The organism is Lentibacillus halodurans (assembly GCF_900112045.1).
GTDB classification, from domain to species: Bacteria; Bacillota; Bacilli; order Bacillales; family Amphibacillaceae; genus Lentibacillus; species Lentibacillus halodurans.
In genome coordinates this window covers 378,734-436,404 of record NZ_FOJW01000001.1, presented here as the reverse complement: position 1 = coordinate 436,404, position 57,671 = coordinate 378,734, and the positions used below count along the sequence as shown (strand labels likewise).

Below are 57,671 nucleotides of genomic sequence, written 5' to 3'. Positions count from 1 at the left end.
CAGCAGTGCGGTAAAGGGTTTACTCATTTCATGTCAATAACTGTTACGATTTCTTGACATTCGCTAGTGGGAACAGTAAAATTAAAATTGTATAATTTTCTATTATGTTATACAATAAATTATTTATTATTGAAGTACATGCCGACAATAATGAATCAATTGTACAACTTTATAGCAATAGGAGGTGAAATCATGGACAATCCCTTAATCATCTCCATTTTGCTTGCCGTAATCCTGATCGTCGGTATTGTTGTTGGTTATCTGATTCGTAAATCTATTGCAGAGGCTAAAATTTCCAGTGCAGAAAATTTAGCCAAACAGATAGTAGATGAGGCACATCGAAATGCGGAGGCTGCCAAGAAAGAGGCGCTTCTTGAGGCGAAAGATGAAAACCATAATCTTCGCCAGCAGACAGAAGAAGACTTACGTGAACGGCGATTGGAAGTACAGAAACAGGAAAATCGCCTGATGCAAAAAGAAGAAAATCTGGACAGAAAAAGTGAAACGCTTGATAAGCGAGAAACTATGCTGGAGGGAAGGGAAGAATCACTAACAGAAAAACAACAACAAATTGAAGAAATGGAAAGCAAAGTGGAAGCGATGCTTAATGAGCAGCAAACAGAGCTTGAACGGATATCCGGTTATACAACCGACCAGGCAAAACAGGTCATTTTGGAACGGGTTGAACAAGAGGTTAATCACGAAACAGCGTTAATGATAAAAGAAGCTGAAAATCGTGCCAAAGAGGAAGCAGATAAGAAGGCTAAAAGCATTCTTTCACTGGCCTTGCAGCGCTGTGCAGCTGACCACGTTGCGGAAACGACTGTATCCGTTGTAAACCTTCCAAATGATGAAATGAAGGGTCGGATTATCGGGCGTGAAGGACGCAATATTCGAACATTGGAAACATTGACCGGAATTGATCTAATCATCGATGATACACCAGAAGCAGTCGTTTTATCAGGGTTCGATCCGATCCGACGGGAAATTGCTCGTATGGCATTGGAAAGACTTGTACAAGACGGGAGAATCCACCCTGCAAGAATCGAAGAAATGGTTGATAAGGCCAGACGTGACGTTGACGATTATATTCGAGAGGTTGGGGAAGAAACAACGTTTGAAGTCGGGATACACGGGTTGCATCCGGATCTGGTCAAAATACTTGGCCGCTTAAAATATCGTACAAGCTATGGTCAAAATGTGCTGAAGCATTCCACTGAGGTTGCCTACCTCTCCGGACTGCTAGCTGCGGAATTAGGCGAAGATGAAACACTGGCAAGAAGAGCCGGCTTGCTTCATGACATTGGTAAAGCGATTGATCATGAAGTAGAGGGAAGCCATGTTGAAATTGGTAAAGAACTTGGAGTCAAGTACAAAGAACACGAGGTTGTCATCAATTCGATTGCTTCTCATCATGGTGATGAAGAGGCGACTTCCATCATTTCAGTTTTAGTTGCAGCAGCCGATGCACTGTCAGCTGCCAGACCTGGAGCCAGAAGTGAAACACTGGAGAACTACATTAAACGTCTTGAGAAATTGGAAGAAATTTCAGAGTCGTTTGCAGGAGTAGAAAAATCTTTTGCCATCCAAGCTGGAAGAGAAATTCGGATTATGGTTAAACCTGATGAAATTAATGATATTGATTCTGTTCGAATTGCACGTGATATTCGTAAGCAGATTGAAGGCGAACTTGATTATCCAGGGCATATAAAAGTTACTGTCATCAGAGAAACACGAGCAGTAGAATATGCAAAATAGACAAAAAGCGGCTGTAAAGTCGCTTTTTTGCTTTACAGGGGCATACGATTATGAAACACTTAAAATACTTCAATAGATAGGATGAACAGAATGAAAATATTATTTATCGGGGATGTAACAGGGTCTCCGGGAAGAGAAATGGTGAAGACGTATTTACCTAAATTGAAAGAAAAGTATCGTCCGAATATGACCATTATCAACGGGGAGAACGCAGCAGCAGGTAAAGGCATTACGCAAAAGGTTTATAAACAATTACTTGAATGGGGTGCCCATGTGATTACGATGGGAAATCATACATGGGACAAAAAAGAAATATTTGAGTTTATTGATGATGCCAATAATTTAATCAGGCCTGCGAACTTTCCGGAAGACACACCGGGGAAAGGCATCACGTTTATTAATATAAATGGGACGGAGGCTGCCGTTATCAATGTGCAAGGACGTACTTTTTTACCGGCTATTGATGATCCTTTTCGTAAAATGGATGAATTAATTGAAGCAGCCAAAAAAAGGACAAACATTATTTTTGTCGACTTTCATGCTGAAGCAACTAGTGAGAAACAGGCATTGGGCTGGTATTTGGACGGAAAAGTCAGTGCGGTTGCGGGTACGCATACACATATCCAGACGGCCGATGAACGCATATTGCCCAATGGGACAGCATATATTACTGATGTTGGCATGACGGGGCCTTATGATGCAATATTAGGTACGGAAAGAGAAACAGTGATAAAAAAATTTTTGACCGGTTTGCCGGTGCGTTTCGAGATAGATACAAAGGGAAGAGCACAACTGAATGGTTTATTAATTACTGTAGATGAAAAAACCGGAAGCGCTTTAAACATTGAACGTATTTTAGTTAATGACGACCACCCATTCATTATCTGATTATCCGCATATAACCCCAAAAACGGAAGATAATTGTCCTTCAGGCTAAGTTCGTTTTGTCCTGTGACAACGTCTGCACTAGCACGTCCTGTGCGTCGTAAATGTCCGATGCTGTTCAACTAACATTCAGTAGGAAAAAACCATACTACTGAATGAAGTTTCACTTTATTTGAATGTTTAGAATTATTGGTGCATAATAAGGTAATAAGCTAACATCTCCAAGAATATAGTAGCATTAGAACTACATTAGCAAATGAAGGAGGTACTAGTAGTGGAAGTATTAAAAGTGTCAGCTAAATCAAATCCAAATTCAGTAGCAGGTGCACTTGCAAACGTCCTACGAGAAAGAGGGTCAGCGGAGATACAGGCAATCGGTGCCGGTGCATTAAACCAGGCTGTTAAGGCAGTCGCCATCGCAAGGGGGTTCGTCGCACCGAGCGGAGTTGATTTAATTTGTATACCGGCATTTACCGATATTATGATCGAAGAAGAAGAACGGACAGCGATTAAGTTAATTGTAGAACCGAGATAATTGTTCAAGCATTATTTAATTTTTCAGTGTTGTGCATTTGCGCAACACTGTTTTTATTCCGCCTTAACGGACAGTAAGCCCCCCTGCTTCAGTAAAACAAGGAAACCGAGAAAGAAAAGTGGGTGTTAACCCCCGTAAATGTCCGATGCTGTTCAACTAATATTCAGTGGGAAGAAACCCCACTGAATGAAGTTTCACTTTATGATCAAACAAGTTTTGATTTCCCACGCAGGTCATGTATTGTTTAATTTGGCTGGAGCCTTTATAATGAAAGAACGTATGACTATACAAATAAGTATTTTTGATATAAAGAAAGGAGTTTGGATATGAACGAGCAGCAGCGAAAACAGCAATCGCAAATTAAACAATCCGAAAATCCGGCGGACATAAAATCCGATACGGATAATATGGAGAGACTTAAAAATACATCCAGCGATGATTTAATTGCCAAGTATTTTGAGACAACATATGAACCGCCAAATTTGAATAAAGCCAGAAAACGCGGTCGTGATGATGTGGCCGTTCATTATGATTTTGGTATTCCTGAAGATATGGAAAATATTGGTGAAGGCAAAAAATACATGATTCGTACATACGGATGTCAAATGAATGAACATGATACAGAAGTTATGGCAGGAATATTATCCGAAATGGGCTATGAATCCACCAATGATACTGACGAGGCTGATATCATCCTGCTGAATACATGTGCAATCCGGGAAAATGCGGAAAATAAAGTGTTCGGTGAAATCGGTCACTTAAAAGCTTTGAAACGGGAAAAACCGGATCTGATACTTGGTGTGTGTGGCTGCATGTCCCAGGAGGAAAAGGTTGTCAACCGAATTATGAAAAAGCATCCACAAGTTGACTTGATTTTCGGGACCCATAATATTCACCGCCTGCCATATCTCGTTAAAGAAGCGATGTTCGGCAAGGAAAAAGTCGTCGAGGTATGGTCCAAAGAGGGCGATATCATTGAAAACCTCCCGAAAGCACGTAAAGGAAAAATCAAAGCATGGGTCAATATTATGTATGGATGCGACAAATTCTGTACCTATTGTATTGTACCGATGACACGCGGAAAAGAACGGAGCCGCCGTCCGGAAGATATTATTCAGGAAGTACGCCAGTTGACGGCACAGGGTTATAAGGAAATTACGTTACTTGGCCAGAATGTCAACGCATATGGAAAGGATTTTGAGGACTCGGACTATGGTCTTGGTGACTTAATGGATGACCTCCATAAAATTGACATTCCAAGAATCCGATTCACAACGTCACACCCGAGGGATTTTGATGACCGCCTGATCGAAGTGCTGGCAAAAGGAGGTAATTTGCTTGATCATATCCATCTGCCGGTACAATCGGGAAGCAGTGAGGTTCTTAAGAAAATGAATCGCAAATATACCCGCGAAGAGTATCTGGAACTGGTCAGAAAAATCCGTGAAGCAATGCCAAATGCGACACTGACAACCGATATTATTGTCGGGTTCCCGAACGAAACGGAGGAACAGTTTGAGGAAACAATGACACTTGTTGAAGAGGTCGGCTTTGAATCTGCCTTTACATTCATTTATTCACCTCGTGAAGGAACACCAGCAGCCCGGAAAAAAGATGATATTCCAGAAGAGGTAAAAAAACAGCGTCTATACCGTCTGAATGAACTTGTGAACAAACAATCCGCAGAATCAATGAAACAATATAAGGATAAAGTTGTAAAGGTTCTTGTTGAAGGTGAAAGCAAAAAAGATCCTGACGTGCTGGCCGGTTACACGGAACGAAACAAATTAGTTAATTTTAAAGGCCCTAAATTATCAATCGGCAAAATTGTTGATGTTAAAATTACGGAAGCCAAAACATGGTCGTTAAACGGTGTCATGGCAGAAACAACAGCAGAGGTGAAATAAGATGGCAGAATACACACGTAAACAAATACTGGATGAAGCCAAAAGATTGGCGAACATGCTTGCCAACACAGAAGAGATAGACCGCTTCAAACAAGTCGAGTCCAAGATTAATGATAATCAGAAAGTCCAGCAGTTAATTACGAAGATCAAAACATTGCAGAAACAGGCTGTTAATTTTCAGGCATATGGAAAAACGGAAGCACTGAAGAAAGTTGAGCAAGAAATTGACCGATTACATGCTGAAGTGGATGAAATCCCGATTGTCCAAGAATTCAAAGAAACACAGGGGGTTGTGAATGATGTATTGCAGTTGGTATCCGGAACCATCTCCCGGGAAGTGACCAACAATGTGATCACTTCAACAGGCGGTGATCTTCTGTCAGGCAAAACCGGTACCAATTTAAAGGACGAATCCGCGAACCATTCGTGAGGAAATACGTTCTCGTTTTATGGACCGGAAGCCAGATGCCAAGTTCTGATTCTGAAAAATCGTTCATCGATCCGTACTCGCCTTAATAACGCCGCACAAAACATGTTTTACATTAAAGTCAGGCGGGCAGACCCCTTCCTGGCTTCTCTATATCTCTTCAGAAATGTTCAAACTGTCTTTGCTTCCTTTCATAAATTCACTATGCACTTTAGGTATTTGTCTTGCATAAAATGACTATGAGAAAAAGGAGGTAGCGAAGATATGTCATTTCTTGATCACGAATATAGGGAAATTATTACGAAAGCTGTTTGTGGCAAAGGCAGAAAATTTACGCAGGCAACACATCATGTCTCGCCATCACATAGACCTTCCAGTATTTTGGGCTGCTGGGTAATTAATCATTTGTACAACGCTAAGAAAAAATCAGAGGATACGGTAGAAGTCAACGGCAGCTATGACATTAATATCTGGTATTCGTACAATGATAATACCAAAACAGAAGTGGTTACCGAACGTGTGACATACACGGATTATGTCCCGCTTTCCGTAAAGGATGACAATTGCTTGAATGATGATTATGATGTTATTGCCAAGGTCGTTCAGCAGCCAAATTGTCTTGAATGTGAGATTGCCAGCCAGGGTAACAAAATCGTTGTAGAAGTTGAGCGTGAGTTTGTTGTGCAAATTATCGGTGAGACAAAAGTTGCTGTAAGGGTTGATCCAAAGGGCTACACATTCGATGATGACGATGATTGGGGCTTTGATATTACTGATGATGAGCTGGGGGATGTGAAACCGGACTTTGTCGATAGCAAGGATAAGGATTAAAAGACTTACGAGGGGTAACACTCTCGTAAGTTTTTTTGTTCAATCAAAGATTATAAACATTGAAGGATCAATACAACTATATCATTCGCTTTAAACGTAGTGAGGAGTTTTTTAAAACAAACAGTCTTCAGCAGTCGTCCTGATTCGGCAAAATATGCTATAATATTATCATATCTAGTATATTTTGGAGGATTTGTGATGCCTGGTTACACACCAATGATGGAGCAATATTTAAAAGTTAAAGCAGAGCACAAAGATGCTTTTTTGTTTTTCCGGCTTGGTGATTTTTATGAAATGTTTTTTGAAGATGCTATTCGTGCAGCAAGGGAACTGGAAATTACCCTGACAAAACGGGATGCCGGAAAAGAAGAACCAATCCCAATGTGTGGTGTGCCATATCACTCTGCAAGCAATTATATTAAAAATTTAATCGATAAAGGTTATAAAGTAGCCATTTGTGAACAGGTTGAGGATCCAAAAGCCGCTAAAGGTGTTGTGAAACGGGAGGTTGTCCAGTTAATCACGCCGGGAACCGTTATGGAAACGAACATGCTCGAGGAGCGTGATCATAACTATATCGCAAGTCTTTCGTGTTTTCATGATGATTCATACGTTATTGTCTACAGTGATTTATCAACCGGTGAGAGCAGCATTGCACTCATTATAGAGGGATGGGATGCTGTGCTGCATGAATTGTATAATCAGCCGATTAAAGAAATGGTTATTTCCTCTGAGATGTCGGAAAAATGGCAGGAGGAATTATACGAAAAGTTACATATTACATTATCCTATCAGGATGATTTGACATTTAATGCAGAATATCGCAGTTTGTGCGGTGATTTAAATGATGAGCGTCTTGTACAGGCATTCAGCAGACTGCTTAATTACATACAAGTTACACAAAAACGTTCACTCGATCATTTACAGCCAGCTAAAGTGATTGAATTGGATGATTATTTATCATTGGATATGTACTCGAAGCGAAATTTGGAATTAACTGAAACAATCATGAAGAAGGGTAAGCATGGAAGCCTATTGTGGGTGCTTGATCAGACAGTAACGGCAATGGGGTCAAGAATGCTTAAAAAATGGCTTGACCGGCCGTTGCTAAGGCAGCAGGAAATTGAAAACCGGTTTGATGTTGTAGAAGGCTTCTTGCACGGGTTCATGGAACGTGATGCATTGCGTGAAGCATTAAAATCGGTATATGATTTGGAACGGCTTGCCGGCAGGGTTGCTTATGGAAATGTCAATGCACGTGATCTGACTCAGCTGAAGCAATCATTTGAAAAAATTCCTGAACTTAAGACCATTTTAAACCAATTTGATCAAAAGAAAATAACAGCATTATGCAGCAGACTGACTTACCCGGACCATCTTGTTTCGTTGCTTGATTCCAGTTTGAAGGAAGATCCGCCGGTGTCCATTACGGAAGGATCGATCATTAAGGATGGTTATCACGAAAAACTCGATACATATCGTGAGGCTTCGAGGAACGGTAAACAATGGATTGCAGAATTAGAACAGAAAGAGAAGCAGGAAACGAATATTAAATCGTTGAAAGTAGGATATAATCGAGTTTTTGGCTATTATATTGAAGTAACGAAAGCTAATTTACATCTGCTGCCGGAAGACAGATATGAGCGGAAACAGACACTGACAAATGCTGAACGTTATATAACGCCTGAATTGAAGGAGAAAGAACAACTGATCCTGGAAGCAGAAGAAAAAAGTGTTGATTTGGAATATCATCTGTTTCTTGAAATCCGTGACCAGATAAAAGCATGTATTCCGGAAATTCAATATTTAGCAGAAGTTGTCGGTGAGATTGATGTGCTTCAAGGATTTGCAACGGTAAGTGAAGCAAACCGATATAATCGGCCATCCTTTTCACAGGAACGTTTATGGATCAGGAATGGACGCCATCCGGTCGTTGAACAAGTGATGAAAGATGATGCATTTGTCCCGAATGATATCTCACTTGATCAGGAAACCTCGATTCTTCTGATTACCGGTCCGAATATGTCCGGAAAGAGCACCTATATGCGACAGCTAGCCTTGACCGTTATTATGGGCCAAATCGGATGTTTTGTCCCCTGCGAAGAAGCTGAATTGCTTTTATTTGACCAGATTTTCACGCGTATAGGAGCGGCTGATGATCTCGTATCCGGACAGAGTACCTTTATGGTTGAAATGCTGGAAGCCAATCATGCCATTTCCAATGCAACGGACAAAAGTTTAATTTTACTTGATGAAATTGGCCGCGGGACGAGTACCTATGATGGTATGGCATTGGCACAGGCAATCGTTGAACATATTCATGATCACATTCAAGCCAAAACCGTATTTTCAACACATTATCATGAATTGACAGTGCTTGAGGATACATTGGATCATTTAAAAAACATTCATGTCCGGGCTGAAGAGTATGAGGGGAAGGTTGTTTTTCTTCATCAAATAAAAGAAGGTGCTGCCGATCAGAGTTACGGCATTCATGTTGCGAAATTAGCTGATCTCCCTGCAGAGCTGATTGAACGAGCCAACTCGATTTTGGAACAGTTGGAAAAAAATGATCAGCCACAGCTGAATGGAACAGGGCAATTATCATTCTTTGGACAGGAAGAACAGGTGAACGAGAAGAAAAAACCAGTCAACCAGTCAGCAAGCAATCTGATCAATTATTTAAAACATATGAATCTATTTGAGATGACGCCAATGGATGCCATGAATGAATTATACCGTCTGCAAAAGCAGGCCAAAGAGTAAAGAAGAAAGGGCTGTTTTCATGGGAATCTTTCAAATGCCGGATGCACTGGCCAATAAAATAGCTGCAGGGGAAGTAGTAGAGCGTCCTGCTTCTGTTGTCAAAGAATTGATTGAAAATAGTATTGATGCCAATAGTTCATGGGTAAGGGTGGAAGTGGAAGAAGCAGGATTGCAAAGAATAAAGGTAACCGATAATGGTGACGGGATGCCTGGAGTTGATGCCGAAAAAGCTTTTTTACGTCATGCAACGAGTAAAATCAAACATGAAACAGATTTATTCCGGGTCAATACATTGGGTTTTCGGGGTGAAGCACTGGCCAGTATTGCAGCGGTCAGCAAATTAACCGTGAAAACATCACAGGGCGAAAGTGCCGGTACTTTCCTGTCGATTGAAGGCGGTGTGATTAAAGACAGGTCCAAAAGTGATGCCCGAAAAGGATCCGAGATCATTGTGGAAGATTTATTTTTCAATACACCGGCACGGTTGAAATATATGAAGACCATTCACACGGAACTGGGCCATATCACCGATTTGCTAAACCGGCTGGCATTGTCACATCCGGATATTCGTTTTGAAGTGACGCATAATGGAAAGGCGCTGTTCAGCACAGCAGGTACCGGTGACCTCCTGCAGGTCATTAGCCAGGTTTACGGCATGAGCGTTGCCAGAAAGATGGTTCCGGTCAAACACGAAACGCTGGATTTCAGTATTGAAGGATATATTGCTAAACCTGAGGTTACCAGGGCATCCCGAAACTATATGTCGACGATCATCAACGGGCGATATATCAAAAGCATGCCGCTTACCAAGGCTATTATCAATGGCTATCATACACTGCTCCCGGTTGGGCGCTCCCCGATTGTTGTTTTAGCAATTGAAATGGATCCGATTTTAGTTGATGTGAACGTGCACCCAACCAAACTGGAAGTCCGTTTCAGTAAAGACAGGGAGTTATTTGCCGCGGTTGAAGAAACGATTCGTGCCGCCTTTAAAAGTACTTCTTTGATACCTGACATGAAACAGAAACAGCCGGAACCAAAAAGACAAACTGTTCAGGACAGTATGACATTTGAGGAATCGGAACAGAAAGTATCATGGCCAGATCAGCAGCAGATTAATGAACGTCGGCCCGAAATCAGCGGACGTGAAACTCCTGATCAGGACAAGCAGCCACTTACAGACGACAGGCATCCGGAAAAACCAAATGATGATAAACTGGATTCTGAACCAATTGAGACACCAATGGCGGATTCTGTTACATCACCGGAAGTAAGCTACGAAGAACGGGTGCCTGTTATGTACCCGATTGGCCAGCTTCATGGGACATATATTCTGGCTCAGAACGAAAGTGGCTTTTATATGATTGATCAGCATGCTGCTCAGGAACGGATCAAATTTGAACGATTCAGAAGAAAATTGGGTCGAACAACGAATGAACTGCAGGAGCTATTAATACCTGTAACATTTGATTTTTCAAAGCAGGAATCGATTTTTATCGAACATCATAAGGAAGAACTTGCAAAAGTCGGCTTGTTTTTTGAACCTTTTGGCAGCCAGACCTACATCATTCGTTCGCATCCGAACTGGTTTCCAAAAGGATTTGAAGAAGAAGTTATCAGGGAAATGATCGAACAGATTATGCAAAATGAAAAAGTGGATGTGGAAGAAATCAGGGAGGATGCCGCTGCCTTAATGTCGTGCAAGCGATCGATAAAGGCAAATCATCATTTGAACCAGGACGATATGTTCAGGCTCCTGGAAGATTTGCGGAAATCAGCGGATCCATTTACATGTCCCCATGGCAGACCGGTCATTATCCATTTCTCCTCCTGTGAGCTGGAAAAAATGTTTAAACGCGTCATGTAATTGATTAAGCGCCTGAATCCCTTATATATAAGGGGTTCAGGCGAATTTTTAAATAAATATAACCACAAAATGATCACATTCCTTGCTAAATGTCATTTTTAAAGGCATCTTCAAATCTAGTTGCTGAGCCTTTTTGCATGTTTGGCGTAACGTGACTATATTTATTCATTGTCGTTTGGATATTCGTATGGCCAAGACGCTCTGACACTATTTTTGGATGGTTCACCAAGCTTCATCATAATTGTTGCGTGTGTATGTCTTAAGTCATGAAATCGGATCCGTTTTAATCCTGCCTTTTGATATCATATAGAAATAGCTTAAGTACAGTGTTTGGATTTAAAGGTGATCCTGCAGAAGGGCTAATGATAAAGTGAGACTCACTCAAATGATTTCCGGTCAATAACATTTTTCCTTTTTGATATGTTTGGTATTCTTGGAGCTTATTTAAAACTTCATCTGAAATGGATATAGACCGAATCGAATCCAAGGTTTTGGGTTCTTGAGTAACGATGCCCTCACCTGGAACATAATATAAAGATCTTGAAATGCTTATGGTGCTATTTTCAAAATTAACATCTGACCATTTTAACCCAAGTAATTCCCCGCGTCTCATACCGGTAAAAATGGCTAAAAAATAGAGCATGTATTTATGACGCTTGGCATTTCCTTTAGTGTATTTCAGAAAGGCTCTACATTCATCAATACTCCATGTGTCCATTTGTTTTCGTTTCCGAGGTGGAGGAGAAACTTTTAATACTGGATTATTTTTAATATACCCCCACGTTACTGCTGTATCTAATGAGTGTTTCGGTATGGTGTGTAGATAACTTATATATTCAGTTGTGATGCCTTCGTCTGATAGTTCATTATAATATTCGAGAAGCATGGGCGGTTTTATTTCTTTGATTCGAATAAATTCAAACTTTGGAATTAACCTTGAATATATTTTGCTGGTGTAACCTTTGTATGTGGATTTCCTAACATTTTGTTTTGCAAATACCTCAAGCCATTCAGTAAGATAATCCTTTAACATTATTTTATTTTCTTCAATATATTCATCAGTGTCTAACTCCTGAATAATTTTAGTGGCAGCTAGTTCAGCTTCCTTTGAGGGTATTCTCCGAAACTGGGAAAATCAATCATTGTTGGATTGGAAATACTCGGACGACATCTATACGGTGTCTTCGCTGAAAGAGGATTTTCCTGATGATGTCAGTTGTTCGTTCATACAGTCAAAAAATTATTGCTTATCATGTTATTCTTTATGGGGTTTATTGCTTTTTCAACTTTCTGTGGAATGGTATTCCTGGCTGTCTTTCAGTGGTTTATGCATACCGAGATTTATTTGAACATGGTTTATTCTTCCAAGTTTTGGTTATGGGTGTTGGGTATTCCATTTATCATCATTTTCCTCATGACTTGTGCGAAATTATTATGTTACAGGCGTCAAATGTGGAATGTGACATTAACATTTAGTAATTGAAGCGAACAGTAATACTAAGGGAACTTTCACTAGGTTTTCTCTTTGATTCAGGATTTGGGACATCTTGAATAGTTTTTTGTAGTTGTAATTTTTCATTATTATATTAAGCATGCGGAATATCAAGTTTTCAGGATTAAATAGCTAAAAACCAATATAGATAAACTACAAAAACTAATCTGTTCCCCCCAAAATGATCAATCCCTTGTTTGGACTGATTTTTGATTTTTGTTTAACAATTAAAATCAACTTTGTCCTGAGTTCTGTGATTAGGAGACTCAAAATAATGTGCCGACATATTTTTGCAAGAGTCAAGCAATTAATATAAAAAATATTATTAAAGTATTGATTTTTCTTTTAATTCAATATATACTCAAAACAACTTAATGAAACTTGAGTTTCACAAAGAAAAACTTAAGGGGGGTGAAAAACGATAGACTATCAAATAAAAAGTGTCGTAAAAACTTTTCAAATTTTGGAAACGTTATCAATTGAATCAATGTATCCAGCAGAATTAGCCAAAGAATTAAATATTAATAAAAGTACAATTCACCGGTTCATAATGACGCTTAAAGATCTTGGCTATATTGATATCTCCAATGATAACTTGGTTCGTTTGTCGCAATCGTTCATTAATCTTGGAACCCGCGCACAAGAGCAATACCAGATCCACGTGATTGCTCAACCATATATGGAAGTATTGGCAAAAAGATTTAAGGAAAGTGCGTATTTAGCCACCTTTGACGGAATGACTGTCCAATACATAGATAGCGTGGAAAGCTCACTTGCAGTAAGAACTGTTTTTGACCCTGGAAGGCGATCACCAGCTTATGCGGTTGCTTCAGGAAAATTATTCTTGGCGAATTTAAGTGAAATGGAATTAGATGACTATTTACAACAACAAAATTTGAAAGGGCATACAAAAAATACGATAACTGATGTTGAGTGTTTAAAACAAGAATTACAGCAGATTAAGAAAAATAGTATTTCATTAGACAATGAGGAATATGAACTTGGGCTTAAAGGGTTTGCCGCCCCTGTTAGAGACCACAGCGGGAAGGTGATAGCTGCATTATGTATTGCAGGCATCACTTCACGGATAACCAGCATTCAAAAAGTCAACGAAATTATTGAGAGTTTGATTGATTACTCCAGGAAAATTTCTATACAAATGGGTTGTCAAATATTTCACAGTGAAGTTAATTAAAAAGGGAGGAAAACGATGAAAAGATTAACGATTATTTCTATGTTCGCGATGATCACATTATTTTTGGCGGCCTGTGGCGGGTCGAGTAATGAGACAAACGCTGAAGGAGAAACATATGAGTTAGATATGTCTGTAACAGTAGGAGAGTCATCAACTTGGTTTAAGGCAGCCGAAAAACTTGCTGAAGACGTCAATGAAAAATCTAATGGAAGAATTAGTATAAACGTATACCCTAATGAACAATTATCGGGAGGGGATTCGGCAACTGCCGTGTCTCAAGTTGCAAATGGAACCCAGGATATGTCCTATAATTCCACAATAATTTATTCAGTTATGGATGAACGTTTTGGTGTGTTGAGTGCTCCATTTCTGTTTCCAGACTTAGATACTGCATTTTCATTACTTGAAGGAGAAGGCGGAGAAATGATCAATAATATTTTGAGGGAAAATGGTGTAGAGCCGCTTGGTTTTGGGTTAAATGGTTTTCGTCAAGTTACAACAAGTGGTGAGCCAATCAAAACTCCTGCAGATTTAGAAGGATTGAAGATAAGAGTGCCTGGAATCGAAATGTATACGGATTTATGGAGAGAGTTTGGATCTAACCCTGCTACTATGACATTCTCAGAAGTCTTCTCCTCTTTACAACAAGGGACTATTGATGGTCAAGAAAATCCAGTAGAGGTTATTCATTCTTCTCAACTAAATGAGGTGCAAAATTCCATGACAATATGGGACTACTCATTTGACCCCCTAGTGTTAGGGATTAATAAGGAGTTGTTTGACTCAATGAGTGAAGAGGATCAGCAAATCATGAAAGAGGCAGCTGCTGCAGCAAATGAATATCAAATTGAAGAAACGCGAAAAAGAGAGGAAAAACAAATTGAAGAATTGAAAGAAAGTGGTATGGAAGTTTATGAGCTTAGTCAAGAAGAAAAAGAAACGTTTAAAGAAACAATGCAGCCTATTTACGATCAATATGAAAGTGTGTGGGGAGAAGAACTGCTCAATGCTTTTCAAGAATAAAAATTAGATGGTCAGCTTGCTGCTGGCCATCCATCATAATTTTTTTAGGAGGAGTATGATGAGTAGAGTTCTTTTGTATGCAGAATATACGATTTTGGCTTTAAGCTTAGCTATCATGTCGGTGATTACATTTGCAAATGTCATATCAAGATTCATTTTTAATTTTTCAATTTCGTTTACAGAAGAAGTTACGATTAATTTATTTGTGCTGTTGACCTTTGTGGGCGCTTCTCTTGGAATTTATCAAAGAGCCCATTTGGGATTTAGCTTAATCTACGAGAAATTCAAAGGGGTTAATAAGTTAATATTAACGTTGTTTATTGGGAGTATCGTCACCCTTTTCTTTGTCGCAACCGGTTATTATGGTTTCGAAATCGTTCAATCTCAAATGGGAAGAGGTCAAACGACTCCAGCTCTAGGTTGGCCACAATGGGTGTTTACATTGAGTCTGCCAATTGGATGTGCTTTTTGTGTTATTCGCACGATAGAAGTAACAATTAATAATGTAAAAGATATTAAGAATGATAATGCGAGTGTGAATAGCTCATGACTGAAATATTAATGTTTGTATTGTTCTTTGGCTTAGTGTTAATTAATGTACCGATTGCATTTTCAATAGGGTTGACCGGGTTAATTCTTCTTTTTTTAGGAAGAGGAATGGGAGCAATAGAATTAATACCCAGTATTGTATATGCCAGTATTTCATCCTTTACACTATTAGCCATCCCATTCTTTATATTAGCAGGCGTAATCATGGAATATGCTGGAATATCCAAGAGACTTATCGACTTTGCTAATGTTTGTGTTTCGCATCGTAAAAACGGTATAGCGATTGTAACGGTAATGACTGCATTGTTTTTTGCGGCAATTTCCGGCTCAGGGCCTGCCACAGTAGCAGCTATTGGGGGAATTCTAATACCAGCTCTTGTGAAGAACGGATACCCTAAACCCCAAGCTGCAGGCTTAGTGGCCAGTTCGGGTTCGATTGGTATTATTATTCCGCCGAGTATTGCTTTTATCGTCTACGCAGTTGTGGCTAGTGACACAATCCCCGTTACAATCAGCAGAATGTTTATAGCTGGAATAATTCCTGGGTTGCTTTTTGCTATAGCTTTAGTAATTGCATCATACTTTGTCATTAATAAAAAGATGAAGAGTGAGAAATACGTTGCTTCAGCAATTGACGAAGGAACTTCAGGACATAATGGAGCAAACAAACCCTCTTTTAAAGAAGTGATAAAAGCCTTTTATCAGGCAATATGGGGGATTTTAATACCTGTCATCATCATTGGTGGTATATACGGTGGTATTTTCACGCCTACAGAAGCAGCAGTTGTCGCGGTATTTTACGCATTATTTGTGGGATTAGTTATATACCGGGATATGAGTGTGAAAGATCTTCCCAAAATATTTATTGATGCAAGCGTGCAAACAGCCGTCATTATGATTATTGTAGGGGCCGCATCGATTCTTGCATACGTAGTTACAACGGAAAATATGGCGCAGAATATTGCAAACGCTATGCTATCTATTTCCGATGATAAAATCGTTATTCTATTAATTGTTACCTTGATTCTATTGATTATCGGCTGTTTCATTGATGCTATTTCAGCATTGTATTTACTTGTTCCGATATTATTGCCTGTCGTGCTGGAAGTTGGAGTGGATCCAACGACGTTTGGGGTGTTAATCACGGTCAGCTTAGCCATCGGATTGATGACACCACCTGTAGGCCTTAACTTATTCGTTGCATCAGGCATATCGAATCAATCGTTAAAAGACGTTTCAATTGGTGTTTTACCATTTTTAATTGCTTCAATTATTGTTCTATTATTTATAGCATTTGTTCCAGCACTATCGAATTGGCTTCCAAATTTATTAAATATGTAATCAACAAAGCAATTATTTTATAGGAGGATACAGAATGAAATTAGAAAATAACGTATCAATCGTAACGGGTGCTTCCCGGGGAATAGGTGCGGCGACTGCAAAATCGCTTGCAAAGGAAGGATCACATATTGTTCTTGTTGACTTATTAGATTGTAACGAAACGGCTGAACGCATTAAACAAAATAATCCTAACGTCGAAGTTGTGGCACAACAGTGTGATATTAAGAAGAGAGAGCAAGTTGAAAATGTCATCAATGAAACAGTCGATCGCTTTGGACGCTTGGATGTTGTGGTAAATAATGCAGGTACGTGTTCCAGATTAAGCTTGGAACATATGACGGATGACATGTGGTTTAGAGATATCGATACAAATTTAAAAGGGACGTTTTTATTTACACAGTCCGCCATTTATCCTCATATGAAGAATCAAGGCTCAGGCAAGATCATTAATGTAAGCTCTATTTCAGGAATAATGGGCGGTCCAATCTCTGGAGAAAAATCCCCATCTGGTGAAACTGGACGTTCAGGACCTGCTTATGCGGCTTCTAAAGGCGGCATAATCGCTCTAACAAAATGGGTCGCGAAAGAAGTTGGGGAACTGGGAATTAACTGTAATAGTATCGCCCCTGGACCTGTCGAGACAGAAATCACAAAAGGGATGAACTATAAATTAAACCAGGCAATTCAAAGAATGGGCACGCCTGAGGATATTGCTGAGGCAGCGGTTTATTTAGCTTCTCCGGGTGCGGACTATGTTACGGGTGAAGTATTAAAAGTATGTGGAGGGTCAGCAATTGGGTAATTCATCGAAGGAGGCAACAAGGATGCGTCAGAATCATTCTTTCAAAACGGAAAGTTATACGATATATGGTTCACTGTCACAAGGTCAAGACCTTATGGAAGGAATCCTGAAAGAATGCCGGAAACATCATATAACGTCTGGAATGGTGTCAAGTATCGGCTCGCTTCGACAAGCCGGGTATGTGCTGTTTAAAGCAGAAAACGGTCATCCAAACGGTTACGGGAATGAATTGACCGTCAGTAATCCAGTTGAGCTTGTAAATTGTACGGGTTTTATTTGTGAAGACGAAAATGAAGAACTGGATTTGCATCTTCATGGCACGGTTGTTGAAGAAGATGGAAGCATAAGCGCCGGTCATTTTTTAAAAGGGAAGAATCCGACACTTATTACCGTAGAATTCGCCATTGTTTGTGGCAAAGGCGTTCAAGCAAGTCGTACATTTGATGAAAACTTAGGGTTTCGTGTCATCAATTTCTCTAAATAAAAACGAGGAGGATCAGAATGGAAACACTTGGGAAACTGGCAAAAAAGACACTTGTTCAATATAAAGATCAGCCTGCTGTAAAAGATTCAAAAGGTACACTGACGTATAATCAGTTAAGAAGAAACGCCTGCCAACTGGCCAATGCACTGATGGATGAAGGCCTGCAAAAAGGGGATCGCGTCGCTATTATCATGTCCAATCGACGTGAGCATGTTGAATTTGATATTGCGATTGCTTTAACAGGGCTGATAAAAGTCCCAATCAATTATCGGCTGCATCCAAAAGAATTGGAATATATTATCAGCAATTCGCAGGCTTCTATTTTATTTATTGAAAACGAATTGAAAGATTCAGTGCAAATGCCGATTAAAAAAATCGACATGGACTTGGACTATTCATATTATATAAAAGGTAAAAGTGATGAATTTCCAAATGTCGAGGTTAATGGGGATGACTTATACGCGCTTATGTACACATCAGGGACCACCGGCAATCCAAAGGGTGCCATGCTGACACATCGAAATATGATATCAAGCGCCATCTCTCTCAATATGGCCTGTGATATTACATACGGCGATACGATTGGGCATGTGGCACCGTTAACGCATGGCAGTAACTTTTTATCCCAATGCTCATTGTTTTATGGGTTGAAGCAAGTGATTTTTAATAAGTTCAGCCCGGAAGAATTTTTAGAGGATGTCGAAAAGGAACAAATATCCGTTATTTTCCTTGTTCCTACCTTGGTTAACCTTATGATACATTCTGATAATTTCGATCCGGAAAAGTTAAAACATATTAAATCGATTAACATGGCCGGTTCACCAATCGCTGTAGAGAAACTCAATAAGGCACTTGATTTGGCCGGTCCTAAGTTTGCCGAAACATATGGGTTAGTGGAAGCGCCGATGACAATTACAATGATGCCTAAAAATGAATTGAGAAACAGACCTGATTCGTGTGGGGCTGCTGGTCCATTTGTTGAAATGAAGATAGTCGATGAAAATGGTGAAGAAGTACCTAATGGCGAAGTAGGTGAAGTTATCTGCAAAGGATCGCTAGTGATGAAAGGTTATTGGAATAATGAGGCGGAAACGAATAAATCGTTTAAAAATGGCTGGTTTCACACGGGCGATTTAGGCTGGAAAGATGACCAAGGGTACTTGCGTCTCGTGGACCGGGCCAAAGATACGATTATTACAGGCGGCTTAAACGTGTACCCGCGCGAAGTGGAAGAAGTCCTGAATCAGCATCCATTTGTTAAAGAAACGTGTGTGTTTGGCGTACCACATGACAAGTGGGGCGAATTGATCTGCGCACATGTCGTTTTAAGCGATTCTTCTCAAAGTGTCAGTAAAGAGCAGCTTATTGACTTATGTAAGGAAAATATGGCGAGCTATAAAAAACCTAAAATGATTGAAATAGTCGAAGAGCTTCCGAAAAGCAGTTATGGTAAGATTCTTCGCAAAAAATTAAGAGAAAATTACAAAGTTCAGGGGTGAAGAAATGTCTCGTGTCTCAGTGATCGGAAGAGGAATAACGAAATTTGGTAAAAGAGAAGACTCCATTAAAGAAATGTTAATTGAAGCATGCAGAGATGCCATTATTGAAGCAAATCGTCCCCGAATGGATGCGGTATTCATCGGCAACTTTGCTTCAGGGTCTCTTGCAAATCAGGAAATACTGGGTTCTATTGTAACGAACGAACTTGGTTTAGGTAATATTCCCTCAATAAAAATGGAAGGAGCATGTGCCTCAGGCGGCCTTGCTTTTCGACAAGCTTATCAGCTCGTTAAAGCAGGGGAGTATGATACAGTACTCGTTGCCGGGGCGGAAAAAATGACTGCTTTCGATACCGAAACGGTGACCAAAGCGATTAATCATGCGATGGATAATGCGTCCAGTGAAAGTGCTTCCGGACTGACGTTTCCAGGATTTTTTGGCGTGCTAGCAAATAGATATATTCACGAATACGGTGCGGAAAGAGAACATTTGGCAATGGTCGCTATGAAAAATCGGGAATATGCAATAAACAACCCAATTGCCCAATTTACAAAGCCTGTTGAAATGGAAGATATCATTCATGCAAAACCGATAACGGATCCGCTTGGCTTATTCGATTGTTCGCCAATTTCGGATGGAGCTGCAGCTGTGGTGATTCAAAGAGGGGCAAATGGTGTTGAGATATTATCTTCGGGGCAAGCATCCGGAACACCATTAATGCAAGAAGTTGATAATCTGCTACACATGCCTGCTACCTACTATTCGGGAAAACATGCTTATGAGCGTGCAGGGCTTGGACCGGAAGATATCGATGTCGTTGAGCTTCATGATTGCTTTTCAATGACTGAGATTATTGCCATCGAAGAATTAGGGTTTTTTGAGAAAGGAAAAGGCTGGAAAGCGCTGGAAAAAGGAGTGACAAAACATGGCGGGCTTGTTCCGGTGAATACGAGTGGAGGTCTTTTGTCCAAAGGCCACCCTATTGGAGCAACAGGAATAGCTCAAATTATACAAGTGGTCGATCAACTTAACGGTTGTGCAGTAAACCAAGTCGATAACGCTGAAATAGGATTGGCGCAAAATCTTGGAGGAACCGGAGCATATTCGACGGTTCATCTACTCCGAAAGAAAGGAGCTTAATTATGACAATTACAGCAAAATACTGTAATAATTGCAACTACATTTTACATGCTGATAAAAACCATTGTGCTTCCTGTTTTTCGGATGATTTGGAAACGAAAGAACTAAAGGGACTTGGGGAAGTTTATTCATATACTAAAATTCATGCTGCTCCTAAAGACTATGCCGATATTGCTCCGTATTATATTGTTTTGATTGATTTAGATGAGGGATTGAGGATTACAGGAAGATATATAGGCGAGAGTGTTGAAATAAACCAAAAAGTTAAGGTCGACAACGTAGACAAAAATGCCTATATATTCAAAGCTTTAGAGGAATGAATAAACCGAAAGTGTGTTGTGAAAAACCAAATAGAATAGAGAGCAAAAGAAAGAGGCTGAGACAAAGCCCCAGTAAATGAAAATAAAAAGTGGCACTCACCAAGTAAATGGTGACATTCCACTTTTTTATTGTTAAAGAGAAGAAAATAAGGACACCTTTTGATAAAATTAAAGTAACCACACAATAATCTTAAGAGGTGTCCTGGATAAGTTACACTTAATTGGACAGATACACTAAGGTCATATAAACTTGATTCAAATAAAACGGAGGAGAATCAACAAATGGCCAAACGAGAGAGAAGAACATTCTCAAAAGAGTTTAAGGAACAAATCAAGGTCTTGTCTCGAAATACACTGTTGCTCAATTCAAGCCGACGAAAACCACGTGTAACGAATCGGCCGTAGGGAATACATTAAATCGAGCCTTTGATCAAGACCAGGAACTCAAGGTGATTGTGAGTGATTTAACCTACGTACGAGTGCAACAGAAATGGCATTATATCTGTGTGTTAGTAGATTTATATAATCGAGAAATCGTTGGCTACAGTGTTGGCCCTCATAAGAGTGCAAAGTTGGTTCAACGTGCCTTCGCAACGGTTAAATACAACTTAAATCACCTTGAATAATTCCATACAGATCGGGGTAGTGAGTTTAAGACCAAGCTTATAGACCAAGCATTAGAGACGTTTGATATCGAGAGATCATTGAGCGAAAAAGGAACACCGTATGACAATGCCGTAGCTGAAGCAACGTTTAAAACAATTAAAACAGAATTCGTTCATGGCAAAGTTTTTTCTTGCCAACAAGAACTTGATTTTGAACTTTTCGATTATGTGAATTGGTTCAACAATATTCAAATACATGGATCACTAGACTATCTAACACCGAATGAATACAAGTTAGTGCACCTTTAAAAAATTTGTTCAGTTTAGTGTTGACACACCAAACTGCTGGAATTATGGAAGGACTTAAAAGTATAAAAATTTATTAAACTAAAGACAGAGACGTTGTAGAATTTCCGAATTGGTTAAAAAGCTAAACAGATAGTTTCTTTAAAGAGTTGCTTGTTCAATAATACGAACGGGCGCTATAATGGAATAAAAGAAGCCATTAGGCGAGTAAAAATAAAATCTCTACCCGGTTAATACGCTGGGTAGAGGTTTTAATCTTTGTCCACGATTTGTCAACATTGTCCACGAAAATTCAACGTATTATACATGTTTGTATATATGCTATTTAAGTTTTTGTTACCTAAAAGTGCATGTTAATAGAGTTTGTAAATAACATAGATAGGTCAACATTGCTTATTGTTGGTACAATTAATATTTGCAAGATATTAATGTGTTTTTGGTTTTATCAAGTCCCTCGTCATAACTGGTTCATTTCCTTGTCACCGGTGGCTTAACATCTCCTGCTGGTATTTCTATTATTTCCCCTGATTCTCACTTTGTACGCCTACCTTGAGATCTATTTGTCGTAGCACAAAAAGTCAACAATTCTTTATAAAGTTAAAAAATATCTTGATTTTCAAAACTACTTATTTTAAACTTTAAAATAAGTTATTAAAGGAGACATTCAAATGGGAAAAAAAAGAGTTCATTTGGATAATTATAAAAAAGAAAACAAACAAAAGGTTTTCAACGCGATCTTGGAGGCAGGGAAAATTTCAAGAACCAATATAGCAAAACAAACGTCTTTGAGCTCTGCTTCTGTGACGTTAATCGTTGACGAGCTGATTAACGAAAAATACATAAAGGAGATAGGCACGAGTGCTTCGACCGGGGGGCGTTCACAGAAGTTGCTTGGTGTTGACAGGGCAATGGGGCGCATTATCAGCTTTTTAATCAATGATTATTATATTTTTGCCGGTAGTGTAACCGCTTCACTGGAAGTAGAGAACGTCGTTATCCGAAACATAAAACATCTACCAACAGAAGATATCTTAAATGTCATTGTGGAAGTGTTTAATCAATTCAAAAAAAATAGCGATATTTACTCAGCTTCCATAGGTGTCAAATCCCCGGAATTCTTTAAAAATACCCGCGTATCGATCAGTACATCTGTATCCGCCGATTTTATTACCGTTGATGAAGCACTACGATTCATGCTCGGAGTCCCTGTAATAATCGAGCGAGGCGTAAATTTTGCTGCACTGGGTGAGGCTCATAACAGTATCCAAAAGAAAAACATTTACTTTTTGGATCTTGATGGGGAGATACAGTTGGGCGGCGTTCCATCGTTGCCTGTTGAACATGTGGCCCATATGAAAGTAGGTGATGAAGGGAAGATTTGCTCTTGTGGCAAAGTAGGGTGCTTAAATACGTTTGTATCATCAGAAAAGATTATTGAAAATCTTAAGTCAGAATTGAAAGAGCCGAATCTTACATGGCACTTAATTTCTGAAGCCTATCCGGATGGTAGTTCGAATGTTTCCGAAGCTATTCATAAAGTGTCCCACTATCTGGGGAAGGGGATTGTAAACATCTCCACCCTGCTTAGACCGTCTTTATTTATTTTAGGAGGTGATATTTCAAAACTCGACAAAATATTTGAAGAAAAAGTGGAGCAGAGCGTCAGGAATTTTGGTTATTATGACTTGAATGATTTAGAAGTCAGACTTTCCCGTACAGGTAAGAATGCATTTTTTGTCGGTGGTGCGAAGATGTTTTTGTTAAACGTATTTAAATTGTAACGATCGAAAAGGGGCGTGAACATTTTGAGTTTAAAGGAACTGTTGAACGAAAAGGATTTCTCATTAATTGTAAGTTTACCGTCAAATGATATTGAAACGGCCAAAGCGGCAATTGCTGGCGGGGCAGATGCGTTAAAGATACATTTGAATGTGGAGCACCGGGCAAGCGGCAATACATTTGGTTCGCTAAAGGATAATCTAGCATTTTTTGAGCAATTGGTGAAGGAATTTAACGGACCGCTCGGCATTGTTCCCGGCGGGAACCTTGAGAACATAAACAAAGATGAACTGAAATCGTTAGAGAAGCTGGGGTTTGATTATTATTCAGTATATATGAAACATATGCCGTCTTTCATGCTAGATCTTGAACTGGAAAAGACGGTTGCCGGGGATTCGAGTTATTCGATTGACACATTAAAAGCAATGAATTGTTCTGCCATGGACGCATTCGAAGCTTCCATTGTTCCGGGCGAAAAATATGGAACTGCACTGAATTTTGAGGATCTATTAAACTATCGATTGATTGTGGATGCTCTGGATATTCCAGTTATTGTACCAAGTCAACGGAAAATCACATCTTCAGATATACCGCATTTGAAAAGTACTGGCGTCAAAGCATTGATGATCGGTGCTGTGGTGACAGGTGACGATGTGAAATCCATTGAAGAAGCGACAAAGACGTTAAAAAAATCGATTTAGTATTTTAAATTTTATGTAACCCTTTACAAAAAATTGGGTGGAGGGGTCTAACAACAAAAGGGGGAAGACTTCAGATGTTACAAGGTATTATCATCATTGTTGTATTTCTGATAATTGCCGGTTTGATGGTAGCAAGAAAATTGCCAACCATGCTGGCTATGCCCATTTTGGCGATTGTCATTGCTTTAATAGCAGGTGTGCCATTTTTTGAACCGAGCGAAGATGGGACAGATACAGGTATTCTGTCAGGCATTATTGAAGGCGGTACAATCAGATTGGCCAGTGCCTATATTGCGGTTGTATTTGGCTCATGGCTGGGTCGTATCATGATTGACACTGGAATCACTAAGCGGACAATTAAAATGGCTGCTGAACTCGGCGGGGACCGGCCGTTGATTGTGACAGTTTTACTGACTATGGCTGTAGCCATCCTTTTCACAACCGTCGGCGGGCTTGGCGCGACTATCATGGTAGGTAGCATTGTGTTGCCTATTTTGTTCAGTATAGGGGTACCTGGCATAACGGCTGTTTCTTTGTTCTTGTTTGCAATGGGTATGGGCTTGACGTTAAACGTTGCGAATTGGAACTTTTACATGAGTGTACTATCAGTGAGCAAGGACACGATTCAAAGCTTTGCATTAATATTGGTTGCGCTTACTGCAGTTGTCACGTCGGTCTTTCTGGCAATTGAATACAAGCGGCATGGTTTTGGAACTGCATGGCCGCAGTCCAACGGTGACATGGGCGATGAGGAGGACGACCAGAAAGTCTCCATGTTTGCACTAATTACACCATTGATCCCGATTGCAATGGTTATCGGGTTTGACTGGCCAATCATACCGTCATTTATTGTTGCAATCTTATTCAGTTTAATTATAACTCAAAAATCGATTCGCAAGTTTGTCAATACCCTGACCAAAACAGGGTATGACGGAATCGCCGATGTTGCTCCCGTCATTATGCTGATGATTGGAATCGGTATGCTTCTAAAATCAGTAAGTCATCCTAAAGTGGGTGAGATTATGAGTCCATTACTTGAGGCAGTTATACCGACAGGCATGGTTGGTTATATTGCATTTTTTGCTTTGCTGGCTCCATTGGCATTATATCGGGGACCATTGAATATGTGGGGACTCGGAAGCGGCATTGCCAGTATTATTATCAGTTTAAATCTTTTATCGCCTACTGCGGTTATGGGAGCGCTGCTTTCCACTGAACGTATGCAGGTGATTGTTGACCCAACGAACACACACAATGTATGGCTGGCTAACTATGCCGGAGTTGACGTTAACCAGGTACTCAGAAAAATCATTATTTATGTATGGATATTGAGTGCTATTGGGGTCAGCATTGCAGCATTCACGTTCTTTTAAATTAAAATAATCTTTTAAATTGACTATCTATCACAACCTGGGAGGAACTAACGCATGAAGGTCAGAGTAGGGATTGATGTAGGAGGAACCTTTACAGATGCAGTAGCAATTGATAATGACTCCTATGAATTAGTGGGAAAAGTGAAAGTGCCCACCACGCATTCTGCTCATGAAGGGGTAGCTTTAGGGATTGTCCAATCACTTGAAAAATTACTGAGTGAAAGCAATATAAATGAATCGGACGTTGTTTTTCTGGCTCATGGAACAACCCAGGCAACGAACGCTTTTCTCGAAGGCGACGTTTCCAAAGTTGGCATATTTGCGCTCGGAACAGGTCTGGAAGGAAAAAAAGCCAAAGCAGACAGTAAAATTGATGATATTGAATTGGCAAAAGGACGCTACTTGCAGTCCAGCCATCAATTTTTAGATACATCCAAATTTAATGAAGAAACGGCCAATGAAACCATCCAAAATCTATTGAACGATGGCTCAGAAGTGATTGTAGGCAGTGAATCGTATAGTGTTGATAATCCGACAAGAGAAAAGAAAATTATGGATGCCGCAAAACAGTTTGATATGCCAGCAACGGCTACTCATGAGGTATCAAAATTATACGGACTGAAAACACGTACCAAAACGGCTGTGCTCAATGCGAGTATTCTGCCGAAGATGATTCAGACTGTCAATATGACGGAAGACAGTGTTAAAAAAGCCGGAATTAAATCGCAGTTGATGATAATGCGTTGTGACGGCGGTGTCATGAATGTAGATGAGGTGCGATCGCGTCCAATTCTGACAATGCTGTCCGGTCCTGCTGCAGGTGTTGCAGGCGCATTGATGTATGAAAAGGTCTCAAATGGTATCTTTTTAGAGGTAGGCGGTACGAGTACCGATATTTCCGTAATTAAAAACGGCAAAGTTATGATTGAATATGCACAGATCGGTGGTCATAAGACTTACATCAATTCGCTGGATGTCAGAACTGTCGGCATTGCTGGCGGAAGCATGATTAAAATGGATGATCAACAGGTATCGGAAGTTGGGCCAAGAAGTGCGCATATAGCTGACCTAGCTTATGCTGTTTATACTGACCCTGATCAATTGAAAAATGCGAAAGTTGTTTATGTTGAACCAAAGCCTGGGGATTCGAAAAGTTATGTCGTGCTTGAAAACGAACAGGGAGAAAGATTTGCTTTAACACTTGCCTGTGTGGCAAATTATCTTGGCTATGTTGACGAAGGTCATTACGCCTACGGCAACAAGGCCTCCGCAACCCTTGCTGTTGAAGCTTTAGCCAAAGAAACTGGTAAAGATCCGAAACAATTGGCTCTTGAAATATCGGATAAAGCTGCTGAGAAGAACCTGACTGTTATCGACAAAATGATTAAGGATTATGACTTGGATCTTGATGGACTTCAGATGCTTGGCGGTGGTGGCGGTGCGGCAGCGGTTGTTCCGTACCTGGCAGAGAAAAAAGGTGTCAAGTCAGCAATAAATAAAAATGCCGAAGTTATTTCACCAATTGGGGTGGCTCTAGCAATGGTACGTGAAGTTGTGGAGCGTTCCATGTCGAACCCAAGCGAAGACGATATACTGAAAATAAGGAAAGAAGCCGAAGAGGCTGTTGTTAGAGCAGGTGCAGAGCTGTCGACGGTGGAAGTTCAAGTCGAAGTTGATGCCACTCAAAATATTGTAAGGGCTATCGGTACAGGGGCAACAGACTTAAGGACAAAAGACCTTGGAAAAACGCTCACATTAGACGAGATTAAAGAAAAAGTCATCGAAACTTATCAAACAAAACCCGACGAGGTTGTTGAGGAAGACAAAACCGATAACTTGCATGTCATTAAAACATCAAAAGAAGAGAAGAAATTATGGGGCTTGATGAAAAAACGGAAAGACATCGTTCATGTTGTTGATAATGAAGGCGTTATCAAATTAAAGAAAAATGGCGCGTCTATCAAGTCCATGAGTGTTGAAAAAATCAAAAACAGTTTTATGTCAATTCTTGAAGATGTTGTCGGTTATGGTGATGGCGGCGTTCAAGTACCGGATGTCTTCATCCTGCAAGGAAAGCGAATCATCGATTGTTCAGGTGTGATCGACTTAAATCAGATCATGGCTCTGGTCAATGTGGAACTGCAGGGTATTGATCCAGAAACAAAACTTGTCGTGATAATTGGGAAACGAAGTGCATAACCAATGGGTTTTACAGATATTCTTTTGCCTGATGATATCCGGAATGAAAAATTGTTAAAAGCTGATCCGTTATATGACAGATTGGATAAAAAACAGCAGGAGGAAGCGGTTGCAGCAGCTGTCCAAACAGGTGAAAGCTATGCAGCATGGTTGCGTCAGCATTTTAAGGAGGGCTGTATTTCGGAAGTTCTGCTAGCCCTTGACATCAATGTCAAACAGGAGCATGTCCCGAATGCCCGGCTGAGTCCTTACAGTATTTACCGCATTAAGACAAAGACAATCACTTTACATGTGAATATTATCGAGGATTTAGTGGAGGATTTGATAAAGATTACGAATGAGATTTCATATGATGAACTGTCAGAAAACGTCATGAATGTGATTCTGTTTCATGAGCTTTTTCATCATCTGGAAGAATCGAAATTTAAGAAAGCCTCAAAACAATATCAAGTGAAGGTAATCAACCTCGGGTTTTTCAGTATTTCGTCGGGTATTAAAGCGTTAAGCGAAATAGGGGCACACACCTTTACAAAAGCATGTATTGGCGATATAGAGAGATATCTGAACATAACGACCAAGGAGGTCTGCGAATATGAATTTTAGCAAGTTGCATTATTATGTCCCAGTTAAAAAGTCGGATAATCCGCAAGCGATTGAACGAGATTTAATCATTTATGGTAGCACACCCGCAGGTATAACAGCAGCTGTTCAGGCTGAGAGAATGGGATTAAGCGTTGCCATAGCGGAATTTGGGAGGAATGTTGGCGGCATCTCTGCGAGTGGTTTGGGTGCGACAGATTTGGGTGCAAAGGAAGCCATTGGCGGACTATCCAGAGAGTTTTATACGGAACTCGGGAAATATTATCAAACGAATGAACAATGGATTTTCGAACCCAAAGCTGCAAAGTATGTGTTTGACAAATGGCTGCAAGAACATGATATTGAGATATTTTTCGAACAACACTTAGATACAGTCACATGTGAAGATGGCGAAATAAAAGCAATTGTCATGGAAAAAGGAAATGTCTATAAAGGTGAGTTCTTTATAGATGCAAGTTATGAAGGCGATTTACTGGCAAAGGCAGGTATTTCATATTTTGTCGGACGGGAATCTAATGCTACTTACAAAGAAAAATATAATGGTGTTCAATTTGGCCACCCTCACCATCAATTTGAACAGTGGGTTGACCCTTATGTTGTGGAAGGGAAGCCGGAAAGTGGTCTTTTGCCAGGCATCACTGAAAATAATCATGAAACACTTGGGTTCCAGGGACAGGGAGATAAACGGATTCAAGCTTATAATTTTAGAATCTGTTTGACCAAAGATCCTGAAAATCGAGTGCCTTTTCCTAAACCGCCAAACTATGATTCAAACCGGTATCTATTACTGTTACGTTATATCAAATCAGGTGTTTGGGATGCTATGAAACTTCATACAATGCTGCCAAATGGCAAAACAGATTTGAACAACCATGGAGCTTTCTCAACTGACAATATTGGTATGAATTATGATTGGTTAGAGGGAGATTACGAAACAAGAGAACGTATCTTCCAGGATCATTTCACCTATGATCTAGGCATGCTTTACTTCTTGGCAAACGATACACGCGTGCCAACTAATGTTCGTGAAGAAGTATCCCAATGGGGATTGGCAAAAGACGAATTTACGGAGACAGGTCATTGGCCGCATCAATTGTATATTCGGGAAGGGAAGCGAATGATTTCTGATTACGTTATGACCGACAATAATTGTTTAGGTAATACCACAATCAACGATTCTATCGGGTTAGCTTCTTATCAGATGGATTCGCATCACTGCAGACGCGTGGTTATAAATGGACGAACCTATAATGAAGGGGACGTGGAAATCCCCATTTCTCCATATCCGATATCGTATCGTTCAATTCGGCCAATGTCCGAAGAATGTACCAATTTATTAGTTCCGGTTTGTTTATCAAGTTCCCATATAGCTTATGGTTCCATTCGGATGGAGCCGGTTTTTATGATCCTTGGTCAATCTGCAGGAGCAGCGGCTTCTTTAGCCCATAAGGACAATACTACGGTTCAAGATATTGAGTATCAGACTTTGAAGAGAGAATTAGAAAGTGCAGGACAGGTGCTTGAATGGGACGATTCTATAGAAGATGATCCTGTGGCAAGAATGGAGGCGACATTTGGAGAAAATCAGTAAAGGAGGCGGCGAATGAAATTTTTTAGAATGGGTCTAGTATTAATTCTGGCAGTTTTTGTTTTTTTTAGTGTCAATAGCGTTTCAGCAAACGGTAGTAAACCTGGCTTGGCCAATCTTATGATGATTCCTTTGGATGATCGGCCGGCAAACCTTTACTTTCCTGAAAAAGTGGGTAAGTCTGCAGGGGTTAACGTCATAAACCCGCCAGAAGAGATGATCGGCTATTATAATACACCAGGCAATAGTGAAGAAGTCGGTCAATGGGTAGTAGAAAACAGTGATCAAGCTGATGGTTTTGTGATTTCAACCAGTATGCTGGCATATGGCGGACTGATTGCATCTAGGACTGGTGTAAAATCATTAGAAGAGGCAATGGAAAACATACAAAATATAAAAGAACTTAAAGAAAAGCACCCAGATAAACCAGTATATGTATATGATACGATTCAGCGGCTTGCGGTAACAGCTATAAGTGAAGAATCAAGAGAATACTATGACTTAATAAGGGAATGGGCGATCCTATATGACAAAGTCCATAACCTTGGTATGGAAGAAGACCGTGAAAGACTGGAAGAGTTAGAACATATTATTCCGGAAAGCGTACTTAACGATTATTTGGAAGCCCGGGAACGTAATCATGAAGTTAACAAACAACTGATTGATTGGGCTGAAAAAGGGTATATCGACTATCTAGTTCTTGCTCAAGATGATGCCAACCCATATGGACTGCACCGCGCGGAGCGTGAGATTTTGTCAGATAAGGTTAAGTCAGATGGCTTAGAAAATAAGGTCGCAATATTCCCTGGGGCAGATGAGGTTGATGTAGTGTTGGTATCGAGGTTTGCTTCCCAATTCTATCGGAAGTCGTCCAGCTTTTATGTGGAGTACGGAGGTATTGATGGAGCAGATTGGGTGGCACCATTAGAAGATACGCCATTTGATGAAAACGTCGCAAAACATATTGAATCGGCTGGGGGTGTCATGACTGAAGATGAAGATGGAGCGGATATTCATTTGCTGTTGAATACGCCTTCTGAAGAGACAAGTCGTCGGGAAGCCGATATTAACGGGATGATTGATCGAGTCAATGAATGGGTTGCTGAGGATAATCAGGTGGCCATCGGTGATGTATTGTCTGTTAATCGTGCTGATGAACCTTTTGTGAAGGGGCTTGCTAATCAAGTCGACCTTACAAAAATCCGAGCTTATAGCGGGTGGAACACAGCTGGAAATGCTTTAGGGATTACGGTTGGCCATGCTGCAGCCAGAGAAGCATTCCTTTCACAAAAATCCGGATTCGGGGTCCCGTATTATAAAGAAACGGCTGAGGCACACTATGAATTTTTGCTGCATCGATACGCCATGGATCAAGGGTACAAAAATGTTGTGAAGCCTGAAGCTGATGAATTTATTACTGAAATCGGAGCGAACCCTTGGCAGCTCGACGATGACTATGACACAGTGAATCAATTTGTCCGTGATAGTCTCAAGAATCAAACAGAAATGTGGTATAAACAGTACTTTAAAGGGAAAGAAGTATATCTCGGCAGTCGTGGAAAAAAAGACTTTCACACCACGATTGGTAATCTTGAAAGGCTTCAAGTTGAACTGCCCTGGCCAAGAACTTTTGAAACAGAGCTAGAACCGGATTTGGAATTCTAATGGAGATCAACCCCGGCTTTGAATGGGCCGGGGCTTTGATATGTTATCATCTTTGAATAATGATAAAGCTTAACAATAAAAATTTTCAGAGTTTATTTAGGACTCTTATTCTATTTTTGTTTGGAAAATGCTGATATACTGAAATAGTTGTCTGAAAACTTGAAGCCCGTTAAAAATTAAACCCAAAAACAACAATCATCATAAAATGGGCGGGTTAATTCAATTTAATCATTTTTATAAAGCAGGAATTCGGCACAAAGTGTCGAATTTATAATTACGTTAAACAATGCTGTTCCTAAGTTAAAAGGAGAACAAGCTTATGAATACAACTGAATTTATGAAAGAGACCTATGGAGCTCTTAATGAGATTGAAACCGGGTTAAGACAATATATTGAATTAACAATGATAACTACCTATGGTGTCGGTTGGTTTACTTCAGTCCCATTAACGATGAAATACAAGCCATATAGAAAGCATTTCGACGTATTTGAATATTACGAACTTATCTCCATGTTAAAAGCGTATCCCTGCTTTGATGATATTCCGAGTGATGTATACTCCCAATTGCTAAAGACCGTTCCAACTCGAAATAAAATTGTAAATGATGCAGAAAAAGTCCCGGTCAATTTCAAAAGTAAGCATATGTACGAAATATATTTAAAAGTTTACATATAAAGTGACCACTTAATTATGGCTGATCACAGAAATGACCACAATTTAGCCAATTCAAAACAAATGTTCGCAAATAATGATTGAGTTACATTATTATATAGGATATAATTTGAGAATAAACAAATGCTAAAAAATTGACATAATCAGTTATAATTAAATGCGTCATGTAATAACTAATGCGCCGTTAACCTGGTATATTAAGGGGGAGGCGCATTTTTTTAAAAATGTTGCTGAACTTTCGGGGGCTTTAGTTTAACAAGTATTAGACAGTATTCTTTATTCTGATGTTTCACAAACGAAGCGCTTTCCTGAACCAGCCTACATTGTAGGAATCATGGGAAGAAGTTAAGCGGAGTTCTATTATTTAACTTTGATCCTATGTTACTCATGTATGACTTTATTTTATAATGTAAAAGTTCTGACTACTGGCCAGAACTTCATCATGAGTCTTAAGAAGTCATCTGTCTGCATGCATTCGCACAAGAACGACAAATAACTGCACATTCCTGACAGTGGGCATCCTCGAATTTTTCGCATTCTGTTGCACACGCTTCACAATGAGTAGCACAGAGTTTGCAAAATTCTGCTGCACTCAGACTATTCCTAGCCATGTATGCAGCAGCTTGAAAACACATGTCTGAACAATCATTTAAATGTTGGATACATATAGTACGAGCTTGAACATCTGGTTCCTGCAAACATGCTGTAGTACACTCTTCACAAGCACGAGCACATTTTAAACATTCATCGATACATTGGTCCATATGCGTTGGGGAACTGGAAAGTACTCCCATCACGGCTCACCATCCTTTAAACATTTACAATAATAGTATCTTAACAAATAAATGAGTTATTCATGTTAAGTAAAATAATTGAATCGGGCTCAAGAGGGAACAGAAATATAAAGAGAAACCGATCCTGGACGAACAAAAGCAGTTTGAAATAAATACTCAGTTGCAGTTGGCATTAAGCAACGATCTCATCATCGAGATTGAATATTATAGTCACATTCTGTATGACTAACAGAAAATCAAAGAAAAGTTACGAATAGTTGATAACCTATCTCAAGTTTTGTGAGTGATGATGCTGATAATTACCGATCGGTCCTGATGACGTCTCAGAAGGTGTGATGGATTGTCCTTTATTTGGATCGTTATTCTAATCATATTCTAAAATAAAGTGACCACACTTTGAACGATTGGGAACAACTGTTTGTAAATGGCGTTTGAGTTATAGTATAATTTGAGATATAATTTCGACATAGACAAATGGTGAAAAACTGGCAAAATTAGATATAATTAAACGCGTCATGTAAGTGTATAAATAGAACACACCTCGTAAAAACTATAGAAGAAGAAGCGAGGTGTCGTTCATGGATAATCAAAAGCTTATCAATTTTTTGAACCAGTTATTGTCCAATTATTTTGTCATGTATGTAAAATTACACCGTTATCATTGGTTTATTCAGGGGAAACATTTCTTTCAGCTGCACGAAGTATTTGAAGAAATGTATATCACTTTTGCCAAAGACCTTGATGAAATTGCCGAAAGAGTGTTAATGATTGATGGAAAACCACTGGCAACCATGATCAAATACATCAAAGAGGCGACGCTTGAAGAAGCAACAGCTGATGATAAAGAAGATGAAATAACGGCTAAGCTGATTGAAGATTATCAACAGATTATAAAGGAAATAAAGGAAGATGGGATCCCATACGCCTCAGATCACCAGGATGAACCGACAGTGGATTTGCTCGTTTCCCTTCAAGGCAAATTAGAAAAATATGTCTGGATGCTGCATGCATATCGAGCGTATGAATAAAGATAAATAGGGGAATACTGATGAAAAAAACAGTGATAGCCATTGTTGGACCGACGGCTGTAGGGAAAACTAAGCTCAGCATCGAAATTGCCAGCCGTTTTGACGGGGAAGTCATCAGCGGAGATTCCATGCAAGTCTATAAAGGATTGGATATTGGAACTGCGAAAATTATGGAAACGGAAAAACAGGGAATTCCTCATCATATGGTTGATATTAAAAACCCTGATGAACCTTTTTCAGTCGCTGATTACCAAAAGTTGGTCCAGCAATATGTTGAAGAAATAGATTCACACGGAAAACTGCCCGTTATTGCTGGCGGAAGCGGTCTTTATATTCAGGCTGCTTTATATAATTACCATTTCTCCAATCAGAGAAGAGATGAACAATTAACCAGACAATTGGAAAATGAAATCCATCATCGGGGAGCAGAGAGATTGTATGATCGTCTAAAGGCAATAGACCCGGGTCATGCGGCAAAAATTCATCCGAACAACCACAGGCGTCTCATTCGCGCGCTGGAAATCTATGAAACAACTGGTATGACAATGTCTGAGTATCATAAAGAACAATCGGATCATTCACCATACAATCCTATATTTATAGGGTTGGATATGGATCGGGATCTGCTGTATAAACGCATCAATAACCGGGTTGACAGAATGCTGGAGCAAGGGTTGCTGCAGGAGGTTAAAACACTGTATGAACAAGGCTATGAAAATCATCAAGCGATGCGCGGTATCGGCTACAAAGAATTCATTCCCTATCTAAAAGGACAGCAGACTTTTGATGAAACCGTCCATTTACTGAAACGAAATTCCAGACGCTATGCAAAACGTCAATACACCTGGTTTAAAAATAAAATGAATGTGAAATGGTATACTATTACACCAGTATCTGTTAATGAACAATTCAGAAATATTTTGAAGGAATTAGCAGGAATATTACAAGGAAAATAGAACTTATTAGGTACAGATAGAAAAGAGGAGGAAATACAATGGCTCAGTCGGTGAACATTCAGGATCAGTACTTAAATAAACTAAGAAAGGATCATGTCTCCCTTACAGTGTTTCTGACCAATGGTTTTCAACTGCGAGGGGTCGTGAAGGCATTTGACAATTTCACAGTATTACTGGAAACAGACGGAAAACAGCAACTAATTTTCAAACACGCCATTTCAACATTTGCCCCGGTAAAAAATATACAATTAGAGAAAGAATAATGAATACGGGCGCTCTCATGCGTCCGTTTTTAATCTTTTATACCAAATTGTTTGATTTCCGTCAATCTGACTTTAACCTCCAGCCCCTGGCAAAACAAGGACGAGTTCTCGAGTTTTCATATATGGGCGTTTGTCACAACCCGCTCTTTCACACGTATACTATCGTGACGAAGGAGTGATCATGTGGATACGCAAAAACTTCGAAATAAAAATGGGCAAATCAATATTATATTGCAAGATAAACAACAAGCATCTCCAGAAAGAGAAAAGCAGCATTTTACTGGAGGAAGTCCCTTTTCGCATATTGATGCTGAATTTTCCTCATTCATTGGCATGCGGCAATTAAAACGAACCATAAAAGAAATATATGCAACAATCATCATTAATGAAAAACGGAATGAAATGGGATTAACCGGTTCAAAGCAAGTACTCCATATGCTATTTAAAGGGAATCCTGGTACAGGGAAAACAACGGTAGCCAGAAAACTTGCCAGAATGTATTTTGAAATGAATTTGCTGTCGAAAGGTCATTTTATTGAAGCAGAACGTGCTGATTTGGTTGGTGAGTATATTGGTCAAACCGCTCAAAAGACTCGGGCTATCATCCAAAAAGCAATGGGCGGCATTTTATTTATCGATGAAGCTTACTCTCTGGCACGCGGTGGAGAAAAAGACTTTGGGAAAGAGGCTATTGATACATTGGTGAAACATATGGAAGACCATCATAATGATTTTGTCTTAATATTAGCAGGGTATCCATATGAGATGGAGCGGTTTTTAACACTTAATCCCGGATTGAAATCCAGGTTTCCGTTTATATTGGACTTTCAGGATTATGATATTGATCAGCTCACGAAGATTGCCAAACAAATGCTGCAGAGTCGGGAATATGAATTGACAAAAGAGGCAGAATGGAAATTACGTACACATTTATATAAACAGAAACAACAAACTCAATACAATTTCGCCAATGCCCGTTATATCCGTAATGTCATTGAACAATCCATCAGGCTTCATGCCGTACGGTTGTTGAACAAAGAAACATTTTCAGTGGATGATCTCATTTATTTGACCGGTGATGATTTATCACTTGATGAATAGTCATTCCAAATTGTGGTGTCAGCGTTTCTTTGCTATGATAATGATTGGAAACACAAACGGTAATGCAGAAAGAGGTATTTCATGTCAGAACGGATTCTAATCGCAGCTGTTAAAAAACCAGAACAATCTGATGAACGTTTCCAATCATCACTCGATGAACTGATTTCATTATGCAAAACGGCAGGAGGATCTGTCGAAAAAGTCATCACACAAAATCGGCAGAAGATCCATCCTGCTTATTATATCGGTGAAGGTAAAACAGATGAGATCAGGGAAGCGGCTGAGCAGCTGAATATTGATTTAGTCATCTCGAATAATGAACTATCAGCCGGGCAGCTGGGAAATTTGAACGACCGGGTCGGTGTCCAAGTAATCGACCGCAGTCAGCTGATATTGGATATTTTTGCTCGGCGCGCGCGTACAAAAGAAGGCAAATTACAGGTGGAACTTGCTCAGCTCGAATATACACTTCCTCGATTGCGCGGCAAAGGGGAAGAAATGTCACGCCTGGGTGCCGGCATTGGAACACGCGGTCCAGGTGAAACAAAACTCGAAACAGATCAGCGTCATATCAGGAGCCGAATAGATGATATTAAACGGCAATTAAAACTGGTTGTTCGCCAGCGGGAGCAATACCGAAAACGAAGAAAAACAAATGATGTCTTTCAGATTGCGATCGTTGGCTATACAAATGCCGGTAAATCTACATTATTCAATCGGCTGACACAGAGTAATGCCATGGTGGAAAATCAATTGTTTGCCACACTTGATCCACTCACACGCCAAATTCAACTGCCATCGGGTTTTCAAACACTAATAACAGATACAGTCGGGTTCATTCAGGATTTGCCGACATCATTGGTGGCAGCCTTCAGGTCTACATTGGAGGAAGTAAACGAGGCAGATTTTATCCTGCATGTAGTTGATGCATCAAGCCCCGATTTAGTACAGCAACAGCAAACGGTTAACAATCTGCTGCATGAATTGGGGGCCGACACGATCCCAATGCTTATGGTTTATAATAAAAGCGATCAGCTAAACACAGATTTTATTCCGATGCAGCATCCTTATATTGTAATCAGTGCACTTGATACAACTGACATCCGCCACCTATTAGCAAAACTGGAGGAAACACTTAAGAATGAGTGGGATTCGTATACAGTACATTTAAGACCTGACCAGGGTAAATTACTGCATCGCTTGGAACAGGAAACGATTGTAACGAAACGTTTTTTTCAAGAGGATGAGAATGCATATATCATTGATGGGTATATCCGGCAAAATCATCCGATGAAAAGTTTGATGAAGGAGTATTAAGATACTGATGCTGAAAAATTTAATGATACAAGCAGAAAAAGATTGCACTGCACAGCACGCAAACGTCTTTGAAATGGTTGAAATAAATCAAAAGCGGGTGCTTGATGCGTTTAAACAGAACCGTGTAAGTGACAGTCATTTCCATTCGACCACGGGTTACGGTTACGACGACTTAGGACGGGAAACATTGGAAGCTGTATATGCCGACATTTTTGGTGGGGAGGATGCACTTGTCAGGCCGCAAATGGTTTCTGGGACACATGCCATTTCAACTGCCCTTTTTGGTCTTTTACGACCAGGTGAAGAGCTGTTATATATCACCGGTAAGCCATACGACACCCTGGAGTCGGTCATCGGCATCCATGGACAACATAAAGGCTCATTACAAGATTTTCATATTACATATAACCAAGTTGATTTATTGGATGACGGGTCAATTGATTATGCCGGAATCAAGCGAAACATTTCAGCAAAGACGAAAGTGATAGCTGTTCAGCGCTCAAAGGGTTATGACGATCGGCCGTCGTTTACGATCAATGACATTGGGGAAATGGTCCGATTCATCAAAACGATCGATGAGGACTTGATTGTTTTCGTTGATAATTGTTACGGTGAGTTCGTTGAGGAACGTGAACCACTGCATGCAGGCGCGGACGTTATGGCGGGATCGCTGATTAAAAATCCGGGTGGTGGAATTGTGCGTGCAGGCGGTTATATTGCCGGAAAAGAGAAGTTGGTAGAACAATGTGCCAATCGTCTGACTGCCCCGGGGCTTGGAAAAGAAACCGGTGCAACCTTTCATACGCTGCAGGAAATGTTTCAAGGACTGTTCCTGGCACCGCATGTTGTCGGCGAAGCTTTGAAAGGCGCTATTTTGACAGCCCGATTTTTGGATTTAGCCGGATTTCGGACAAGTCCCGGTTACGCAGCCAAACGGACAGATCTGATACAAACAGTTACATTTCATAATGCAGATAGTATGATTGCTTTTTGCCAGGCAATCCAGCATAATTCACCGGTTAATGCATTTGTAATCCCATATCCAAGTGGCATGCCGGGTTATCAGGATGAGGTGATTATGGCAGCTGGTACATTTATACAGGGCGCCAGTCTTGAACTGACAGCAGATGGTCCAATCAGGGAACCCTATACGGCATTTGTGCAAGGCGGTTTAACGTATGCACATGTTAAAATTGCCCTGGAATCAGCACTCAATCATTTGCTGGAAAAAGAATACATCACATGAAAGAGCTATAACAGGCTCTTTTTTTTATAAGGTCTCTTTATCATATCAGGAAAGTATAAATAATGGTTGACCTATAGAATACCTATTACGTTAGAAAAGTTAACATAAATTTGACATCTAAATTAACATTTGCTATTATATTGAATAACATAGCAAGGGGGATTTTTCGATGAACGATCAGGATCGGCGTTCGATGCCTTTATTTTCAATCAGCATTGTCAAAAAATTGACAGAACTCACAGCCAGACAAATTAGATATTACGAGGAACAAGGCTTGATACATCCTGCCAGATCAACCGGCAATCAACGTTTATTTTCATTTAATGATGTTGATCGTTTGTTGGAAATTAAAAATTTACTGGATAGGGGGATTAACTTAGCGGGCATTAAACATATCATTCTGGAAGATCAGAAGGCAAAACAGAAAAATGATGAACAGCGTAACGGACTGTCTGATAAAGAATTGCGCAAAATATTAAAAAATGAATTATATCAGGCAGGCAAAATGGGTAAATCAAATTTGCGGCAAGGTGATTTATCTCGTTTTTTCCATTAAAAGCTGCTGCTCATGCAAAATATAAATAGGAGGTAATGGAATGGGCAAAGGGTTAACGAAAGAACAAATTATGAAACAAATTGAGGAGGAAAATGTCCGATTTATTCGCTTGCAGTTTACCGACATGCTTGGAACTATTAAAAACGTTGAAATTCCCCTCAGTCAATTGGACAAAGCATTGGATAATAAAATGATGTTTGACGGGTCTTCAATTGAAGGTTTTGTTCGCATTGAAGAGTCAGACATGTATTTGCATCCTGATTTGGATACTTTTGTCGTATTTCCATGGACATCGGAAAAAGGAAAAGTTGCCCGGTTTATTTGTGATATTTATAACCCGGATGGAACGCCTTTTGCAGGGTGTCCGAGATATAATCTGAAACGCAACCTGAAGAAAATGGAAGAGTTGGGTTTTGATGCATTTAATATCGGTACTGAACCTGAATTCTTTTTGTTTAAACTCGACGAAAAAGGTGAACCTTCACTGGAGTTAAATGACCATGGCGGTTATTTTGACTTGGCACCAACAGATTTGGGCGAAAACTGCCGGCGTGATATTGTTCTGGAATTGGAAGAGATGGGATTCGAAATTGAAGCATCACATCATGAAGTAGCACCCGGACAGCACGAGATTGATTTCAAGTATTCAGATGCTGTCAAACATGCAGATGATATCCAGACGTTCAAACTGGTTGTCAAGACCATTGCTAGAAAACATAACTTGCATGCGACATTTATGCCAAAACCGCTTTTTGGTGTTAACGGATCTGGTATGCATACCAACATGTCCTTGTTTAGAAACGGGGAAAACGCATTTTTTGATACACAAGGGGATATGCAGCTAAGTGATGTGGCGTATCAGTTCACTGCCGGGATTATTAAACATGCAACAAATTTCACTGCTGTTACCAATCCGACAGTTAATTCGTATAAAAGACTTGTCCCTGGATATGAGGCTCCGTGTTATGTCGCATGGTCCGGTGCGAACAGAAGTCCACTGGTCCGTATCCCGTATTCCCGCGGATTGAGCACTCGAATTGAAGTCAGAAGTGTCGATCCGTCTGCCAATCCTTATATGGCGATGGCTGTACTGCTTGCAAGCGGCCTGGATGGCGTTGAAAATCAATTGACACCACCTGAAGCTGTTGACCGGAATATTTATGTGATGGATAAAGAAGAACGTGAGAAGAATGGTGTGAAAGATTTGCCAGCCACTTTAATGGATGCTTTGGGAGAGATGCAGAAAGATAATAGAATTGTTGATGCATTAGGCGAACATCTTTATGAGCACTTTGTTGAGGCAAAAGAAATTGAATGGGATATGTTCCGGACAACTGTTCACCCATGGGAGCGGGAACAGTATTTGACAAGCTATTAATACTGATATAAAGGGATTTTATTCTTGGGGGTGAATAGGGATAAATGATTATCAATTGATCATCACCCCAATACCCCAAAAAATGAATAAAAAAATATCATTTTAAAATATCGTCCATACTTCAAATTGGGCGGTATTTTTTTGTTCCATTTTCTTGGATACGTGAGAATATACATCGGCAGTAATTTGGTAACTGCCATGCCCCGAGCGTTCTTGGACACATTTCGTATCGGCACTTGATACTAATAAATAATACTGCATGAGAGTCTTGGGAACTGAATAAGCAAGTTTCTGTCTGTTTTAAATTTCTTCTAATTAAAGAACAATCTAGCAGAGAAAATATAAAAGAACCTTACGCTATCAATTATCAATCACTAAAGAAAGATATGTATAGGCTCTCATATCATCTTTGTGACGCTCCGACGAAATTGAGAAATTGATTTATCATTTCGGTTATTGCAGCTTCCTTCCTTCTGCAGTAATGCCCACGATACGCCCACCCAAGATTGTAAATAAGATTTTGATACAACAGTAAAATAAAGGGCCGCCGATACGTCAAATGGTATCGAATGCCCTGTTTTTTAATGACGCGAACTATCAATTATGGCTGGGCTAAAGGACTGGTGTTTTCAATCATACGTCCGGGTAAAAGTCTAGTTTTTTAACGTTATGTAATCAGAGCCTTGTTCGTTCCAAGTTATCTAAAGTGTCAGTGAAAAGATCTTCATACTTCCGCCATAGCCTTTAGTCAATGTTGCGGTATAGGCCGATAACTTTGCCTAAAATGGTTACGTTCTGATAAATGAGCGGTTCCATGGTTGCATTTTCCGGCTGCAGCCGGATATGATCTTTTTCTTTAAAAAATCGTTTAACAGTGGCTTCATCCTCATCGGTCATGCCTACAACGATATCACCATTTTGTGCCGTGTTTTGCTGTTTAACGATGACCATATCGCCATCCAATATACCTGCTTCAATCATACTTTCACCTTCAATGACAAGTACAAACAGATTTTCATCAGTTCCTGTAACAGAGCCCGGCAATGGAACAAATTCTTCAATGTTTTCCACTGCGGTAATGGGGAGACCAGCTGTTACTTTTCCTATTACCGGTGCATATCGTGGCTCTTCCCGTGGTATATGGTTTTCTTCTGTTTGCTCCAGCACCTCTATCGCCCTTGGCTTTGTAGGATCTCGTCTGATGAATCCTTTACTTTCCAGTCTTGCCAGATGACCATGTACGGTTGAACTGGATGCAAGTCCGACGGCTACTGCAATTTCCCGGACTGATGGCGGATATCCTTTTTCATTTACCTGTTCCTTAATATAGTCAAGAATGGCATCCTGTCGTTTTGAGAGTTTTGTCATCTATTAAACACCTCGCACATAGTATTTATTAAAGCTAGTATATCACGGAAGATCAAAATAAACAAACATTCGTTCGAAAAACTGTTGACAGGATCATTTGTTCGTATATAATAATACATAGAGGCGAACAAAAGTTCCTGTTAAATGTTAGAAAGGACTGATTCATGATGTTTGAAAAAATGACGAAAACAGATCTATTCTATTTGGCAACTTTTGCAGCAGCATTGATATTTTTATATTTTTCTATGATTACAAGTGCATAATGTAAGGAGAATCTAACTTGAGAGCAATCATCTATTGCAGAGTCAGCACAGACAAAAAAACACAGGAAACGTCATTGCAGCGGCAGAAAGAAGAACTCATGGAGCTTGCACGAAGCTATGATTTTACGGTCATTGATTGCATAGAAGAACAGGAAAGCGGGTATGAAATAGACAGAGACGGTATTTTTCAAATGCTGGATTACTTTTCAGATCACAAGGCAGATTGTTTACTTATTCAGGATGAAACGAGACTGGGCCGTGGTAATACAAAGATTGCATTGTTTCATCAATTGCGGAAATTGAATGTCAGTATCTATACGGGGCTGCAGAACGGAGAACTGGAGCTGTCTGAGCCAGACTCCATGGTTCTCCAGATAGTCAGTATTGTAGAGGAATATCAGCGTCAAATCCATAATACGAAAATTAAGCGTGGTATGAGGAAAGCAGTGGAAAATGGATATGATCCGAGCAAAAATCTTACAAACCGCCACAAAGCACCCGGAAAAGAACGGAAAGCATTCCCTATCGAAGAAGTCGTTCGTTTAAAGCAAAATGATATGACATTCCGAGAAATTGCCAATACGCTTAATGGATTAGGTTATCCGGTTTCCAAAGCTACTGTACACCGCAGATATCAGGAATACCTCGAAACTTGAATATGAGCTTATGGGCGTGTAATATGAAAAGACAGGAACATTCATGTGTTCGTGTCTTTTAATGGTTTTCAGGAGGTTTTATGAATGATATCAAAAGATAAACTTGATCGGATAAATCAGCTGGCCAAAAAATCAAAAAATGAAGGATTGACAGAGGAAGAGAAAACCGAACAAAAGAAACTCAGAGAAGAATATTTGCAAAATGTACGCAAATCTTTTAAAAATCAATTTAAGTCAATGACTGTAAAGGATCCCGCGGGAAATGACGTCACACCCCAAAAAGTGCGCGATTTACAGAATAGAAATAAAAAACATTAGACAGATATGCTATGGCTTGTTCCAATAGCGGTTTCATTATAGAATTAGATAGTATAAGAATGCTAACAATGGAAAGGGGTATCGTTTTGTCAGAAACAATCGAACAATTATCCATTAACACAATCAGGACATTAGCCATCGATGCGGTGGAAAATGCAAATTCCGGTCATCCCGGACTGCCAATGGGTGCAGCACCAATGGCATACACGTTGTGGACAGATTTTATGACGCATAATCCGAATAACTCCAAATGGTTTAACCGGGATCGCTTTGTTTTGTCGGCCGGTCATGGATCCATGCTTTTATATGGTCTTTTGCATTTGTCAGGCTATGATGTCACCATTGATGATTTGAAGTCTTTCCGGCAATGGGATTCCAGAACACCAGGTCATCCGGAAGTGCATCACACTGATGGCGTCGAAGCAACTACAGGACCGCTTGGACAAGGAATTGCCATGTCAGTTGGAATGGCAATGGCTGAGGCTCATCTTGCAGCAGCATATAATCAAGCAGATATTTCGATTATCGATCATTATACGTATGCACTTGTGAGCGACGGTGATCTTATGGAAGGGGTCTCACACGAAGCAGCATCACTCGCAGGTCATTTAAAACTAGGTAAACTTATCGCGCTGTACGATTCCAACGATATTTCACTTGACGGGGAATTGAACCGTGCATTTTCGGATAATACCGAGGAGCGTTTTAAAGCTTATGGATGGCAAGTTATTCGAGTTGAGGACGGCAATGATTTGAATGAAATCCGGAATGCTGTTAAAAAAGCGAAGGAAAATACTGATCAGCCCACATTAATCGAGGTAAAAACCGTCATCGGCTATGGATCACCGAATAAATCGGCATCAGCAGCTTCACATGGTGCCCCGCTCGGTGAAGAAGAGGTAAAACTGACAAAAGAACAGTATACCTGGACACATGATGATTTCCATGTACCTGATGAAGTTTATGTTGATTTCAGGGAAAAAATCGCCAACGATGGTGCAAAAGCTGAGGATAACTGGAACAGTCTTTTCGAAAAATATAAAGAAAAATATCCCGAACTTGGTACTGAATTAGAACATGCCATTAAAGGTGAGCTACCGGTGAACTGGGACAAGGATCTGCCTGTTTATGATCCGCAAAATGATGCCAAAGCAACGCGTGCTTCATCCGGTGAAGTACTGAATGAAGTGTCAAAAGCTGTGCCATATCTTTTCGGCGGCAGCGCTGATTTGGCAGGTTCGAACAAAACGACGATTAAAAATGAGGAAGACTTCTCCCGTGATCATTATGCAGGTAAAAATATCTGGTTCGGGGTCCGTGAATTTGCCATGGCCGCCGCAGCAAATGGTATGGCATTGCATGGCGGAATAAAACCTTATGTTGGCACATTCTTTGTGTTCAGTGATTATCTGCGCCCGGCATTGCGGCTTTCGGCTATCATGAACAACCCTGTAACATATGTATTCACCCATGATTCGATTGCAGTTGGAGAAGATGGTCCGACACATGAACCAATCGAGCAGTTGCCTTCTCTTAGAGCCATACCGGGGCTTTCACTCATCAGGCCTGCAGACGGTAATGAAGTACAGGCTGCATGGAGACTTGCGCTGGAATCCCAGAATAAACCGACAGCACTGGTATTGACAAGACAGGGGCTCCCTATACTGGAAGGAACACAAGAAAATGCATATGAAGGCGTTAAAAAAGGTGCTTATGTGATCAGCAAAACGGACAAAGAAACACCGGACGCGCTTTTACTGGCATCCGGTTCAGAAGTTCAGCTGGCTGTAAAAGCACAAGAGGCACTGCTTGATAAAGGTATTGATGTTAACGTTGTCAGCATGCCGTCATGGGACCGTTTTAACGAACAGGACAGGACATATAAAAACCAGGTGCTTCCTCCGGATGTCAAGAAAAGATTAGCGATTGAAATGGCCTCTCCTTTCGGCTGGGAAAGATATACAGGTGACGAAGGTGATATCCTGGGAATAGACCGATTCGGTGCATCCGCCAAAGGGGACAAAGTAGTTGAAGAATATGGTTTTCACGTTGAAAATGTCGTCAAACATGTCGAAGCGTTATTAAAATAAGTATATTTGTCACATAGGTGACTTTCCGGTAAAGGAAAGTCACCTTTTCTTCACTTCGACAAAATTAGTACTTCTTTACTGCGCAGAGTGACAAACTTTTATATTAGAATCGGTATAATAGTAAGTAAAAGAGGAGGGATTTTGTTGAATCATTACTCTATTTACTGGATAAAGGAAGAATTTGCACACTTTTTCTATTATAGAAGTGACGTATTATACCGGTTTATAAAAAGTTACGACAGTCATCAAAACAGGGAGGATCTTTCCATGCAATTTAAATATATTACCATGGATATCCCCGAGAATCTGCTCATATCGCACATCATGAAGTACCATCCATCACATGTCACCACTGAATTGGAAGCTAATTCTTTGAAAATTTACGAAGACATGCGGTATATTTCTTTACATATAGAGGAAAAACGTATAAACTTTCGGGGTGACATCATACACGATGCTGAAGATTTGCTTTTCCCTGCCTTACGGTCATTTCAGCCGTATTTTTTCGTTGTAGGAGATCACCGATATGATTTTGGCTGGATTTCTCCGGTCAGCCTGGGAAAGAATAAGGACGAGACTGGACAAGTATTGTATTCTTATCTTTAGTTTACTATACTGTATGAGAGACAACATGAAGGAGGAAAGCTTTAATGGACGTAATTTGGGTTGTATTAATTGCAATTTTGGCATTAATTGCGGGGGTTGCGCTCGGATTTTTTATTGCCAGAAAATATATGATGAACTATTTAAAGAAAAACCCGCCAATTAATGAACAAATGCTGCGCACGCTGATGATGCAAATGGGGCAGAAACCGTCACAAAAGAAGATTAACCAGATGATGCGTCAGATGAACAATCAGCAGCAAGGAAAGTAATCGGAACTTATTTATTGAAACCTGAATTTTGTTAAAGCACCCCTGGTATGGAAGAATAACAGGGGGTTTTTTACGAACGCTGATATATATCATATATCAATCGGTACTCTCGTTGTCTGAAATCGGATTATAAGGACTTTTGACTGTTGGATTATTGTCAAAAACAGTTTCGGTTTTCCTTGTTTATTTTGGTAAAATGTACACAGGGATTTTAGTAGGAGGATTAAAATGTCAGAAGAAGTTAATGTCTTTATTGCGCTAGGAGCGGGATTCCTGTCGTTTATCTCTCCCTGTGTATTGCCACTGTATCCAGCATTTCTTTCGTATATTACCGGAATGAGTGTCAATGAATTAAAAAATGAAAATAAAATGCTGACAAGGAAAAGCTTATTACATACGGTTTTCTTCCTGCTTGGTTTTTCCATGGTATTTATTATGCTGGGATTCGGTTCATCCTTTGTTTCCGAATTTCTCAATACCAACCGGGAGATCATCAGACAGATTGGTGCTATTCTAATTGTTTTTTTCGGACTTGTCATTACGGGGATATTTAATTTTGAATTTCTCATGAAGGACAGAAAGATCACTTTTAAAAATCGCCCAGCTGGATTTTTTGGTTCCTTTATCATTGGCTTGGCATTTTCATTAGGATGGACACCTTGCATGGGGCCAATTTTGGTGATTGTCATTTCATTGGCAGCAACGAATCCGGATCTTGGTATGATCATGATGCTAAGTTATATATTAGGATTTTCCATTCCGTTTCTCACCTTATCATTTTTTATTGGAAAACTGTCCTGGATCAGACGCAATAGTGCCAGGATTGTCAAAATAGGCGGTTATATTATGATATTCATGGGAGTTGCCTTATATTTTGATTGGATGACTGACCTGACAGCATTTTTAGCAGGATTATTTGGATTCACTGGATTTTAAAATTTTGTAACAACTGGATTTTTTAATCGTTTTATAATAGACTCAATTTAAATATGGCACAAACATGGAAAAGGGGCATCAACTGAAATGTATAAACCGAATGATCTTATTTTGCGCACGACAACATCGTTAATCGCTTTCATCTTATTGGGTTTTTCGATTTATTTACTGTTTGCGGGCCATAATTCACCTGGCGGGGGATTTATTGGCGGGTTAATGACATCAGCAGCAATTGTGCTCATGTATATGGCTTACGGTGCAGCAGTGCTGGAGAAGGTTTTGCCGATCAATTATCGTACGATGATTCCAATTGGATTGCTGCTTGCGGCAGGAACTGGAGTAGGAGCTTTCCTGTTTCAACAGCCTTTTTTATCGCATACATTTGATTATTTTTATTTCCCGATTTTGGGTGAGCTGGAGCTTGCTACTGCGATGTTATTTGACCTTGGCGTCTACCTTACAGTTCTCGGGGTTACCATTACCATTATTTTGTCGATTGCAGAGGATCGATAATGGTTTTAGGGGGATTCGCTATGGCGAGAATACTTGCAGTTGATGATACAAATTTTATGCTGGTGACACTTAGTACAATATTCAAAAAGACAAAACATGAGTTGTCGCCGCTTTAGATTGTTGGGAAAGAGTTGGTGAATAATGTTTTGGCTAGCGACAAGTACCACCGTTGCAGCTCTTATGGCTGTAACGATGATATTCATTAGGTTAAAGGCATCTAAAAAACCGGCATCTGTAAAAAAAATTATCTTGCCCCCATTATTTATGAGTACAGGTGCCCTTATGTTTTTGTTTCCTGTATTTCGGGTTAATTTACTTCAAGTATTCGAAGCTGTTTTGGTTGGCATCATTTTTTCTGTATTTCTGATTAAAACATCCAAGTTTGAAATAAAAGACAGATATATATATTTAATTCCATCAAAATCATTTATTTTTATTTTATTTGGATTATTATTGGTTAGGATTATGATTAAGCTGTCTATAGGGGCAACGATTTCTTTTGGAGAAATGAGTGGAATGTTTTTTCTGTTGGCATTTGGCATGATTGTATCATGGCGGCTGGCAATGCTTTATAAATTTAAAAAGCTGGAAAAGAAACTTGAATACCCTGAACCATAACAATGCGCTTGTACATATGTATGAGCGCATTGTTATGATTGGTCAAATAAATGTTCATATGGTGTCATATCAATTTTTCGCTGATTCAGTTTTTTGCGCAAAAATTTATGATCCCGTTTTGGTGTGGCCAATATATAACCTTCAATAAGCACTTCTTCCGTAATGGTCTTTTGTTTTTTTTGCAGTGCAACTTCGCCGATTTTACTTGCTATTTTTTGTTTGGCAACATCCCGAAACAGTTCAGGAACAGGAGAGACAAGGTCTTCAAGGATTTCTTTTTCTTCCTCTTGCCACATATGCTTTGTTTTTTCCATATAATATTCTTCCCAATCCATTTTGGAGTTGCCGTCTTCTTTCGGTAATTTTTTCAGGAACTTGCGGAACATGAAAAATCCGCCAATCCCCATAAGGGTAATCAGCAAAAATCCCCACAAAATAATCAGAATGTCATCAAAAACAGACATATTATCACCTATTTTGCTAATATAGTATAAATTATAACAATATTTTCCTTTAACTTTTTATTTTTATAGGCTATTATAGTACCATACCAGTACACATATATCATCAATATAAGTCTGTGCACGTTCTTTTTACATTGACTAGGAACTGTACTATAATTTACCACAATTATACGAGATTGTGACATACATAATAGTAGCATATTTCCTTTTAATTTGTCATATGAATGACTGACGGGAAAATTAATCAGGTAAGGAGGGTTAAGGATGATCGACAAATCTAGAAAGGAATCAGCGGAAATGAATGAAAATGAACAGCATAATGCAGCAACGTCAAATGATTATGAGTTTGATAATTTGGCTTCGTTACCTTCCCCGATTCTTCGATGGATAGATCGGAATATGAATGGATTCATTACGTTATGGGACCAAAATGGAGCCATCATTTATATTTCGAACACGGCAGAACAGCTGCTTGGATATCCTGCAGCAGCATTTATCGGCACAAAATGGTTTGAATGGATTTCCCCGGAAGATATCTCATATATCCAAAAGAACTTGGATATCACCCAAAATAGAAAACAAGTTTTGAACATTAACATTCAGGATGTATATGGTAAAAGTATATGGACAGAGAATCAAATAACTGCCATTCAGGATGCAAACGGCAATCATTATTATATCTCAGCCACAAAAGATATCACAGATAAAAAAGAGGCTGAAGAAATGATGATCCGATCCGAAAAAATGTCGGTTGCAGGTCAGCTTGCGGCGGGAATTGCACATGAAATCCGGAATCCCCTTACATCGATAAAGGGCTTTTTGCAGCTGCTGCAGGCGGGTGTGAACAGGGAAGATGAATACTATAAAATAATGGTTGATGAGATTGAGAAAATGGAAACCATTACCTCGGAGTTATTATTTGTTTCAAAACCGATGACAGATCATAAGGAATTGGAAAATTTACCAGAATTGATTGATGATGTTGTTACACTGTTAAATCCACAAGCCGGATTAAAAAATATCGAGATTTTGTGGAAGCAGGAATCAAATCAGAATGTGAAATGTGACCGCTCCCAAATTAAGCAGGTCTTTATTAATATATTGAAAAATGCTATTGAGGCAATGGAGAAACCCGGGTACATAAAAGTGAACGATTATATACATCATAACGAAATTTTAATCGATATCATTGATGAAGGACCGGGAATACCCGAAGAAGTGATACATAAGCTCGGGGAGCCCTTTTTTACAACGAAACAAAATGGTACAGGTCCTGGTCTGATGATTACCAGGCAAATTCTGGAGCGCCATGGCGGGCGACTTGAGATTCTGCAAAATGAAGATACCGGAAGTACATTCAGAGTTATTTTGCCTAAACCGTAATGATAGGTTCAATTATATATGGAATCATTTGATAAAAATTTCTTATCACTTTTAATAATTTATCCATATATAGCATTCACCAGGAAACGATTGTTTTATAGAATTATTTCATATAAGATATATTCGTAGACAATTTTTGTCAAAACTGATGTGCTGTTTGACAAAAAGGTGATAAGGGAGGAGTACAGCTTTTATGGGAATTGATGCGAAAAAAAAGTTTGATTTGAATGGCAAAACGTATAACTTTTACCAATTAAAAGCAATTGAAAATGCCAACTTAGGGAAAATTTCCCGGCTGCCTTTTTCTGTTCGTGTTCTGCTGGAATCACTCATACGCCAGCAGGATGGTCACGTCATAAAGGATGAACATGTGGAGGGTCTGTCCAAATGGGGAAAAAATGATGCAAACCATGTTGATGTACCTTTCAAGCCATCCCGGGTCATTCTTCAGGATTTCACTGGAGTACCAGCTGTCGTTGATCTTGCGTCATTAAGAAAAGCGATGGTCGATATGGGCGGAGAACCGGATAAAATTAATCCGGAAGTACCGGTTGACTTGGTTATTGACCACTCAGTACAGGTGGATCAGTATGGCACAGCAAATGCGCTAAAAGCAAACATGGAGCTTGAATTTGAACGGAATATGGAGCGTTATGAATTTTTGCATTGGGCACAGAAAGCATTTGAAAATTATCGTGCCGTACCGCCTGCAACAGGAATTGTACACCAGGTAAACCTGGAATATATCGCGAATGTTGTTCATGGCATCGAAAATGAAGACGGCACATATGACGCATTTCCGGATACGTTGGTTGGTACAGACTCACATACAACGATGATTAATGGATTAGGCGTTCTTGGCTGGGGTGTTGGCGGCATTGAAGCTGAAGCAGGCATGCTTGGCCAGCCATCCTATTTCCCTGCACCGGAAGTGATTGGTGTTAAATTTACCGGCAGCTTCCCGCAAGGAACGACCGCAACAGATCTGGCACTAAAAGTGACACAGGTTCTGCGTGAGAAAAATGTTGTCGGAAAGTTTGTGGAGTATTTTGGACCTGGACTGAAAGATATGCCGCTTGCCGACCGTGCCACTATTTCCAACATGGCGCCTGAATATGGTGCAACGTGCGGTTTCTTCCCTGTTGATGAAGAAGCGTTAAATTATCTTCGTCTGACCGGTCGCAATGAAGAACAGATTGCACTAGTGGAAAAGTATTGTAAAGAAAATGATCTCTGGTATTCAGCCGATCAGGAAGACCCTGAATATACCGAGCTTGTGGAGATCAATTTATCGGAACTTGAGCCAAACTTGTCAGGACCAAAACGTCCACAGGATTTAATAGCCTTGTCCGATATGAAACATGAATTCAATAAGGCCATCACAGCGCCATCCGGCAATCAGGGTTTCGGAATGGATGAATCCGAGTTTGACAAGGAAGCGACGGTCGAACATCCAAATGGTGAAACCTCTGTCATGAAAACAGGTGCACTTGCGATTGCTGCGATTACATCCTGTACCAATACGTCCAATCCATATGTAATGCTTGGTGCTGGACTGCTTGCGAAAAAAGCTGTGGAAAAAGGGTTGAAAGTACCAGAATATGTTAAAACTTCGCTTGCACCGGGATCGAAAGTCGTTACACGTTATCTGGACGATTCCGGTCTCCAGGACTACCTGAACCAGCTTGGCTTCAACCTTGTCGGCTACGGTTGTACGACATGTATCGGAAATTCCGGGCCATTAAGACCTGAAATTGAAAAGGCGATTGAGGAAAGTGATTTAACCGTTTCTTCAGTATTGTCAGGTAACCGTAACTTTGAAGGCCGTATTCACCCGCTGGTTAAAGCGAATTATTTGGCATCACCTCCATTGGTTGTGGCATATGCCTTAGCGGGAACTGTGGATATCGATTTGACAAAAGAAATGCTTGGGACCGATGCAGATGGCGAGCCAATTTATCTGGAAGACATATGGCCATCAATGGACGAAATTAAAAACTCTGTCCAAAGCGTAGTAAAACCGGAGATTTTCCGTAAAGAGTATGAAAGTGTATTCAATTCCAATGAAAAATGGAATGAAATCAAAACAACTGACGAACCTTTATTCGAATGGGACAGTGAATCGACTTATATTCAAAATCCGCCATTTTTTGAAGGATTGTCAAAAGATGCAGGAACAGTTGATCCATTGAACAATCTGCGTGTCATCGGCAAATTTGGCGACTCGGTAACAACCGACCATATTTCTCCTGCAGGCGCAATTGCCAAAGATATGCCAGCTGGCCAGTATCTGCAGGAAAAAGGTGTATCACCGCGAAACTTTAACTCATATGGATCTCGCCGGGGTAACCATGAAGTAATGATGCGTGGTACATTTGCCAATATCCGAATCCGTAACTTGCTGGCACAGGGCAAAGAGGGCGGTTATACCACATATTGGCCAACTGGTGAACTCATGCCGTTTTACGATGCAGCCATGAAATATCAGGAAAATGATACCGGATTGCTCGTTATTGGTGGTAAAGATTACGGAATGGGCTCATCACGTGACTGGGCAGCGAAAGGGACAAACTTGCTCGGCATCAAGACAGTCATTGCGGAAAGCTTCGAACGGATTCACCGTTCCAACCTTGTTATGATGGGTGTACTGCCATTACAGTTTGAACAAGGTGAGAGTGCCGATAAGCTAGGTTTAACAGGTGAAGAAACATACCATGTTGAAATTGATGAAAATGTTAAACCGCATGACCGTGTTAAAGTCACAGCTGTTGATGAAGAAGGCAATAAAATAGAGTTTAACGTTATCGCACGGTTTGATAGTGATGTTGAAGTTGATTACTATCGTCATGGTGGGATTCTGCAAATGGTATTGCGCAATAAACTGAATTCCGCAAATCGTATTCCGCAATAGGTTATAAAATAGGCCAATGCATCGTTTTTTCGGTGCATTGGCTTTTTTATGCCATCCGCATGTAACGGCATTAATTCCCTGAAATAAGTCGAAACTGCTGAGATGTAATACCAAAGGACGCGTTTATTTGAATATTTTTTAACAATAATTTGTTAAGCTTTACATACACATATAATATCACTACGATTAAATTATCATAATCACAGAATAAGGGGATCTGTCATGGTTAAACGAGTGCTTGGAATAACTCTGCTTGTATTTATGGTTAGTGTGGCAGTTATCAGTTTTATGGATACAGAGGAAAATGCAAAGGATCCTGATGAAGATACCCCGGAAGGTGCAGGAATTGTCCCTCCAGGAGAAACAGGAATTGAAGAAGGAAAGCATGCCCCGGATTTTGAAGTGGAAACACTTTCAGGTGATACATTTCGATTATCCGATTTACGCGGGCAAAAAGTCATTTTGAATTTTTGGGCATCCTGGTGCGGGCCATGCAAAGAAGAGATGCCTGAAATGCAGCAATTTTATAATGAATATGGAGACCAGGTGGAAGTCGTCGCTGTTAACTTGACCGGAAATGATACAAGCATTGAAGCCGTGCGGGAATATATTGATAAACACGACTATACGTACACTGTTCCGTTGGATAAAAATTCCGAAATACAGGATCAATACTCCATTTATAACATCCCCACCACTTATTTTATCGGAACGGACGGTAAAATCCAGGAACCGCCAAAATTCGGACCAATGAATTACGATTATATGGTGGACATGCTGAACAAATTAACCTAAAACTTGATAAAGTGAAACTTCATTCAGTGTGGTGCTTTTCCCCCGCTTATGGAGGAACAAAGACTAAAACCCAACGTGCTCGAAAAAGAAAAGCACTTTTTCTTCGTGCGTAGTCCAGAGGAAGCTTTCCTTGTCATGTTGCAACGCCTTTGTGACCTGCATCGTGCAGGCGCCTGGATAAATTTTCAAAGAAATGGTAATACTATTCCTAAAATTGGTTGTTTATTCAAAAATCTTTCGGAACAACCGTAAAAAGGAGTTGATTACGATTTCTTTAAAGAAAAGGCTCTCGTTTGATGAACTTGTACAGGAAAACCGGAAACAAATTTTGCAAGATGAGTCACTTTTAGAAAGAATTGAACAGAATTTGGAAACTAAAATGCACCAATCTTTAGATAAAAAGCGTGCAGAATAAGAACAGCCTTGTCCGTTGGTTAATATCGACCAATTAGGACGGGCTTTTTTCATTTGTATATTATCCGTATTTCAGCAAAAAATTTAAGAAGACACACCTTTCAAAGGTGAAAAAAATTACAAAGGAGAATTGAAAGTGACTGACAAATATCCTTACGAGCCTAAACCGGATGACCGCAGCGACAATGTTGAGAAACTGCAGGGTATGGTACAGGATACCATTCAAAATATCGAAAAAGCACATGACACGATGAAGCATAGTTCAGGCGAAGAAAAAGAAAAGATCAAGGAAAAAAATAAACGCCGTGAAGAAGCGATCGAAGGCATGCGGCAGGAAATTAAAGATGAAGCAAAACAATAGCACTAACCTCAAACCATTGCCCAATGGTTTGAGGTTTTGCGTGTGTCCAGTGCAAATTTTCATATTTTATAAAGATATATGATAAAATACGTTATATACAAACTAATATAGGGGGAAGCAGGATTGCATAGGACAAAAACACCAATTGAAGTAAGATACCAGGAAACAGACCAAATGGGGGTTGTTTACCACGCCAATTATCTGGTCTGGTTTGAAATCGGCCGGACAAAATATATTGAAAGTCTTGGTTTTACATATACCGACATGGAAAAGAATAATATTGTCTCTCCAGTGACTGATGCCCAAATAAACTTTAAAAAACCTGTTCACTATGGTGAGAAAGCAGCAGTTGAAACGTGGATTGAACAGTATGATGGTATACGGACGGTTTACGGTTATCACATCCTCAAGGAAGGCGCCGAGGTAGCGGTGAGCGGAACAACGACACATGTGATTGTTCACAAAGACTCGTTTCGCCCATTATCATTACGTAAAGTATATCCTGAATGGCATCAGACATATTTACGGCAAGTGAATGGAGAATCCTAATGGCTTTTGGAATAGACCGGCACGAGTTAAAGAGATGGAAGACAGAAGTTGAAAATGGGCACATAAGTTTTTTAACCCATTATTGGATCGATGAACGGTTTCCAGGATGTGATACGGTAACGAAGGTTGGATGCAGCAACCTGAAAAAGTTAACCGCCTGGGGGGCGAAGTATAACTTAAAACCGATATGGATTCATATGGATCAACATCATCCACACTTTGACCTGTTCGGCGAAAAGCAAGCAAGAATATTAAGGATGGAGAAGCAGTGGGACCAAATTAATAAATTCAAATTATAAATAACGTTCGCAGGAAATAGTGAAAAAAAGGGGCGTTGATCAACGCCTCTTAACTGTAAATAAACACTGGTTCCTGTTTCCGTTCATTTAATTGGATCGTTAAATCTTTCCCATCGAAATACCATGCATCTTTACTTTCAATGAAAAACGTAATGCCTTCCACACTGTTTGAAGCATATATATCAACCGGAGTATCCTGAGCGACTGCTAATGTGAAACCAGGTATCTGTCCTCCAAATCCATACCTGACAAAAAACCGGAGACAGGACTGATCATCCGCCTCAAATTCTTCTTTATACCATTTTGCAGCCTTATTCGTTATGCGCAAATTCAAATTAATCACTCCTTGGATGGATACGGTTATTTTGCCGTTTTTCCGGTACTAAATCGACACCACCTGAGTGAAAAGGATGGCATTTACTGATTCGCCTTAAAGTCAAAAATCCGCCTTTAAAGAAGCCGAACCTTCGAATAGCCTCTAATCCATATTCCGAACATGTCGGAAAAAATCTGCAAGTCGGCGGTTTAAATGGGCTGATCGTTCTCCGGTAAAATTTTATTAACCCGATCAACAGATATTTCATAGCCATTTATCCTTCCTGAGACTCATCATCTTCCAACTTATCATATGTTATCGATGCTATGGCATCATGCATGTGAATGGATTCTTCGTTACGGCACTGAACCTGAAATCTGGTGACAAACGGCATTTCATATAAATCAGCTGCAACAAGTCGTGCCAGATCTTCAACAAAGCGAGGATTTTCATATGCTTGTTCGGTGACCATTTTTTCATCTGGCCGTTTCAATACGGGATGCAATCTGGCGCTGGCATTGCTTTCCGCCGCTTCAAGCAATAATTCCTTCCAGTCCATTGTCTCCTCATCAAAACCCTCTGTCAATGATACAGTCATAGTAACTTCCCCCCGTTGGTTATGGGCACTGTATTCACTGATTTCTTTAGAGCATGGGCAAAGAGTCGTAATCAATGATGACATAGAGGCTTCGATGGAACATCCTGCTGATGTGTCATAGTTTACACGAATGGTGATGTCTGCATGATTCATGCCTGACAGATCTGATTGAGGTCCCCGGCGCTCATAAAACCACGGATAACTCACCTTGATTTCGGCATCTTTTTGGTCTAAGCGTTCTGCCAGATCTTTTGCGAACCTTTTTAGTGTTTTTAAGTTAATGACAAAACCTTTTTGATGAAATGCCTGAAGCTGTTCTGTAAAACGGCTCATATTTGTGCCTTTACTGGATTTATCGATACTGGATGAAAATTCAAATGTTCCGACGGTCGTTTGTGTTTTTGGTTCCAGATTGCTTGCGACGGTGATCGGATGCTTTACATTGGCAATTCCTACTGCATCGAGATCAAACAAGAAGTCTTCTCTTGTATTTTGTAAATCAGCCATTTTGCTTTTTTCACGTGGTTTTGTTCTGGGACCGGGCTCGACAGAACCAAATAGTTTATGACGTTGGGCTTTGTCCGGTAACTGTTTCTTTGAGATTGTCCTAACTTTATCCATAACGATCTGTGACCCCTTCCAATTTGTAACTGTTACGTCAATAGAGGTTGTTCAAAAGTCCGATGGAAATGATACCTCGTTTGAGAATCTTCTGTTAAAATCGCTCACGTCCTGTGGGCATAGCAGAAGTTACCACATCCTTTGGAAATCCGCTATCCTAACTTCTTGATCCTTTCCATCATCCATTTTGAACACATACCATTAGTATACTAAAAGGTAAAATAAAGATTCAATTTATCGGCTTGATCGGATATAATTGGCAGTAAAATCCCCGTTATTTCAGTGGGGGAAAAAGCGCCCCACTGAATGGAGTTTCACTTTATCCCGCATATAACGGGGAGTAATCCCCCCGCAAACGGGGGCAAACTCCCCA

56 protein-coding genes and 1 pseudogene are annotated in these 57,671 nt (G+C 39.9%); 50 read left to right on the top strand and 7 right to left on the bottom strand.

The window, feature by feature from the left end:
- The first annotated feature begins 192 nt into the window (after positions 1-192).
- The 8 genes from rny (at position 193) to mutL (ending at position 10,976) form a co-directional block, all read left to right on the top strand.
- Entirely contained in the window at positions 193-1,758 is a 1,566-nt protein-coding gene (gene rny, locus BM195_RS02285; protein ID WP_090232919.1) for a ribonuclease Y, read from the top strand.
- 90 nt (positions 1,759-1,848) lie between these two features.
- Entirely contained in the window at positions 1,849-2,646 is a 798-nt protein-coding gene (locus BM195_RS02280) for a TIGR00282 family metallophosphoesterase (protein WP_090232916.1), read from the top strand.
- 271 nt (positions 2,647-2,917) lie between these two features.
- Complete coding sequence (locus tag BM195_RS02275) at positions 2,918-3,178, top strand: stage V sporulation protein S (protein ID WP_010530699.1); 261 nt, start codon at positions 2,918-2,920, stop codon at positions 3,176-3,178.
- A 326-nt stretch (positions 3,179-3,504) separates the two neighbouring features.
- Positions 3,505-5,085, top strand: coding sequence for a tRNA (N6-isopentenyl adenosine(37)-C2)-methylthiotransferase MiaB (miaB, locus tag BM195_RS02270; protein ID WP_090232914.1), 1,581 nt, complete (start codon positions 3,505-3,507; stop codon positions 5,083-5,085).
- A gap of 1 nt (position 5,086) precedes the next feature.
- On the top strand, positions 5,087-5,515 hold the full coding sequence (locus BM195_RS02265) for a YlbF/YmcA family competence regulator (protein WP_090232912.1): 429 nt from the start codon (positions 5,087-5,089) through the stop codon (positions 5,513-5,515).
- Between the two features lie 261 nt (positions 5,516-5,776).
- A complete protein-coding gene (locus BM195_RS02260; RefSeq protein WP_090232908.1) occupies positions 5,777-6,343 on the top strand; it encodes an outer spore coat protein CotE in 567 nt (188 codons plus the stop codon).
- A 198-nt stretch (positions 6,344-6,541) separates the two neighbouring features.
- Positions 6,542-9,109 carry a DNA mismatch repair protein MutS gene (gene mutS, locus BM195_RS02255; protein WP_090232906.1) on the top strand — a complete coding sequence of 856 codons (2,568 nt, stop codon included), beginning with the start codon at positions 6,542-6,544 and terminating at the stop codon, positions 9,107-9,109.
- A 19-nt stretch (positions 9,110-9,128) separates the two neighbouring features.
- Complete coding sequence (mutL, locus tag BM195_RS02250) at positions 9,129-10,976, top strand: DNA mismatch repair endonuclease MutL (RefSeq protein WP_090233209.1); 1,848 nt, start codon at positions 9,129-9,131, stop codon at positions 10,974-10,976.
- A 283-nt stretch (positions 10,977-11,259) separates the two neighbouring features.
- Here mutL and BM195_RS02245 read toward each other — a convergent pair whose 3' ends face one another.
- Complete coding sequence (locus tag BM195_RS02245) at positions 11,260-12,009, bottom strand: tyrosine-type recombinase/integrase (protein ID WP_090232901.1); 750 nt, start codon at positions 12,007-12,009, stop codon at positions 11,260-11,262.
- An 880-nt stretch (positions 12,010-12,889) separates the two neighbouring features.
- On the opposite strand from BM195_RS02245, the gene BM195_RS02235 reads away from it, so the two are divergent.
- The 18 genes and pseudogenes from BM195_RS02235 to BM195_RS02150 all read left to right on the top strand — a co-directional run bounded on the left by BM195_RS02235 (position 12,890) and on the right by BM195_RS02150 (position 32,314).
- Complete coding sequence (locus tag BM195_RS02235) at positions 12,890-13,663, top strand: IclR family transcriptional regulator (protein ID WP_342028006.1); 774 nt, start codon at positions 12,890-12,892, stop codon at positions 13,661-13,663.
- A gap of 15 nt (positions 13,664-13,678) precedes the next feature.
- Positions 13,679-14,686 carry a DctP family TRAP transporter solute-binding subunit gene (locus BM195_RS02230; RefSeq protein ID WP_090232893.1) on the top strand — a complete coding sequence of 336 codons (1,008 nt, stop codon included), beginning with the start codon at positions 13,679-13,681 and terminating at the stop codon, positions 14,684-14,686.
- 58 nt (positions 14,687-14,744) lie between these two features.
- Positions 14,745-15,236: a TRAP transporter small permease gene (locus tag BM195_RS02225; RefSeq protein WP_090232890.1), complete on the top strand. Its 492-nt coding sequence runs from the start codon at positions 14,745-14,747 to the stop codon at positions 15,234-15,236.
- Positions 15,233-16,576, top strand: a complete 1,344-nt coding sequence (locus tag BM195_RS02220) for a TRAP transporter large permease (protein WP_090232887.1) — start codon at positions 15,233-15,235, stop codon at positions 16,574-16,576. The genes BM195_RS02225 and BM195_RS02220 overlap by 4 nt, the downstream gene beginning before the upstream one ends.
- A 34-nt stretch (positions 16,577-16,610) precedes the next feature.
- Positions 16,611-17,378 (top strand): SDR family NAD(P)-dependent oxidoreductase, encoded by a 768-nt coding sequence (locus tag BM195_RS02215; protein WP_090232885.1) that lies wholly within the window; start codon positions 16,611-16,613, stop codon positions 17,376-17,378.
- Between the two features lie 22 nt (positions 17,379-17,400).
- Positions 17,401-17,862 carry a PPC domain-containing DNA-binding protein gene (locus tag BM195_RS02210; protein ID WP_090232883.1) on the top strand — a complete coding sequence of 154 codons (462 nt, stop codon included), beginning with the start codon at positions 17,401-17,403 and terminating at the stop codon, positions 17,860-17,862.
- 17 nt (positions 17,863-17,879) lie between these two features.
- Positions 17,880-19,361, top strand: coding sequence for a class I adenylate-forming enzyme family protein (locus BM195_RS02205; RefSeq protein ID WP_090232880.1), 1,482 nt, complete (start codon positions 17,880-17,882; stop codon positions 19,359-19,361).
- A 4-nt stretch (positions 19,362-19,365) separates the two neighbouring features.
- Positions 19,366-20,502, top strand: coding sequence for a thiolase C-terminal domain-containing protein (locus BM195_RS02200; protein WP_090232878.1), 1,137 nt, complete (start codon positions 19,366-19,368; stop codon positions 20,500-20,502).
- 2 nt (positions 20,503-20,504) lie between these two features.
- The gene (locus BM195_RS02195) at positions 20,505-20,822 is read left to right on the top strand and encodes a Zn-ribbon domain-containing OB-fold protein (protein ID WP_090232875.1); all 318 of its coding nucleotides are present in this window, start codon (positions 20,505-20,507) and stop codon (positions 20,820-20,822) included.
- A 332-nt stretch (positions 20,823-21,154) separates the two neighbouring features.
- A pseudogene (locus BM195_RS02190) lies at positions 21,155-21,736 on the top strand (IS3 family transposase); the annotation flags it as partial.
- A gap of 665 nt (positions 21,737-22,401) precedes the next feature.
- Complete coding sequence (locus BM195_RS02185) at positions 22,402-23,514, top strand: ROK family protein (protein WP_090232873.1); 1,113 nt, start codon at positions 22,402-22,404, stop codon at positions 23,512-23,514.
- Positions 23,515-23,538: 24 nt separating this feature from the next.
- A complete protein-coding gene (locus BM195_RS02180; RefSeq protein WP_244535643.1) occupies positions 23,539-24,213 on the top strand; it encodes a beta/alpha barrel domain-containing protein in 675 nt (224 codons plus the stop codon).
- Positions 24,214-24,287: 74 nt separating this feature from the next.
- On the top strand, positions 24,288-25,586 hold the full coding sequence (locus BM195_RS02175; protein ID WP_090232871.1) for a C4-dicarboxylate ABC transporter: 1,299 nt from the start codon (positions 24,288-24,290) through the stop codon (positions 25,584-25,586).
- Positions 25,587-25,640: 54 nt separating this feature from the next.
- Positions 25,641-27,785 (top strand): hydantoinase/oxoprolinase family protein, encoded by a 2,145-nt coding sequence (locus BM195_RS02170; RefSeq protein ID WP_090232868.1) that lies wholly within the window; start codon positions 25,641-25,643, stop codon positions 27,783-27,785.
- Between the two features lie 3 nt (positions 27,786-27,788).
- Positions 27,789-28,388, top strand: coding sequence for a hypothetical protein (locus BM195_RS02165; RefSeq protein WP_090232865.1), 600 nt, complete (start codon positions 27,789-27,791; stop codon positions 28,386-28,388).
- A complete protein-coding gene (locus BM195_RS02160; protein WP_090232862.1) occupies positions 28,378-29,976 on the top strand; it encodes an FAD-dependent oxidoreductase in 1,599 nt (532 codons plus the stop codon). The genes BM195_RS02165 and BM195_RS02160 overlap by 11 nt, the downstream gene beginning before the upstream one ends.
- 12 nt (positions 29,977-29,988) lie before the next feature.
- Entirely contained in the window at positions 29,989-31,638 is a 1,650-nt protein-coding gene (locus BM195_RS02155; RefSeq protein ID WP_090232859.1) for a DUF4127 family protein, read from the top strand.
- 319 nt (positions 31,639-31,957) lie between these two features.
- Positions 31,958-32,314 carry a hypothetical protein gene (locus BM195_RS02150; protein ID WP_090232858.1) on the top strand — a complete coding sequence of 119 codons (357 nt, stop codon included), beginning with the start codon at positions 31,958-31,960 and terminating at the stop codon, positions 32,312-32,314.
- Positions 32,315-32,760: 446 nt separating this feature from the next.
- Here the strand turns inward: BM195_RS02150 and BM195_RS19280 are convergent, their stop codons facing one another.
- The gene (locus tag BM195_RS19280) at positions 32,761-33,075 is read right to left on the bottom strand and encodes a four-helix bundle copper-binding protein (RefSeq protein WP_483099627.1); all 315 of its coding nucleotides are present in this window, start codon (positions 33,073-33,075) and stop codon (positions 32,761-32,763) included.
- 112 nt (positions 33,076-33,187) lie between these two features.
- Between BM195_RS19280 and BM195_RS19040 the strand changes: the two genes are divergently transcribed.
- From BM195_RS19040 to glnA, 9 genes are all read left to right on the top strand, one after another.
- Positions 33,188-33,334 carry a YolD-like family protein gene (locus BM195_RS19040; protein WP_090233204.1) on the top strand — a complete coding sequence of 49 codons (147 nt, stop codon included), beginning with the start codon at positions 33,188-33,190 and terminating at the stop codon, positions 33,332-33,334.
- Between the two features lie 349 nt (positions 33,335-33,683).
- Positions 33,684-34,133 carry a Dps family protein gene (locus BM195_RS02135; RefSeq protein WP_090232854.1) on the top strand — a complete coding sequence of 150 codons (450 nt, stop codon included), beginning with the start codon at positions 33,684-33,686 and terminating at the stop codon, positions 34,131-34,133.
- A gap of 20 nt (positions 34,134-34,153) precedes the next feature.
- The gene (miaA, locus tag BM195_RS02130; RefSeq protein WP_090232851.1) at positions 34,154-35,089 is read left to right on the top strand and encodes a tRNA (adenosine(37)-N6)-dimethylallyltransferase MiaA; all 936 of its coding nucleotides are present in this window, start codon (positions 34,154-34,156) and stop codon (positions 35,087-35,089) included.
- Positions 35,090-35,127: 38 nt separating this feature from the next.
- A complete protein-coding gene (gene hfq / locus BM195_RS02125) occupies positions 35,128-35,352 on the top strand; it encodes an RNA chaperone Hfq (RefSeq protein ID WP_090232849.1) in 225 nt (74 codons plus the stop codon).
- Between the two features lie 183 nt (positions 35,353-35,535).
- Positions 35,536-36,453, top strand: coding sequence for a stage V sporulation protein K (gene spoVK / locus BM195_RS02115; RefSeq protein ID WP_090232843.1), 918 nt, complete (start codon positions 35,536-35,538; stop codon positions 36,451-36,453).
- A gap of 81 nt (positions 36,454-36,534) precedes the next feature.
- Positions 36,535-37,770: a GTPase HflX gene (gene hflX, locus BM195_RS02110; RefSeq protein WP_090232840.1), complete on the top strand. Its 1,236-nt coding sequence runs from the start codon at positions 36,535-36,537 to the stop codon at positions 37,768-37,770.
- A gap of 7 nt (positions 37,771-37,777) precedes the next feature.
- Positions 37,778-39,016 carry a methionine gamma-lyase family protein gene (locus BM195_RS02105; RefSeq protein WP_090232838.1) on the top strand — a complete coding sequence of 413 codons (1,239 nt, stop codon included), beginning with the start codon at positions 37,778-37,780 and terminating at the stop codon, positions 39,014-39,016.
- 169 nt (positions 39,017-39,185) lie between these two features.
- Entirely contained in the window at positions 39,186-39,572 is a 387-nt protein-coding gene (locus BM195_RS02100; RefSeq protein WP_090232835.1) for a MerR family transcriptional regulator, read from the top strand.
- Positions 39,573-39,612: 40 nt separating this feature from the next.
- Positions 39,613-40,950, top strand: a complete 1,338-nt coding sequence (gene glnA / locus BM195_RS02095; RefSeq protein WP_090232834.1) for a type I glutamate--ammonia ligase — start codon at positions 39,613-39,615, stop codon at positions 40,948-40,950.
- A gap of 744 nt (positions 40,951-41,694) precedes the next feature.
- On the opposite strand, the gene lexA is transcribed toward glnA, so the two are convergent.
- Positions 41,695-42,318, bottom strand: coding sequence for a transcriptional repressor LexA (gene lexA / locus BM195_RS02090; RefSeq protein WP_090232832.1), 624 nt, complete (start codon positions 42,316-42,318; stop codon positions 41,695-41,697).
- 280 nt (positions 42,319-42,598) lie between these two features.
- Between lexA and BM195_RS02085 the strand changes: the two genes are divergently transcribed.
- The 8 genes from BM195_RS02085 to BM195_RS02050 all read left to right on the top strand — a co-directional run bounded on the left by BM195_RS02085 (position 42,599) and on the right by BM195_RS02050 (position 48,587).
- Complete coding sequence (locus BM195_RS02085) at positions 42,599-43,237, top strand: YneB family resolvase-like protein (RefSeq protein ID WP_090232829.1); 639 nt, start codon at positions 42,599-42,601, stop codon at positions 43,235-43,237.
- 84 nt (positions 43,238-43,321) lie between these two features.
- Positions 43,322-43,555 (top strand): DUF896 domain-containing protein, encoded by a 234-nt coding sequence (locus BM195_RS02080; protein WP_090232826.1) that lies wholly within the window; start codon positions 43,322-43,324, stop codon positions 43,553-43,555.
- An 86-nt stretch (positions 43,556-43,641) separates the two neighbouring features.
- Positions 43,642-45,645: a transketolase gene (tkt, locus tag BM195_RS02075; RefSeq protein WP_090232824.1), complete on the top strand. Its 2,004-nt coding sequence runs from the start codon at positions 43,642-43,644 to the stop codon at positions 45,643-45,645.
- A gap of 144 nt (positions 45,646-45,789) precedes the next feature.
- Complete coding sequence (sirA, locus tag BM195_RS02070) at positions 45,790-46,251, top strand: sporulation inhibitor of replication protein SirA (protein WP_170848119.1); 462 nt, start codon at positions 45,790-45,792, stop codon at positions 46,249-46,251.
- Positions 46,252-46,295: 44 nt separating this feature from the next.
- The gene (locus BM195_RS02065; RefSeq protein ID WP_090232820.1) at positions 46,296-46,520 is read left to right on the top strand and encodes a YneF family protein; all 225 of its coding nucleotides are present in this window, start codon (positions 46,296-46,298) and stop codon (positions 46,518-46,520) included.
- Between the two features lie 228 nt (positions 46,521-46,748).
- Complete coding sequence (locus tag BM195_RS02060) at positions 46,749-47,456, top strand: cytochrome c biogenesis CcdA family protein (RefSeq protein ID WP_090232817.1); 708 nt, start codon at positions 46,749-46,751, stop codon at positions 47,454-47,456.
- An 87-nt stretch (positions 47,457-47,543) separates the two neighbouring features.
- The gene (locus tag BM195_RS02055; RefSeq protein WP_090232814.1) at positions 47,544-47,969 is read left to right on the top strand and encodes a Na(+)/H(+) antiporter subunit B; all 426 of its coding nucleotides are present in this window, start codon (positions 47,544-47,546) and stop codon (positions 47,967-47,969) included.
- A 141-nt stretch (positions 47,970-48,110) separates the two neighbouring features.
- Positions 48,111-48,587 carry a CcdC family protein gene (locus BM195_RS02050; RefSeq protein WP_090232812.1) on the top strand — a complete coding sequence of 159 codons (477 nt, stop codon included), beginning with the start codon at positions 48,111-48,113 and terminating at the stop codon, positions 48,585-48,587.
- A gap of 32 nt (positions 48,588-48,619) precedes the next feature.
- Here BM195_RS02050 and BM195_RS02045 read toward each other — a convergent pair whose 3' ends face one another.
- Positions 48,620-49,051, bottom strand: coding sequence for a DUF2621 family protein (locus BM195_RS02045; protein ID WP_090232809.1), 432 nt, complete (start codon positions 49,049-49,051; stop codon positions 48,620-48,622).
- 264 nt (positions 49,052-49,315) lie between these two features.
- Between BM195_RS02045 and BM195_RS02040 the strand changes: the two genes are divergently transcribed.
- The 7 genes from BM195_RS02040 to BM195_RS02010 all read left to right on the top strand — a co-directional run bounded on the left by BM195_RS02040 (position 49,316) and on the right by BM195_RS02010 (position 55,763).
- Positions 49,316-50,434: an ATP-binding protein gene (locus tag BM195_RS02040; protein WP_244535642.1), complete on the top strand. Its 1,119-nt coding sequence runs from the start codon at positions 49,316-49,318 to the stop codon at positions 50,432-50,434.
- Between the two features lie 193 nt (positions 50,435-50,627).
- Entirely contained in the window at positions 50,628-53,345 is a 2,718-nt protein-coding gene (gene acnA, locus BM195_RS02035) for an aconitate hydratase AcnA (RefSeq protein WP_090232807.1), read from the top strand.
- A gap of 222 nt (positions 53,346-53,567) precedes the next feature.
- Entirely contained in the window at positions 53,568-54,140 is a 573-nt protein-coding gene (locus tag BM195_RS02030; RefSeq protein ID WP_244535641.1) for a TlpA family protein disulfide reductase, read from the top strand.
- A gap of 193 nt (positions 54,141-54,333) precedes the next feature.
- Positions 54,334-54,555: an FbpB family small basic protein gene (locus tag BM195_RS18770; RefSeq protein ID WP_139223963.1), complete on the top strand. Its 222-nt coding sequence runs from the start codon at positions 54,334-54,336 to the stop codon at positions 54,553-54,555.
- A 135-nt stretch (positions 54,556-54,690) separates the two neighbouring features.
- Complete coding sequence (tlp, locus tag BM195_RS02020; protein WP_090232805.1) at positions 54,691-54,915, top strand: small acid-soluble spore protein Tlp; 225 nt, start codon at positions 54,691-54,693, stop codon at positions 54,913-54,915.
- A 123-nt stretch (positions 54,916-55,038) separates the two neighbouring features.
- Positions 55,039-55,464: an acyl-CoA thioesterase gene (locus BM195_RS02015; RefSeq protein WP_090232803.1), complete on the top strand. Its 426-nt coding sequence runs from the start codon at positions 55,039-55,041 to the stop codon at positions 55,462-55,464.
- A complete protein-coding gene (locus BM195_RS02010; RefSeq protein WP_090232800.1) occupies positions 55,464-55,763 on the top strand; it encodes a hypothetical protein in 300 nt (99 codons plus the stop codon). Before BM195_RS02015 ends, BM195_RS02010 begins: the two co-directional genes overlap by 1 nt.
- Positions 55,764-55,812: 49 nt before the next feature.
- Here BM195_RS02010 and BM195_RS02005 read toward each other — a convergent pair whose 3' ends face one another.
- From BM195_RS02005 to folE2, 3 genes are read right to left on the bottom strand one after another with little or no spacing between them, the layout of a single operon-like run.
- Positions 55,813-56,097: a HesB/YadR/YfhF family protein gene (locus BM195_RS02005; RefSeq protein WP_090232797.1), complete on the bottom strand. Its 285-nt coding sequence runs from the start codon at positions 56,095-56,097 to the stop codon at positions 55,813-55,815.
- Between the two features lies 1 nt (position 56,098).
- Positions 56,099-56,347 carry a membrane protein insertion efficiency factor YidD gene (gene yidD, locus BM195_RS02000; protein WP_090233191.1) on the bottom strand — a complete coding sequence of 83 codons (249 nt, stop codon included), beginning with the start codon at positions 56,345-56,347 and terminating at the stop codon, positions 56,099-56,101.
- A gap of 6 nt (positions 56,348-56,353) precedes the next feature.
- Positions 56,354-57,298 (bottom strand): GTP cyclohydrolase FolE2, encoded by a 945-nt coding sequence (gene folE2, locus BM195_RS01995; RefSeq protein WP_090232794.1) that lies wholly within the window; start codon positions 57,296-57,298, stop codon positions 56,354-56,356.
- Positions 57,299-57,671 lie beyond the last annotated feature (373 nt).

Excerpts from the sequence above, each read along its gene's own strand:
- rny (WP_090232919.1), top strand. The coding sequence starts at position 193 with ATGGACAATCCCTTAATCATCTCCATTTTGCTTGCCGTAATCCTGATC.
- BM195_RS02280 (WP_090232916.1), top strand. The coding sequence starts at position 1,849 with ATGAAAATATTATTTATCGGGGATGTAACAGGGTCTCCGGGAAGAGAA.
- miaB (WP_090232914.1), top strand. The coding sequence starts at position 3,505 with ATGAACGAGCAGCAGCGAAAACAGCAATCGCAAATTAAACAATCCGAA.
- BM195_RS02265 (WP_090232912.1), top strand. The coding sequence starts at position 5,087 with ATGGCAGAATACACACGTAAACAAATACTGGATGAAGCCAAAAGATTG.
- BM195_RS02260 (WP_090232908.1), top strand. The coding sequence starts at position 5,777 with ATGTCATTTCTTGATCACGAATATAGGGAAATTATTACGAAAGCTGTT.
- mutS (WP_090232906.1), top strand. The coding sequence starts at position 6,542 with ATGCCTGGTTACACACCAATGATGGAGCAATATTTAAAAGTTAAAGCA.
- mutL (WP_090233209.1), top strand. The coding sequence starts at position 9,129 with ATGGGAATCTTTCAAATGCCGGATGCACTGGCCAATAAAATAGCTGCA.
- BM195_RS02245 (WP_090232901.1), bottom strand. The coding sequence starts at position 12,009 with ATGTTAAAGGATTATCTTACTGAATGGCTTGAGGTATTTGCAAAACAA.
- BM195_RS02230 (WP_090232893.1), top strand. The coding sequence starts at position 13,679 with ATGAAAAGATTAACGATTATTTCTATGTTCGCGATGATCACATTATTT.
- BM195_RS02225 (WP_090232890.1), top strand. The coding sequence starts at position 14,745 with ATGAGTAGAGTTCTTTTGTATGCAGAATATACGATTTTGGCTTTAAGC.
- BM195_RS02220 (WP_090232887.1), top strand. The coding sequence starts at position 15,233 with ATGACTGAAATATTAATGTTTGTATTGTTCTTTGGCTTAGTGTTAATT.
- BM195_RS02215 (WP_090232885.1), top strand. The coding sequence starts at position 16,611 with ATGAAATTAGAAAATAACGTATCAATCGTAACGGGTGCTTCCCGGGGA.
- BM195_RS02210 (WP_090232883.1), top strand. The coding sequence starts at position 17,401 with ATGCGTCAGAATCATTCTTTCAAAACGGAAAGTTATACGATATATGGT.
- BM195_RS02205 (WP_090232880.1), top strand. The coding sequence starts at position 17,880 with ATGGAAACACTTGGGAAACTGGCAAAAAAGACACTTGTTCAATATAAA.
- BM195_RS02200 (WP_090232878.1), top strand. The coding sequence starts at position 19,366 with ATGTCTCGTGTCTCAGTGATCGGAAGAGGAATAACGAAATTTGGTAAA.
- BM195_RS02195 (WP_090232875.1), top strand. The coding sequence starts at position 20,505 with ATGACAATTACAGCAAAATACTGTAATAATTGCAACTACATTTTACAT.
- BM195_RS02185 (WP_090232873.1), top strand. The coding sequence starts at position 22,402 with ATGGGAAAAAAAAGAGTTCATTTGGATAATTATAAAAAAGAAAACAAA.
- BM195_RS02175 (WP_090232871.1), top strand. The coding sequence starts at position 24,288 with ATGTTACAAGGTATTATCATCATTGTTGTATTTCTGATAATTGCCGGT.
- BM195_RS02170 (WP_090232868.1), top strand. The coding sequence starts at position 25,641 with ATGAAGGTCAGAGTAGGGATTGATGTAGGAGGAACCTTTACAGATGCA.
- BM195_RS02165 (WP_090232865.1), top strand. The coding sequence starts at position 27,789 with ATGGGTTTTACAGATATTCTTTTGCCTGATGATATCCGGAATGAAAAA.
- BM195_RS02160 (WP_090232862.1), top strand. The coding sequence starts at position 28,378 with ATGAATTTTAGCAAGTTGCATTATTATGTCCCAGTTAAAAAGTCGGAT.
- BM195_RS02155 (WP_090232859.1), top strand. The coding sequence starts at position 29,989 with ATGAAATTTTTTAGAATGGGTCTAGTATTAATTCTGGCAGTTTTTGTT.
- BM195_RS02150 (WP_090232858.1), top strand. The coding sequence starts at position 31,958 with ATGAATACAACTGAATTTATGAAAGAGACCTATGGAGCTCTTAATGAG.
- BM195_RS19280 (WP_483099627.1), bottom strand. The coding sequence starts at position 33,075 with ATGGACCAATGTATCGATGAATGTTTAAAATGTGCTCGTGCTTGTGAA.
- BM195_RS02135 (WP_090232854.1), top strand. The coding sequence starts at position 33,684 with ATGGATAATCAAAAGCTTATCAATTTTTTGAACCAGTTATTGTCCAAT.
- miaA (WP_090232851.1), top strand. The coding sequence starts at position 34,154 with ATGAAAAAAACAGTGATAGCCATTGTTGGACCGACGGCTGTAGGGAAA.
- hfq (WP_090232849.1), top strand. The coding sequence starts at position 35,128 with ATGGCTCAGTCGGTGAACATTCAGGATCAGTACTTAAATAAACTAAGA.
- hflX (WP_090232840.1), top strand. The coding sequence starts at position 36,535 with ATGTCAGAACGGATTCTAATCGCAGCTGTTAAAAAACCAGAACAATCT.
- BM195_RS02105 (WP_090232838.1), top strand. The coding sequence starts at position 37,778 with ATGCTGAAAAATTTAATGATACAAGCAGAAAAAGATTGCACTGCACAG.
- BM195_RS02100 (WP_090232835.1), top strand. The coding sequence starts at position 39,186 with ATGAACGATCAGGATCGGCGTTCGATGCCTTTATTTTCAATCAGCATT.
- glnA (WP_090232834.1), top strand. The coding sequence starts at position 39,613 with ATGGGCAAAGGGTTAACGAAAGAACAAATTATGAAACAAATTGAGGAG.
- lexA (WP_090232832.1), bottom strand. The coding sequence starts at position 42,318 with ATGACAAAACTCTCAAAACGACAGGATGCCATTCTTGACTATATTAAG.
- BM195_RS02080 (WP_090232826.1), top strand. The coding sequence starts at position 43,322 with ATGATATCAAAAGATAAACTTGATCGGATAAATCAGCTGGCCAAAAAA.
- BM195_RS02065 (WP_090232820.1), top strand. The coding sequence starts at position 46,296 with ATGGACGTAATTTGGGTTGTATTAATTGCAATTTTGGCATTAATTGCG.
- BM195_RS02060 (WP_090232817.1), top strand. The coding sequence starts at position 46,749 with ATGTCAGAAGAAGTTAATGTCTTTATTGCGCTAGGAGCGGGATTCCTG.
- BM195_RS02055 (WP_090232814.1), top strand. The coding sequence starts at position 47,544 with ATGTATAAACCGAATGATCTTATTTTGCGCACGACAACATCGTTAATC.
- BM195_RS02050 (WP_090232812.1), top strand. The coding sequence starts at position 48,111 with ATGTTTTGGCTAGCGACAAGTACCACCGTTGCAGCTCTTATGGCTGTA.
- BM195_RS02045 (WP_090232809.1), bottom strand. The coding sequence starts at position 49,051 with ATGTCTGTTTTTGATGACATTCTGATTATTTTGTGGGGATTTTTGCTG.
- BM195_RS02040 (WP_244535642.1), top strand. The coding sequence starts at position 49,316 with ATGATCGACAAATCTAGAAAGGAATCAGCGGAAATGAATGAAAATGAA.
- acnA (WP_090232807.1), top strand. The coding sequence starts at position 50,628 with ATGGGAATTGATGCGAAAAAAAAGTTTGATTTGAATGGCAAAACGTAT.
- BM195_RS02030 (WP_244535641.1), top strand. The coding sequence starts at position 53,568 with ATGGTTAAACGAGTGCTTGGAATAACTCTGCTTGTATTTATGGTTAGT.
- BM195_RS18770 (WP_139223963.1), top strand. The coding sequence starts at position 54,334 with ATGGTAATACTATTCCTAAAATTGGTTGTTTATTCAAAAATCTTTCGG.
- BM195_RS02010 (WP_090232800.1), top strand. The coding sequence starts at position 55,464 with ATGGCTTTTGGAATAGACCGGCACGAGTTAAAGAGATGGAAGACAGAA.
- yidD (WP_090233191.1), bottom strand. The coding sequence starts at position 56,347 with ATGAAATATCTGTTGATCGGGTTAATAAAATTTTACCGGAGAACGATC.
- folE2 (WP_090232794.1), bottom strand. The coding sequence starts at position 57,298 with ATGGATAAAGTTAGGACAATCTCAAAGAAACAGTTACCGGACAAAGCC.